Consider the following 57,671-nt stretch of genomic DNA (forward strand, 5'->3'; position numbering starts at 1 on the left):
TGTAATAGTGAAACTCAATGAAAGACCAAGAAAGAAATTAGATTACAATACGCCAGCCAAATTAATGGCTGAACATATGGCAGCTATAGCTGTTTAGTCGTTATGCACTTCAGACTTGAATCTGCCTTATATTAATGATGGTGCATATGGAATTTATGAGGAAGAATGGATCTTTGGTGGTTCAGAATCATTTAACCCAAATCAAGGTGGAATAGTATTAGTACGAGTACCTGCTCCTAGTACTTCAATTCTATTTGCTATATTCTTAGCGCTTATTATTACAGCTAGATATAAATCTGCCGTTTAATTAGTAATGTTAGACTAATTAATAAGCAATATTTTAGTTGATATATTTTAAAACCACGTTTAGAGCGTGGTTTTTTTTTGGAGAAACAAAATGGCGTTAAAGCCTACTATTTTTAAAATGAACATTAATGTATCGAATTTAGATAATGATGTTTATGAAACGATTGCCATGACCGTCGCACAACATCCTTCTGAAACCACAGAACGTATGGTGACGCGTATCTTAGCGTTTGTATTAAACAATCAAGAGTTCTTAAGTTTTACCACAGGGTTGAGTGAAGCGGATGATCCTGATATTTGGGCAAAAAATTACAGCGATGAATTTTTACTGTGGGTTGATGTGGGTGAGCCTGCTTTTGATCGTATCAAAAAAGCATGTCGTCAAGCTAAAGTAGCTAAAGTGTATACGTTTAATACTAAATCTGGTGTGTGGTGGAAGCAGTCGCAAAAAGATTTCTCAACCATTAAAGCGGAAGTCTATCAATTTGAATTTGAGCAAATTCAAGCACTCGCGGCTTTGGTTGAGCGAACAATGGATTTTAGTATTACTATTACAGATAATGTTTTTTATATAGCCGCTAATAAAGGTAGTTGTGAAGTTAACTTTACCGTTTTACAGCAGCCTGATTAGTATAATCATTGCGCACGACCAAGTAGTGCGTATAATTCGCACTTCAAAATTTATACAGTCCTGAATCCAAGAGTGGTACCCATGAAATTTATCGTTAAACTTTTTCCTGAAATTATGATGAAAAGTAAACCTGTGCGTAAGCGCTTCAGCAAAATGTTACAGGGCAATATCCGTAACGTACTGACTCGTCATGATGAAGATATTAAAGTGATACTCGAATGGGATAAAATTATTGTTCGTAGTGAAAATGATGATCCTGATAATAAAGCAAAAGTGATCCATTATTTACAAAGTACGCCTGGTATTGCGTTTTTCTTGGAAGTGACTGAATCTACTTTTACTGATATTCATGACATATACGAGCAAACAAAAGCATGTTTTGGGGATAGTCTTGCAGGCAAAACATTTTGTGTTCGTGCAAAACGTATTGGTACCCATGACTTTGGATCAAATGAAGTTGAACGTTATGTCGGTGGTGGCTTAAATCAACACACTGATGCACTTGCTGTTAAATTAAAAAATCCAGATATAACAGTTAATATTGAAATCAACCAAGATAAATTATTTATGGTTGATCAACGTCATAAAGGATTAGGTGGTTTCCCATTAGGAACACAAGAATCTGTTTTATCATTAATTTCGGGCGGTTTTGATTCAGGTGTCTCTAGTTACCAATTATTGAAACGAGGCTCACGTGTTCACTATTGTTTCTTTAATTTAGGCGGCGCCGCACATGAAATTGGTGTGAAACAAGTCGCTTATCATTTGTGGGAGCGTTTTGGTGCATCACATCGTGTTAAATTTATTTCTGTTCCATTTGAACCCGTTGTTGCTGAAATATTAGAAAAAGTCGACAACGGTCAAATGGGCGTTGTATTAAAACGTATGATGATGCGCGCGGCGGCAAAAGTAGCTGCGAATTTAGAAATAGAAGGGTTAGTAACTGGGGAAGCATTAGGTCAGGTTTCAAGCCAAACCTTACGTAACTTATCAGTGATTGACCAAGTAACTGACACGCTTATTTTACGCCCATTAGTGGCTACTGATAAACAAGATATTATTGATTGTGCGCGTGAAATTGGTACCGCTGAAATATCTGAAACAATTCCTGAATATTGTGGTGTTATCTCACAGCGTCCGACTGTTAAAGCAGTGATGACTAAAATTCAGAAGGAAGAAGCTAACTTCGACATGTCTCTCATTGATAAAGTTGTTTTTGATGCAAAAGTCTTAGATATTAAAGATATTGCGACGGATGCAAAAGAGCAGTTGGTAGAAGTTGAATCTGTTTCTGCTTTTGAAGCTAATGAAGTGGTATTAGATATTCGTTCTGCTGACGAAAGAGATGAAAAACCATTAGAAATTGAAGGGGTTGAAGTACAACATTTGCCTTTCTTTAAATTAAGTAATCAATTCGAAACACTTGCACAAGAAAAAACCTATTTACTTTACTGTGATCGTGGTGTGATGAGTCAATTACAAGCGCTTTATTTAAAAGAAGCTGGATTTGATAATGTTAAAGTATACCGTCCTTAATTAGGATTGTATTAACTTACATAAGATTGTTCATTTCGAATGAAAAGAAACGGCTATATGCCGTTTTTTTGTACATCTAAGTTGTTGATTCACAAATTTTTTGAGTAATAATATGCCTTTGAAGTGAATAGTTGTATGCTGATTTCATTCAATAGGCTTCATACAAGGGGTTAATATGCCAAATTCAATTGAAAGTTATAAATTAATTACAGGTAAGGATGATGCTGAGTTCTGTAGCAAAGTCACTAAAGTATTAAAAGAAGGTTATGAGCTTTATGGCTCTCCTACTATGACCTTTAATGGTGAGAGTGTTATTGTCGGACAAGCGGTTATTAAAAGACCATCACAATTAGTTTAAAAATTTAAATTAAGGTATTTAGCGGTCATCGCTATCTTAATGTTAATAACGATATCAACATTAAGATTAAAGCATTAAAGCATTAAAGCATTAAAGCATTAAAGCATTAAAGCATTAAAGCATTAAAGCGAATATCAATATATTAAAACGCCTGTCATTGATTTGCTCATAGTAAGAGTAACGTCAGTAACAGGCTTTTTTATACCTAAATTTCAATTGCTTATACCAATGGGATTAAATAAGTGATCAGAGATTGCGCAGGAAAAATTAACACTAATAAGGCGTGAGTTGTAGGAGATAGTTGTTCTCACTTCAAAACTCACAATGCAGTTAGGGGTGATTTTAACCAGCAAGAATGGTCACCTTATTAATTCTTTTGGTATTATATAGATATTATCCTTGATCAAACGTTCACAGCGGCAAATTTTTGTTTCACTTAACCTCAATTCTGGTTAATGAAAGCGGAATTACACTTAACATCATAAGGTACTATTTTTTACTCTACAGTGCCGTTAGTTTTTCGTAGTCAAGACGAATTATTGAAGCAATAACTGGTTATTGAGAGATAATTTAACGCAGAAATCCGCGGAAATAGCGATGTTGTATCGCTTTGCTTAGCCAGAACTGAGGTTACTTACCTAATAAAAAACTATTTACTTAGAAGTCGTATTAGAGACAAGCCATTGTTGAAGTAGTCCTAAATATTCATGTAATGCTATTTGTGATTTATACAACTGATAAGCGGAAGGGATGTAATTGTATGAAGGTAATTCCTTTGAGTTCTCTTTTGCTAAGTACATTGCTGGTGCTGGAATAGGAGATTGTTGATATTTTTTAAATAGGGACATTGCGCGAGGCATATGTGTTGCTGATGTCACCAATGCCGCTTTCTTACCCTTAATGATTGCTGACATCTGCAGGGCTTCTTGATTGGTATCTTGAGCATTATCTAGACGAATTATTTTTTGTTCTGAGATATTGAACGCTAAGGCTAGTTGCTGTAAAAGCTGTGCATGGCTTTTACTGTCTCCAAAAGCGGATCCAGATACAACGATAGAGGCATTTGGATTGGCATAGTAAAGACGTAATGCTTCACTAAATCGGCTCAATGCTGTGGCTGAAAGCCGTCCTGTAATCGGTAATTTCTGGTCATTAATCCCTGATGAACCAAGTACTAAAATATAATCTAAAGATTGCTCGGGATCTAATAAAGGGGGATATTGCCTTTCAAGTGGTTTGGCTAGGTGGTAAGCGGTCGGTAATAGGCTAAAACCGAATAAAATTAAAAAGCTGAACAGTGTTAATGATTTCGCTAACGTTTGATGTTGGCTAAAAAAGAGCAATAATAGACTAACAAATAACAGTGCTAAAGAGAGGGGCAAGGGCATTAATAAACCTCCTAGCCATTTTTTAATTAGAAATACCATTCTTTAGCCTTTCGTTGTTTGTTATTAATGCCGTTTGTAAAATAACATGTCTTAATTGCCTATAGAGTAAGTAGGCTTATTATGAATAGATTTAATGGCGTTTAGCGCTTTATCTATAAAACCAGTCCGCCTGTTGCAAATTTGATAAAGCGGCTTCTGTTTAATAGGGATTGAACACTTCATTTAATGATGCCATACAATTACTTATTACCATAATCACATATAGCGAATTGACATAGCTAATTGGTATATTGACTTTAAAAATCGTCTTAGAACTTATTCAATGTAGGTTAATATTCAATAATAAGTCACGTATAATTAATATCTAACCTCAATTCATTCTAGTTAATGAAAGTGGAATTATATTTAAAACCATAAGGTTATATTTTTTGATTGTTTTTTTAATTATACAGTACCGTTAGTTTTGCGTAGTTCAATACGAGTTATTGAAGCAATAACGGATTATTGAGAGGTAATTTAACGCAGAAATCCGTGGAAATCGCGTGTTGTATTACTTTGCTTATCCAGAAGTTAGGTTACTTATCACCGTATTAAAGTAAATGAGAATATTAAGTGACTGACCATCATTTTGACCCTATTGCTCAAAAATTTGTTAACAATATTTATGGTAATCATAAAGGTGAAATTCGAAAAGTAATTGTGTGAGTTGCTTAGTTGTCTTCAATGTTTAAATAAACCAAGATTAAGCGTGTTAGATACAGGCGGAGGGCTTGGCTATTTTAGTCAAAAACTAGTTGCATTAAAGCATCGAATTGTATTGTGCAATATTTCTGATGGATTTTTATCAATTGCTAAAAAAAAGTAACTGATAAACCTTATAAAGACAATATATAAATAATACATTGCTCCATTCAGACGCGACATAATCATATTGATGGACAGTTTGATCTTATTTTTAATCATGCCGTATTGGAATGGCTAGTAGAGCCTAAGCAAACATTACACTCTTTATTAGATTAGTTAAATGTTGATGGTTTAGTGTCATTAATGTTTTATAACAAATAGACACAACGTTTTTTAAATCTTGTCTTTGGTAACTTCAATTTCGTTGAATTGGATATACTACGTGAAAAAGTAGCGTGTTTATCGCCTACTATTTGTTGTTTGAAGCAGACCTGTTAGCTTGGCTAAAAGAAGGTGATTGCAAGTTTTTGTAAAAACAGGTGTATGCATTACATAGTTATAACTACATAACTACATAACTACATAACATAGCTACATGAAATCAGTTGATTTTGCAGCAGATAATGTTGAATAACTGTTAATGATGGAGAAAGAGTATTGTCAACAAAAAGCCTAGGCATCATTAGGGCGTTATACTCATTTGACCATGGCTAAAGAGGTATTATGAAATCCTATTATTTTAGAATAAATATTAGTTATCAAGAGTTTGAAAAATTATACAGAACACCTAATGTCGCAGTGAAAGTTAGAAGTGATCAAGGTGCTATGATTCAATTGCCTGCAATGCGTTTTGTTCCTTTTTTTACACAGTTGGGTGTGCGTGGTTATTTTGAACTACAATTGAGCGATGAAAACAAGTTTCAACATTTAGTTTGTTTGCATGCTTAATATATTTTTGTGTATTACTTTTTATATCTAATTCAATGTACTTATCGTGCCGATATTTTAAGTAAGTGGTTAACTTATAATAAATAATATTGTGTAAATGATTTAAATTTTGTAATTTATATTTTTTATATAAAATACAAGGGTTTCAACGTATAATCCGGAGTCATTCTAGTACGTGATCGAGATGATAAACTTAAGTTTATCTATTTATGAGTAATTAAATGCCGCATGAATCTCTCGTTACTTAAACCTATTAAATATCGTAATAACTTGTAAGGCTATTCAATGAAGAAAGTGTTAACCGTGTTCGGTACACGACCTGAAGCTATTAAAATGGCTCCATTAGTGCACAAACTTGCTGCTGAAGCAGGAATTGAGAGTAAAGTTTGTGTGACGGCTCAACATAGAGAAATGCTAGATCAAGTTTTACAGCTTTTTGATATTATGCCTGATTATGATTTGAACATCATGAAACCAGGACAAGATCTGTTTGATGTTACTGAAAATATTTTAAGTGGCCTGAAAGGGGTACTTGATGATTTCAAACCCGATGTAGTGTTAGTTCATGGTGATACTACAACGACTTTTTCTGCGTCTTTAGCTGCCTTTTATAAGCAAATTAATATCGGGCATGTCGAAGCAGGGTTACGTACTGGCAACTTATATTCACCTTGGCCTGAAGAAGCTAATCGAAAATTAACTGGGGTATTGACTCGTTTCCACTTCGCTCCGACAGACTTATCGAAATCAAACTTATTAAAAGAACAAGTACCGCAAGATCGTATATTTGTCACTGGTAATACGGTGATTGATGCTTTGTTATGGGTTAAACAAAAACTAGAATCTGATACTGGTTTGCAAGACTTACTCGATAAACAATTTCCATTTTTAGATAAAAGCAAAAAAATGGTGCTCGTTACTGGCCATCGACGTGAAAGTTTTGGCGGCGGTTTTGAACGAATATGTGAAGCGCTAGCGAATATCGCAAAAGCGCAACCGGATGTTCAAATTGTTTATCCAATGCACATGAATCCAAATGTAAGAGAGCCTGTTAATCGCTTATTAAGTAAGTTGGATAACGTGTTCTTGATTGAACCTCAGGATTATTTGCCGTTTGTTTATTTAATGAATCGTTGTTACTTGATTATTACCGATTCAGGCGGCGTTCAAGAAGAAGCGCCTTCATTAGGCAAGCCAGTATTAGTCATGCGCGATACAACAGAGCGACCTGAAGCTATTGAAGCGGGAACCGTGAAACTAGTGGGTACCGATGTACAGCGTATTACCTCTGAAACCATTTTATTATTAACTGACCCTACTAGCTATCAAACCATGGCCAAAGCTCATAACCCTTATGGCGATGGTTTAGCATGCACACGAATTGTTAAAGAATTATTAAAGGATTAATTATGCCATTTCAAACTGTTTCTGTTATCGGCTTAGGCTATATCGGATTACCTACTGCTGCTGTGATTGCATCTCGTGGTATCGACGTTATTGGTGTCGATGTTAATGAAAATGCCGTGAATACGATTAACGCTGGGCAAATTCATATTGTAGAGCCTGATCTAGATATCGTAGTACGAAGTGTTGTAACTACTGGGAAATTACGAGCAACCACCACTGCAGAGCCTGCTGATGTATTCATGGTGGCTGTACCGACACCTTTTAAACAAGATGCGAGTTCATCTCATTCTCCTGATTTATCTTATATTGAATCTGCTGCCAATATGATTGCACCGGTATTAGTAAAAGGTAATTTAGTTATCTTAGAGTCAACATCTCCTGTCGGAACGACTGAGAAATTAGCTGGATGGCTAAAGTCAGCGCGCCCTGATTTGTCATTTCCACAGGATAAAGGGGATGCGGCTGATATTAAAGTAGCCCATTGTCCTGAACGTGTGTTACCTGGTTATGTATTACAAGAACTCGTTTCAAATGACAGAGTTATTGGTGGTATGTCAAGTGCTTGTAGCCAACTTGCTACTCAGCTATATGAAAAATTTGTGCGTGGTGAATGTATTGTTACTAATGCTCGCACCGCGGAAATGGCTAAATTAACAGAGAATTCATTCCGTGACGTTAATATTGCATTTGCTAATGAACTGTCGGTTATTTGTGACAAGTTAAAAATTAATGTGTGGGAGCTAGTTAAATTAGCGAACCGTCATCCACGCGTTAATATTCTTAATCCAGGCCCTGGTGTGGGTGGTCATTGTATCGCTGTTGACCCATGGTTTATTGTTGATAGCTGCCCTGAAGAAGCCAATATTATCAGACAAGCTAGATTAACCAATGATGCCAAGCCTCATTACGTTGTTGAACAAATTTGTAAAGCGGCAGATGAGTTTAAACGACCTGTCATTGCTTGTCTTGGACTTGCTTTTAAAGCAGATATTGATGATCTACGTGAAAGTCCTGCGCTAGAAATAGTAAAAGACCTAGTTGCGAAAGAAGTCGGTGAAATAATTGCAGTAGAGCCTAATATTAAGCAACTGCCTAGTGCGTTGTCTGACTCAGGTATTACATTAACGTCACTTGAAGATGCGTTAGATAAAGCGAATGTAGTCGTAGTGTTAGTTGACCATAAGCAATTTAAAGCAACAGATCGTACACAATTTGCGACTAAAGTTGTTATTGATACTCGCGGAATAATTTAATTGAAGTAAGCCAATCAATAGATATTGCTTGGCTTACCTTAATGTTGAATTTTTAAAGGGATTTAAATGTCTGATCAACACTATGTTAAAGATAGTGAAAATGCGTATTCGGCATTGTGCCGCTGTATTGATTTTTTTGTTATACAAGTAAGTTTATTTTTTATACTTTATTTTCAACATGAAGAGTTAACCAATCTTTACCTTGTGGTTGGCTTGATTGCCTCGATAGGATTTGTTTTTGCTGCCGACAGCCATAACCTTTATCGTTCATGGCGTCTTGGTGAGTTTTCTCGTGTCGCAAGCTATACTTTTTTATGCTGGGTTGCTGGCATATTCAGTGTTGTCATTTTTTTATTTTTTAGTAAAACTAGTCTTGATATCTCTCGCTTAGTGATTGGTGTTTGGATGTTGTTTAATTGCATTGCATTAGCTGGCTGGCGTTTGTTGTTTTATGTGTTTTTATTTAAACGTCGTCGAGCAGGGTATTATACTAAAAAAGTGGCTATATTCGGTTTAACGTCATCGGGGGAGTTGTTAGCAGATCAGTTCGTTAATAAACCCGAAACAGGTTATACGCTGTCTGGTTTCTATGATGATCGAGCTGATACTCGGACAGAAAGTAAATATACAGAGCAGGTATTAGGTGGTATCAATAAAGGGATTGAATTCGCTAAAGCAGGTGATATTGATGTTATTTATATCGCATTACCATTGGCTGCTCAAAAACGTATAGAAAGTGTATTAAGAGCGTTAGGAGATACAACGATTGATGTGTTTCTTGTTCCTGATTTCTTTACGTTTAACTTACTCAACGCGCGTTTATCTCATGTCGGTTCGATACAAACGATTAGTGTTTATGAATCTCCTATGACTGGACCATCAAGATTACTTAAACGTATTGAAGATGTAGTAGGGGCCTCATTAATATTATCTATTATTGCTTTGCCTATGCTGATTATTGCGTTACTGATTAAGTTGGACTCAACGGGACCTGTTTTATTTAAACAGTTACGTTATGGATTAGATGGCAGAGCCATTAAAGTTTGGAAATTCCGTTCTATGAGTTCAATGGATAATGGCGATGTTATTCAACAAGCAGTGCAAGGTGATAGTCGTATCACTAAACTTGGTGCTTTTTTAAGAAAAACATCATTGGATGAATTGCCACAGTTAATTAATGTATTGTCTGGCAGTATGTCATTAGTAGGGCCTCGACCTCATGCGGTTGCGCATAACGAACAATATAGAAAGCTGGTGGATTTTTACATGTTACGCCATAAAGTTAAGCCAGGTATCACTGGATGGGCTCAAATTAATGGTTGGCGTGGTGAAACAGATACATTAGAAAAAATGGAAAAACGCGTTGAATTTGATTTGGAATATATTAGAAACTGGTCAATTAGTTTTGATCTTAAAATACTAGTCTTAACGGTATTTAAAGGGTTTATTCACAAGAACGCCTATTGATAACAGTTAATATCATGAGTCTTGTTTATGTAACAAAACTCATGATGTTAATGGCTACTCATCAAACAAATTTTTATCGATAATTAAATCTCTTGGTAAACTATTTTTAACTCTATTATCTAACGACTTCCCTAAACCAATTACATGGCCTTGATAACATAACATGACTTCACCTTTTGAGTTGTTAGTATCAATGTCATGGATATCTCGCCCTTGGTAATACTCTCTTGCTTGGTGCGCTAATAACTCTATTGCTAGAGGACTTTGTTGGCCAAAACAAGTGGCAAATTCGTGAGTAGATTTAAAGCCTGACTTACGTCCTTTACCAAATTTTTCTGCTATCTTTATACCTAATCTAGAAAAGCGTAATTCATTAATTAAAGGGATAATGTTTTCTGGGAATAACCAAAATTCATCATCTCTTTGATACAGCACCCCTGTTAATTCTGTTATAGAGAACTGGTTTTCAAAGTAGTCATATAAATTACTCCTCACTGTTTGTGTCGTTGGCTGAAAAGGAAATTTTCTGAGTCGTTTTTGTGCAGGTTCAACTGCTACTTCAGCCGTTTTTTTAATAGCAGCAACAAAAAAGCCTTCCGTATCGTAAATTTGTGGCCAAATATGTAAAAAACCTTCAGGTGTTAAGGTTTTATCTGCGTCTTTAAATAAATTGTTTAAAGAAAGGAATTCAACGCTATCAGGGTAAGCTTGTTTCAGATGCAAACAAACATCTTGGTTTTCTTCTAGGCTTAAAGTACAAGTCGAATAAACCATTACCCCACCAGTTTTAAGTGCTTTAAATGCACTTTCTATTAATGTTTTTTGTACCGTTGATATTGATTCTATTGCGGTTTGATCCCAGTTCTTCATCGCCTGTTTATCTTTACGTACCGTGCCTTCACCAGAACAGGGCGCATCGAGTAAAATAGCATCAAAGGTGTTGGGTAACCATTGCCCAAAGACGGCCGCATCAAAATGCGTGAGGGCAACATTTTTAATACCACAGCGTTGAATATTTGAATGCAACATCTTAATTCTGCTAGACGAATACTCATTCGCAATGATTAAACCTTGGTTATCAATAGCCGCTGCGAGTTGCGTTGTTTTTGAGCCAGGTGCTGCCGCTGCATCTAACAGTGTTGCATTATCCGTTGCATTATCTGTTGCTTGGAAATAATGTAACAGCGCAGAGACAGGCATCATTGAACTGGCTTCTTGAATATAAAATAGTCCTGCTAAATGTTCAGCACTGTTGCCTAAAGGAGAGGTTTCGTTGTCTGTTGCATTACCTATTTCAATCCAAAAACCTTCTTTACACCAAGGAACAGGAGTTAATTGCCAGTTTTTTTTATCAGCGATAACATGAAAGTCTTCAATGTTAATTTTTAGTGTATTAACACGAATAGCACGACGTAAAGGACGTCGACAAGCGGCAACCAGTTCATCGATATTTAAATTATCAGGTAAAATGGTCGACATTTTATCTATAAATGCTTGGGGTATAAAAGTATTGCTATCCATTTGGATCCTTACAAAAACGCGCACTGAAAGTGCGCGCAAGATAACATAAAGTTAAATTAATTACTTTTAGGAATTTTCAGTTTCCATTGTAACCAATCGTCGTCAAATTCTGATTTTAATTTAAACGTTGAAAAAGACTGGCTCTGAGGTTGTAAAGCTTCGTCATCTGGAGTGCTCATATTAATACCGCCTTTGATTAAAGAGGTAAGAGAAGTCGATTTTAGGGAAGCACCTGTTATTCCTATATCTAAGTTAAAGCCAGAAGCTGGCCAAAAGATACTATTAGCACGAATCAAATGAGTATATTCAGGATAAATGTTAATCACTATTTCAACACCCGATGCATCATCATTTAAGCGTTTTTCAGTGACTTCACCAATTTGTATTTGACGATGATAAACCGGGCTTGCAGTATCAGTAGAGCCTGCATTATTCGCCGCTAAAATAATAGATAAACCTGTTTTATGTTGTGCGAGTATTGGTGCGTTACGTTCACCTTTAAACTCAATATTTTTATCGCCATTGCCAGTTTGAATATTAATAAATACTCCGCTGATCAAGGTTGATAAGTTTTTAGCACCAGACAATGAAATCTCACTTCTTACCACCCAAAAGCGACTGCCTTTTTTTGCTACTTTATCAAAATACTCTGGGGCAATATCTAATGTCACCATTATTTTATTATTTTGATTAAGGGTTAGTTGGCTTACTTTACCTACTTCTAGTCCTTTTAACTTTGCTTTGTTACCGACTTTTAAGTCAGATGCATCATCATAAATCAAAGTAATTTGCTTCGGTGGTTGTGTTGCTTGTTGGTAACTATCAAATAAACGGTATTGACCTTCGCTAGTGATGTTAGCGGTGGCCGATGGAGAAAACTCTAAAGCAATACCGCCAGTGGCAAGTGCGAGTAATGATTCTGTATTTACTTTTATGCCAGAAAGGCCAGCATCAATTTCAAAACCACTCACATTCCAAAAGATAGTTTGTTTGCTAATTAAATGTTTGAATTTAGGATTAATGTTAATGCTCGTTTGCATTAAGCTAGAGTTATGTAATCGCAAGTCACTGACTTCACCAACCTGTAATTTATGATAATAAACGGGAGAACCGATACTAACAGAGGGTAAGTTTTTACTTAGTAACTTTAAATTTAATGGTTCAGCAAAGGCATCTTTACCTAGTTTTGCCATCTCTTTAGACGCGTACAAATAGAAAGGACGTTTGCTTTGATAAAGTGTTTGAACGTTTTTCTTTGTTATTGGCGACTCATTATAAAGTGCAATACCACCTTGAATAATATTCTGTAATGGTTTGCTATCCACTTCAATGCCTTTTAAAGAGGCTTTAAAGTTAATACCGCTTAATAGGTGGAATTTACTGTTTTTATTCACTAAGTAACTAAATTTTTCATTTATGCTTAAAGTCGCTTTAATATTCTTGCTATCTTCAGTTAATGTTATCGCGTTGACCTTACCGATATTAAGTCCTTTATAGCTGATTGGGGCTCCATCAGTTAATCCGTTTGCATTATCTGCAATTAATTCAACTGATAAACTATTATCTTCCAGAAAAGATTGTTCTGTCTTTATTACAAATTCAGTACGTAACTGTTCTTTCTGATAATTGTCGCCGTGTGAAAAACTAATGTAATCACCAGTAATCAGGTTACTTAAGTTGTCAATTTTAGAAAAAGAAAAAGAGGTCTTTTCAATCCAAAATCGAGCACTTTCTGTAATTAAATTGCTAAATGCTGGATTGATTGTTGCTTTTGCAATAAAAAGTTGGCTTTTCGAGTCATAATTGATGGTATCAATACGTCCAATACCGTGTCCTTTAAATAAAATACCTGCACGCTCTGGTAAATTATTGGTATTCGTTAATTTAAGAGTAATACTTAACCCTTCTTCACTGGCATCGATATCATTATACAATTGATATTGTTGTTTTTCTAAAGAAGCGGGAGAGGAATCTGGGCTACTGAAAGTAACCCCGCCTGCAATTAAAGTTGTCAGGCTATCGAGTTTAAGGTCAATACCTGTACGTGATATATTTGCATTCAAACCACTAATGTTCCAAAACTTACTTTGTTGTTTAACTAAATGGCCGTATTTACTCTCAATAAAGGCTTGGATATTGACAAATTGACCTGTTTTATCAAGACGTACTCGCGCTATTTCACCTACTTGTATTTTTTTAAAAAAGATAGGGGTGCCAATATTTATAGAAGCGGCATTATCGCTTTTTAAATTAATTAATAATGCTTTGTCTGGAATAGTAATAGGTTGCTCTCTTGTCGCAATAAATTCAGTAGCTTCTTCACCTTCACCTGGTAACAAGTTAATGTAACTACCTGAAAATAAAGTATCTAAACCAGTAATGGAAGTTAAAGAGGCTTTTGGCGAAACTAACCAAAATTTACTTTTATCTCTTAATAAAAAAGTCGCATGAGACTCTATTTCTGCAATGACATTAACGCCATCGACTTCATCTAATTCTATTTTCTTTACGGTCCCTACAATCACGCCTTTATAACGAACTTTGGTTTTATCAACGATAATACTCCCAGCATTCGTAAAGTGGATATTAACCCGCATATTTTTATGAGTGATATTTTGAAATAAGATCCAAAGAGCTAACAATGTAGCAATAAAAGGTAGAAACCAAACAGGTGAAATATACTTTGATTTAGTTACGATCGGTGTTGTAGAAGGGTTATCTTGCATCGGTATTTGCGTCCCATATTAGACGAGTATCGAAACTCTGCGCTGCGAATAATGTAGTAATAACAACCACCGTGAAGGAGGTTGCTGCGATCCCTGGGTAAACGGATAAGAAGTTTCCTTTATCGAACACCGCGACCATTATTGATATAACAAATAGGTCTAATACTGACCAACGACCAATCCAGTCGACTAACGTAAAAGCAATAAGTTGTTTTTTAGGGTTAAATTGCCATTTAAAATGAACGGCGAGTGAAATAAAAGCTAACACAACAATTTTTAATATAGGCACGACGATAGATGCGATAAAAACAATAAATGCTATACCAGACATGCCGCTGGATAATAAGCTTACAATACCTGAAAAAATAGTATCAGGGTAACGTGTCCCATTTTTTAATAAGTAAGTAATAGGGTAAAGATTAGCAGGAAAGATGAAAATAAATGCCGTGAACAATAATGCCCATGTTTTTTGTTGGCTGTTTTTAATGCGGGGTGAAATAGGACTGCCACAATAAGGGCAACATTCTTGATTATCATTGATAGAAGAATGCCTTTCACAAATTCGGCATAGTTGCCTGCCTTGTCGTATCGCACTTATCCCTGCTATTAGTGGTTTATTCATTAAGTAAATATTTCCAATTTTGAGCATTATCATATTCGCTGATCATAGTCATATTTAATATTAAAAATCCGACTAGGAAGTACAAACCACTATTAAAATAAAGTTCTGCATAACTTGTTAATTTAAAAACGGCGACCATAAAGCTGACTAAATAAACTTCCAACATAGACCAATGAATGATGATGCTGGTTAGTTTAAGCACATAGTTAAGTAACCAAGGGCGCTTTTTAAACATCATACACGCACTGCTAAATACGATACAAATAGTTAATAGCGTAGGCGCAACGACCGCACAAAATAACACAACAAAAGAGACTACAGGGGCTATATCAATCATCATTATAGCACCTTGTAAGAGGTTGGTTTGTTCTGTTATGCCTAATAAATGGATTGAAACTAGTGGAAATAAAAAGGCGGGAATACAAACTAATAGTGCTGCCAGAGCCAAAGCAAAAATCTTATTAGGTTTACTTGTTATGCTTTTGCAAAACACATGATTACAACGAGCACATTTTGCAACGTAGCCTTTTGGTATATTAGGTTGTTGTGAAACCATGTCACAATGGCTACAAATTATCGTTTTCATTCTTACTTATCAGTAATTTTACAGGGTTATAAGATAGCAAACTAATTATAGTCTGACAAAAGTTGCATTATCACATAAGCAGTAGTACTGTATGTAAAACCATGTTTAATTTGAAATTAAAAAGAGGCCACCGTGGCAGTCATCATTAAATACATTGTAGAAAGAAAGGGTGTTGAGAAAATGACCTTTACCAGTAAAAAAGAAGCCGATGCATACGATAAGATGCTAGATAGCGCCGATCAAATCGCATTATTCTTAAGTGAAAGTCCTGTTTCTCTAGATGATCAACAGCTTGAAGAATTAGGGCTGTATGTCGCAAGCAATAAAGATGTGTTGCAAAACCTATTTAAAGGGCAAGTGTTTAACTCAGAAAGTATCGATAAAGTAGAGCCATCAGATAGTTAAACCTCATTAAATAAATAGGAGTAACAATAAATTAACCTTTAGTGTCTTTTATTGTGCTCCTTAATGCAGTAAAATGCGCTCCTCTTTTTAATTAATACAAATGCTTTTTGGTTGGAAGCATCACTGTGAGGAATTCGCATGCCAATTATTACTCTTCCCGATGGAAATCAACGTCAATTTGACACTACTACTTCAATTATGGATATCGCAGCAGATATCGGTCCTGGTTTAGCGAAAGCTTGTATTGCAGGTCGCGTTAACGGACAACTTGTAGATGCTTGTGATCCTATTGAAACTGATGCAGACGTATCAATTATCACCAATAAAGATGATGAAGGTCTAGAAATATTACGTCACTCTTGTGCGCATTTGTTAGGTCATGCAATTAAACAATTGTACCCAGAAGCAAAAATGGCAATAGGACCAACCATTGATAATGGTTTTTACTATGATATTGATCTTGATGTAACCATCAATGATGAAGAGTTAGCTAAAATTGAAAAACGCATGCAACAGTTGGTAAAAACAAATTACCAAGTGGTTAAAAAGAAAGTATCTGTTGATGAAGCAATTGCGGTATTTAAAGAACGTAACGAACCTTATAAGTTAGAAATATTAGAAGGTATCGATAAAGACGACCGTCCTGGTTTATATCATCATGAAGAATATGTTGATATGTGTCGTGGTCCACACGTACCGATGATGAAATTTAGTCAATGGTTTAAATTGATGAAAGTATCGGGTGCTTATTGGCGCGCAGACTCAGACAACAAAATGTTACAGCGTATTTACGGCACTGCATGGGCTGATAAAAAGCAATTAAATGCTTATTTAAAACGCTTAGAAGAAGCCGCTAAACGCGATCACCGTAAAATCGGTAAGCAATTAGATTTATACCATATGCAAGAAGAAGCACCAGGTATGGTGTTCTGGCATCCAAATGGTTGGACTATCTTCCGCGAGCTTGAAAGTTATATCCGTGAACAAACGGTTGCTTTCGGCTATCAAGAAGTAAAAGCACCACAAATTTTAGATCGTTCTTTATGGGAAAAATCAGGTCATTGGGATAAATACAAAGACGGTATGTTCTGTACTTGTAGTGAAAACCGTGACTATGCAATTAAACCAATGAACTGTCCGGGGCATGTACAAATCTTTAATCAAGGTTTGAAATCTTACCGTGACTTACCATTACGTTTATCTGAATTTGGCTCATGTCATCGTAACGAACCATCAGGTTCATTACATGGATTAATGCGAGTTCGTGGTTTCACACAAGATGATGCACATATATTCTGTACAGAAGCACAAATTCTTGAAGAAGTTTCTGCTTGTATCAACATGGTCTTTGAATGTTATAAAACATTTGGCTTTGATGATATCGTGGTTAAATTATCTACTCGTCCTGAAAAACGAGTTGGTGATGATGCAACGTGGGATAAATCTGAAGCAGCTTTAGCGAATGCATTAGATGAAAATGGTGTTAAATTTGAGTATTTACCAGGCGAAGGTGCTTTCTATGGTCCAAAAATAGAATTTACTTTGTATGATTGTTTAGGTCGTGCATGGCAATGTGGTACAATACAGTTAGATTTTTCAATGCCGGGTCGTTTAGATGCCACTTATGTTGGTGAAGACAACGAACGACATACTCCAGTAATGATTCACCGAGCTATTCTTGGTTCGTTAGAGCGTTTCATTGGTATCTTAACTGAAGAGTATGCGGGTATTTACCCAACTTGGTTATCACCTCAACAGGTGGTTGTGATGAATATTACTGATAAACAGTCGGATTTTGTCACTGAAGTTGTAAATAAATTGAAAAAATCGGGTATTAGAGCAATTTCGGACTTGAGAAATGAGAAGATAGGCTTTAAAATCCGCGAGCATACATTAAAGCGTGTTCCTTACTTATTAGTTATCGGAGACCAAGAGGTCGAAGCAAACGAAGTAGCAGTAAGAACTCGTAAGGGTGATGACCTTGGTAAGATGCAGGTTGATAATTTCATTGACTATGTAAAACAAGAAATCATCACACGTTCATAAATAACTTGGAGGAATTTGTTATAAAAGGTGCAAAAAAAGCCCCGCAAACGGGCAATAAACATCGTTTAAACGATGAAATAACTGGTACTGAAGTACGTCTTTCTGATTCAGAAGGCAAGCCAGTTGGTATTGTTTCTTTAGAAGAAGCAAAAAATATGGCATTTGACGCAGATTTGGATTTAGTTGAAATTAGTCCAAATGCTGAGCCGCCAGTTTGTCGCATCATGAACTATGGCAAATTTCTCTTTGAAAAGAGTAAATCCGTTAAAGAACAACGGAAGAATCAGAAACAGGTTCAGTTGAAGGAAATAAAATTCCGTCCTGGGACTGATGATGGCGATTATCAGGTAAAACTACGCAGCCTGACTCGCTTTCTTGAAGAGGGTAACAAAGCCAAAGTAACGCTACGTTTTCGTGGTCGTGAAATGGCGCATCAATCACTTGGGATGGAATTATTAAATCGCGTTAAAAACGATTTAGTTGAAATCTCTACTGTCGAATCTTTCCCTAAACTGGAAGGTCGTCAAATGGTGATGGTACTTGGCCCTAAACGTGCTAGCTAAGGCATAAAGTAGTATTGATGTGCGAGTATGAAAATATTCGCACTATTTACTCGCCTTACTGGTTTAATTTAAATTTTAACAATGCGGAGTTCGCAATGCCTAAAATGAAATCTAACAAAGGTGCTGCAAAGCGCTTTAAAAAGACTGCTTCTGGTGGTTTTAAACGTAAGCAATCTCACTTACGTCATATCCTTACTAAGAAATCTACTAAACGTAAACGCCATCTACGTGCTCAAAGCATGGTAGCTAAAGTAGACGTACCTAGTATTAACAGAATGTTACCATTCGCTTAAGTAAGGAATATATAAAATGCCAAGAGTAAAACGCGGTGTACAAGCTCGTGCACGCCATAAAAAAGTCTTAAAACAAGCTAAAGGTTATTACGGAGCTCGTTCACGTGTTTATCGCGTAGCGGTTCAAGCAGTAACTAAAGCTGGTCAATACGCTTACCGTGACCGTCGTCAACGTAAACGTCAGTTCCGTCAACTATGGATTGCACGTATTAACGCTGCATCTCGTATTAGCGGATTATCTTACAGCCGTTTCATCAATGGTCTTAAAAAGGCTTCTGTTGAAATCGATCGTAAGATCCTAGCTGACATAGCTGTATTTGATAAAGCAACATTTGCTCATTTAGTAGAAGTTGCAAAAAAAGCGCTAGCTTAATCATTATTGATTAACAGTATTGAAGAAGGAGGCATTTTGTCTCCTTTTTTTTGATCTGAAATTTGCTTTAATTATTCTTTAAACCCATCTTAATATTCGCGCTTATTCAAATTCTGATTATTTGTCATTAACCTTATTGTATTTTCCCTTAATTATTTATACCCAATGGATTGTTTTAACTCCCCCAAGTTGATCATTTTTACATATCATTAATATCATTAATATCATTAATATCATTAATATCATTAATATCATTAATATCATTAATATCATTAGGTCCTTAACTCTATCTGCTCGAACATCCTAAATATCACTATTATGACAGCTGTAATATTACTGTCATAAAAGAGTCCTATAATCTTTTCATCAATTATGTTGGAGATAGTAAATGGAACGTGATTTAGCGACCACGCTGCAAGCGAATAAAAAGCGAGTAGTTAAGGATAAATTAGTTAAATATGGTGTAACAATAGGCGGCACGTCAGTGTTAGTCACTTTGTTATTAATTTTTGGGTATCTTTTATATGTTGTTTTACCCATTTTTGCACCTGTTAGTATTGAACAAAAACAATCTTTTCAACGTCAAGATTCAACACCGATTTATGCTTTGGGTATAGATGAGCAGAATGAAGTTGCTTATCAGATGGACGACCAAGGTTTATTAAGTTTTTATTCTTTAAGAGAGGATGACTTAGGTAAGTCGCTTCTTAAGTATCAAGCATTTACAGAGACACATAATATAACTAAAACGATGCCAGTGAACGGTATGTTTGCTTTAGCCAATAATAGTGGTGAAGTGAAAGTTATTAAACCTAGTTTTGTCACTTCTTATCCAAACGATAAACGATTAATTACACCAGAGGTTAGTTTTCCACTAGGTGAAGAACGTTTTGTTGTTTCTGAAGATAAACAAGCGTTAACTCATTTGTCATTTGAAATGAATTCAGAATATGCAGGTATTGCTGCTGTTAAAAGTAATGGAGAAGGTGTGTTTCTTCTCTTAACTGCAGAAGAAGACTTCATGACTGATGAGGTTGTTTGGCAACAAGAGAAGTTCAAGTTACCTTCATTTCCTAATAAAGTTGATCAGTTGCTGTTAACACCAAACCTAAGTAAGTTATTTGTACGCAGTGGTAATGATTTACTGGTCTACGATATCTCTGAGAGTGACGATATCCATATTTCATCAGTATTTAAAATTAATGCTACAGGTAGTAATGTTAATGATGTGCAATTACTGACGGGGGCTAGTTCATTATTAGTCGCTAATGAGAATGGTGTTATAAGCCAGTGGTTTGAAGTGCTCAGTGAAAATAAACGCGAGTTTACTTATATCCGTGACTTTAAAGCACCAGCGGAAGTCACAAGTATTGTCCCGGAGTTTTTCCGTAAAGGTTTCTTAACAACAACCAAAGCTGGCGATTTATCTATCTTCCATTCTACGGGTGAAACAGAACTATTAACTGAGTCGATTTCTAAAGTTGGCTCTTTAGTGATTGCTATCTCTCCTCGTGCTAATGCTATTTTGGTTGCTGATAAAGATGTGATTAAACTTTATCACGTTGATAATGAACATCCTGAAATAACGTGGTCTGCGTTATGGCAAGAAGTTTGGTATGAAGGATATCCTGAACCACAATATGTTTGGCAATCAACTTCTGCGAGTGATGATTTTGAAGCTAAAATGAGTCTTGTTCCTATTTCATTTGGCACAATCAAAGCCGCTTTTTACGCGATGTTATTTGCTGTACCCATTTCTATCTCAGCCGCTATTTATACTGCGTATTTTATGGCACCAAGTATCAGAACCTATATCAAACCAACTGTTGAAATAATGGAAGCATTACCGACGGTTATTTTAGGGTTCTTAGCAGGTTTATGGTTAGCACCGATTGTTGAAAATCAATTACCAGGGATTATCTTATTATTGATAAGCCTGCCGGCTAGTGTACTCGTTGCCGCTATCATTTGGACTAACTTACCAACATCATTAAGTGAAAAAGTAAGCGAAGGTGTATTGCCATTAGTATTATTGCCAATTCTTATTGCTACTGGTTACTTTTCGATGGCATTCAGTGAAACACTTGAAATTTGGTTATTTAATGGTGATACCCGTATGTACTTAACCAATGAGTTAGGTATTAATTTTGACCAACGTAACTCGTTAATTGTTGGTATCGCAATGGGGTTCGCGGTTATTCCAACTATTTTCTCAATTGCTGAAGATGCCATATTTAGTGTACCTAAGAGTTTAACCATGGGGTCATTAGCATTAGGTGCAACACGTTGGCAAACACTCGCTAAGGTCGTTATTTTAACGGCTAGCCCAGGTATTTTCTCTGCTGTCATGATGGGCATGGGACGGGCGGTTGGTGAAACGATGATTGTATTAATGGCGACAGGTAATACACCAATCATGGATTGGAACATCTTCGAAGGGATGCGTTCTCTATCAGCAAATATTGCAGTGGAAATGCCGGAATCGGAAGTAGGCAGTTCACATTACCGAGTCTTATTCCTCGCTGCATTTGTGTTGTTTCTCTTTACCTTCTTCTTCAACACCATTGCTGAGTTTATACGTCAGCGTTTGCGTGAAAAATATTCAAGCCTATAAATAGGAGTTAGTTATTATGGGTAAATGGTTTAAATCAGGCACACCGTGGATTTGGATGACAGGTGGTGCTGTAAGTTTGAGTTTGATTGCAGTTATTGGGTTATTTCTACTGATTGGTTGGAGAGGGTTAAGCTTCTTTTGGCCTGCGACAGTGTATGAATTCTCAATGCAAAATGAGCAAGGTCAACAGTCAGTGTTAATTGGTGAAATTTATGACCAAGAACATGTGTTAAAACAACAGTTAATTGATGGTGGTGTGACGGGATTAGAAGACTATCCTGAATCATTAGAACGTTTTTTAATTAAAACGGGTAACCGTGAATATGTTGATTTAGATTTCCAATGGATTTTAGAAACGATTATTAAAGGGAAGAAAGTTGCCCACGACGTTGTTGTTTTTGAAAGAACTAAAAATGGTAATTTTTATGGCTATATTGATTCAATCATCGAAGGTGAAAATAAGCTCAATATCACTAAAAGTGATTTACTTAATGAATTAAATGGTCGCCTTGCTCGTGCCCTTGAGTTTCGTGATAAGGAGCATGGCTTACTAACGGGTGATATCGGTCGCATTAACAATGATTTAGATCGTATTCGCTTAAAACAACGTAAATTAGAACTCGATGGTGAGTTAACAGAGCAAAAGATTACTGAGTTTAAAGCAAGCAGTGATGCGTTACGTGCCGAATACTTAGGGTTAGAAAACGAACTATTCGGTTACCGTGACCAAGCAAAGCGTGACAGTGTGGTAGTGAAAGATATGACAGGGCGTTTAGTGACGATGCCGTTATCTTATATCTTAGATTTCTATCAACCCAATGATATGAACTTTATGCAAAAAGTAGGGCATTGGTTCCATCAAGTTTATAAATTTGTCAGTAGCGACCCACGTGAAGCCAATACAGAGGGTGGTGTATTTCCTGCTATTTTCGGTACTGTATTTATGGTGATGTTAATGGCTGTGATTGTGACGCCATTTGGTGTGGTTGCTGCTATTTATTTGCATGAATATGCAGGTAAAAATAACATTACTAAATTTATTCGTATCGCTGTAATCAATCTATCTGGCGTACCGTCTATTGTTTATGGTGTATTTGGTTTAGGTTTCTTTGTTTATATTCTAGGTGGCAGTATCGATCAGTTACTTTACCCTGAAGCATTACCATCACCGACATTTGGTTCACCTGGTGTGTTGTGGTCAGCGTTAACATTGGCTATTTTAACCTTGCCAGTGGTTATTGTATCGACGGAAGAAGGGTTAAGCCGTATACCAAGTACCTTACGTGAAGGTTCATTAGCATTAGGCGCAACAAAGTCAGAAACGTTATGGCGAATTGTTATTCCAATGGCAAGTCCTGCTATTATGACTGGTTTGATTTTAGCCGTTGCACGTGCAGCTGGTGAAGTGGCCCCGTTAATGCTGGTCGGAGTGGTGAAAATTGCACCGACATTGCCCGTTGATGGAAACTTCCCGTTCTTACATTTAGACCGTAAGTTTATGCATTTAGGTTTCCATATCTATGATGTTGGTTTCCAAAGTCCAAATGTTGAAGCAGCACGTCCATTGGTTTATGCAACCTCGTTTTTATTAGTTACCGTTATTATTGGTTTGAATTTAGCAGCCATTGCTATTCGTAATAACTTACGTGAAAAGTACCGAGCACTAGAGCACTAATATAACGCTATATGTTAAAAGTGACATATTACGAATTGAATATTATAAATCCGCGCACCTCAGTGTGCGCGAATAAAGATTAGGAAAGACAATGATTGATTTTTCAAATATAAATCCGAAAGGTGCTGATTTAAGTGAGCTAACTGCTGAAAATACGGCATTAGAAATTAAAAACTTAGACTTATTCTACGGTGATAAGCAAGCCTTACATAATGTATCGATGAAGATACCTAAAGGTAAAGTGACGGCTTTCATCGGTCCATCTGGTTGTGGTAAATCAACGTTACTACGTTGTATCAATCGAATGAATGATTTAGTGGAAATTTGTCGTGTTGATGGGAATATCGAACTACAAGGTATTAACATCTATGATAAGTCAGTTGATGTTGCTTCGTTACGTCGTCGTATCGGGATGGTATTTCAACGTCCGAATCCTTTCCCTAAGTCTATTTATGAAAATGTCGTGTATGGGTTACGTCTACAAGGTATTAATGACAGACGCACATTAGATGAAGCCTGTGAAACATCACTGCGTGGTGCTGCTTTGTGGAATGAAGTAAAAGATCGATTACATGATAATGCCTTTGGTCTTTCTGGTGGTCAGCAACAACGTTTGGTGATTGCACGTGCCATTGCCATTGGCCCTGAAGTGTTATTATTAGATGAACCTACCTCGGCGTTGGATCCAATCTCAACGTTAACGATTGAAGAATTGATCACTGAACTGAAGAAAAAATTCACGGTTGTTATCGTGACACATAATATGCAACAAGCGGCTCGAGTATCAGATCAAACTGCCTTTATGTATATGGGTAAATTAATTGAATATTCAGATACTAATACCTTATTCACGTCTCCAAAACAAAAACAGACAGAAGATTACATTACTGGCCGTTACGGTTAAATAAGGAAATAAAATGGAAAACTTAAATTTAAACCGTCATATTTCAGGGCAATTTAATAATGAGCTTGAAAGTGTGCGTAACCAAGTTATGCAAATGGGCGGGCTGATAGAACAACAATTAGCAGATGCATTATCTGCTATGGCTGAAAATGACTTAGAGCTAGCACGTAAAGTTATTATTAAAGACAACGAAGTCAATGAATTCGAAACCAAAGTAGATCAAGATTGTTCGCGTATTATTGCGAAGCGCCAGCCAGCTGCGTCAGATCTACGTTTAATTTTAACGATCATGAAAACGGTGACTGAACTTGAACGAGTAGGCGACAGTATTACTGCGATTGCTAAAACAGTTATCGAAAATCACGGTAAAAAAGTACCATCGTTAATCGGCCTAGAGAATATGGGGCAGATCACAATGAAAATGTTGCATAATGCGTTAGATGCCTTTACTCGCTTAGATCTTCATGCAGCTATTGCAGTACATAACGAAGACAAAAAAGTAAATCGTCAATACGAAAGTATTTTACGTGAGCTAATGACGTTTATGATGGAAGATCCTCGTTCAGTACCGTTTGTACTTAACGTTTTAGCCTCAGCACGAGCAATTGAACGTATTGGTGACAGATGTCAAAATATTTGTGAACAAATTGTATATTTAGTGAAAGGGATTGATGTCCGCCATGCGACTGAAGAAGAGATTAATTCTTTAATTGAATAACGGTTAATAGGTTATTTAAAGCGTCTCTTATAAAAAGCCTAGATAAATTTATTTATCTAGGCTTTTTTCATTTTATCGAGAAACCTTTGCAGCCTATATAGCATCAGGTATACTGCGCGTTTTATTGAGTGGAACTGTTACATGAAAGTTGCTGATTTTTCTTTTCACCTTCCTGAAGAATTGATTGCGCGTTACCCAATGCCAGAACGTACGAATAGTCGCTTACTTTCATTAGAGGCTAATTCTGGTGAATTAAGTCATTTAAACTTCACCGATATAATTGATTTAGTAAATCCAAATGATCTACTTGTTTTCAATGATACGCGTGTTATCCCTGCGCGTTTATTTGGCACCAAAGAAACCGGTGGCAAAATTGAAGTACTCGTCGAACGTGTATTAGATGAAAAAAGCTTCCTTGCACATGTACGTAGTTCTAAATCACCTAAGCCTGGTTGTAAATTACTGCTTGAAAATGATGTCAATGCGGAGATGGTTCAACGCCAAGGTCCATTATTTGAAATCAAAGTCGATAGCGAAGAAACCGTCTTACAAATCTTAGAACGTATTGGTCACATGCCGTTACCGCCATATATTGATAGACCTGACGAAGATGCTGATAAAGAGCGTTACCAAACCGTTTATAATAAAAACCCTGGTGCAGTCGCTGCACCAACGGCTGGTTTACATTTTGACCAAATAATTTTAGATAAGCTCACCGCTAAAGGAACTGATTTTGCTTTTGTTACTTTACATGTTGGTGCGGGTACTTTCCAGCCAGTTAAAGTAGATAATATACTCGATCATCAAATGCACAGTGAGTATGCAGAAGTCTCTCAAGAAGTAGTTGATAAAATCACTGCAACCAGAGCGGCAGGCGGGCGTGTTATTGCAGTAGGAACTACCTCGGTACGATCTATTGAAAGTGCGGCTAGTGTTAGCTTAGCAAAAGGCCTTGAATTAGCGCCTTTCTTTTCAGAAACCAGTATCTTTATTTACCCAGGGTATGAGTTCCAACTGGTTGATGCAATGATCACGAATTTCCATTTATCAGAATCAACCTTGTTGATGCTGGTAAGTGCTTTCTCAGGCAAAGCAAATATTGATCATGCTTACCAAACTGCCATTGAGAAAAAATACCGTTTCTTTAGTTACGGCGATGCCATGTTTTTAACTAAAAAAACAAATTAGACTGCGATATAAGCAGTATTTTAAAAGTATTAAGTCTCAAACTAATTTAAAATCTTTTAAAATTAATCATTTAATTTGAAAAGTATTAAATCTCAAACTAATTTAAAATCTGTTTAAAATTAATAATTTAAATAGTTAATTTAAGTAAAGTAGAATATAAAGCCTAAAGAGTTGATGAAGATCAATCGACATCATTTAATTAGCTTTAATAATTGTTCAATAAAGAAATCAGACTGTTTCTCTGATAAGGAAAACCATGAAATACGAATTAATAACAACTGATGGTCGCGCTCGTCGTGGTCGTTTAACCTTTGACCGTGGAACGGTTGAAACGCCTGCCTTTATGCCTGTAGGTACTTACGGGACGGTAAAAGGGATGACACCTGAAGAAGTTGATGCAACCGGTGCTGAAATTTTATTAGGCAATACCTTCCATCTTTGGTTACGCCCAGGACAAAACGTCATTAAACAACATGGTGACTTACATGACTTCATGAACTGGAAAGGTCCAATTTTAACTGACTCTGGCGGTTTCCAAGTATTCAGCCTAGGTAAAATGCGTAAAATCAAAGAAGAAGGCGTTTATTTTAGAAGCCCTGTTAATGGTGATGAAGTATTTTTATCGCCGGAAATTTCAATGGAAATTCAATACGATCTTGGATCTGATATCGTGATGATTTTTGATGAATGTACGCCTTACCCAGCGACAGAACAAGAAGCGGATATCTCGATGAAACTTTCTTTGCGCTGGGCTGAACGTAGCCGTAATCGATTTAACGAACAAGAAAACCCAAATGCTTTATTTGGTATTATTCAAGGTGGTTGTTATGAACATCTTCGTGATGTGTCATTAGCAGGGTTAGAGAAAATCGGCTTTGATGGTTATGCGATTGGTGGTCTGGCTGTTGGTGAGCCTAAAGAAGACATGCATCGCATATTAGATCATGTCACTACTAAAATTCCAGCAGACAAACCACGTTACTTAATGGGTGTTGGTAAACCAGAAGATTTGGTGGAAGGCGTTCGTCGTGGTGTTGATATGTTTGACTGTGTTATGCCAACGCGTAATGCGCGAAATGGACACTTATTTACGACTGATGGCGTTGTTAAAATTCGTAATGCAAGACATCGTGAAGATACCAGCCCGTTAGATGCAGAATGTGATTGTTACACTTGTAAAAATTATACACGTGCATACTTATATCACCTTGACAAATGTGGAGAAATCCTTGGAGCTCGCTTAAACACGATCCATAACTTACGTTATTACCAACGTTTGATGAAAGGTTTGCGTGATGCGATTTCAGCAGGTACATTAGACGAGTTTGTTGATTTGTTTTACAAACGAATTGGAAAAGAAAAACCAGTTCTAAATAATTGATAACACAATACTATTACCATACTATTAGATAATTTATAGATAGTTTAATTTTTATACAATAAAGGATATAACATGAGTTTATTTATCTCTCAAGCACACGCAGCAGCAGAAGGCGCTTCAGCTGACGGCGGCGGCATGCAAATGATTTTTATGTTAGTTGTTTTTGCAGCTATTTTCTACTTTATGATTTACCGCCCTCAGGCGCGTCGTACAAAAGAACATAAAAACCTAATGGATAACATTGGTAAAAATGATGAAGTGTTAACAACAGGCGGTTTGATTGGTCGTGTTGCTAAAATTAGTGCTGATAGTGAATATGTTCAAGTAGAATTAAACGAAAATAACATTATTCTAATCAAAAAAGATTTTATTACAGCGGTACTACCAAAAGGTACGCTTAAATCAATCTAAATAAAAAAGGCAGGTTATCCTGCCTTTTTGATATACCTTCATCGCTTAATCGTTTTTTAATTAAGTAGTGAAGGTATTTTTATTACCTTTAGCGTCAAATAAAGGACATTATCGTGTTAAATAAATACCCTCTTTGGAAGTATCTACTACTAGGGTTCATAGTTTTATTTACTTTAGTTTATGCCGCTCCAAATCTGTATGGCGAAGATCCTGCTGTACAAGTTTCTGCTACTCGTGGTGCTACTGTTGAACTATCTACTTTAGATAAAGTACAAGACATCCTTAAGCAAGCGAATATCTCACCAAAATCAACTGTGCTAGAAAACGGTCAAATTTTAGTAAGACTGTCTTCAAGTGAAGAACAATTAATTGCACGTGAAACAATCAGCGCACAAATAGGCGATGGTTTTGTTACGGCATTAAACTTAGCAGCCGCAACCCCTGCTTGGTTAGAAGCGATTGGCGGTAGCCCATTAAAACTAGGTCTTGACCTTCGTGGTGGTGTTCATTTCTTAATGGAAGTGGATATGGAAGAAGCGATCAGTAAAGAACAAGAACAAATGGTTCAAGACTTACGAGCTGATTTAAGAGAACAAAAAATTCGTTACCGTGGTATCGAAAAAGCGTCTACAGAAACGGGTGTCATACTACGTTTTACGTCGCAAGAAATTCTAGACAGTGCTGTTGATTATTTGAAACCGATTAATCCTGGTTTTACATTTGACGAAAAAGAAACAAGTGGCTCTTTCTACTTAACTATCAGCATGACTGCAGAAAAGTTAAAAACAGCAAAAGAAGATGCACTACAACAAAACTTAAGCATTTTACGTAACCGTGTTAATGAACTTGGTGTTGCTGAACCATTAGTACAGCGTCAAGGTACTGACCGTATCGTTGTTGAACTGCCGGGTATTCAAGATACTGCTCGTGCTAAAGAGATCTTAGGTGCAACGGCAACGTTAGAATTCCATGCTGTTGACTCTGATACTGATGTGTCTGATGCATTAGCAGGGCGCGTTCCCGCTTCTTCTGCACTTTATAAAGAGCGTGATGGTCAACCGGTTGTTGTTAAGAAAAAAATCATCTTAACGGGTAATCATATTGTTGATGCACAATCGAGTGCTGATGAGTATGGCCGTGCACAAGTAAACATCTCTTTAGACTCGCAAGGTGGCAGTAAAATGTCGCGCTTCACTAAAAACAATATCGGTAAACCAATGGCAACATTGTTTATTGAATATTTACCAACGGGTAAAAAGAAAGCAAACGGTAAATCTGAAACTGAAAAACGTATTGAGGTTGCGAATGTTGCAACGATTCAAGCACAGTTAGGACGTAGCTTCCGTATCACTGGTTTAGATAACACTGCTGAAGCACATAACTTAGCGCTATTATTACGTGCAGGTGCACTAACAGCACCGATTCAAATTGTAGAAGAACGCACTATTGGCCCAAGCTTAGGTCAACAAAACATCGACAACGGTATTAAAGCCATGGTTTATGGTTTATTAGCGGTTGTTCTGTTTATGTTTGTTTATTACCGTAAGTTTGGTGTAGTAGCGAATACCGCATTACTATTCAACATCGTAATGATTGTTGGTTTAATGTCGTTGATTCCTGGTGCGACCTTAACGCTACCGGGTATTGCAGGTATCGTATTAACAATTGGTATGGCAGTTGATGCCAACGTATTGATATTTGAACGTATCCGTGAAGAATTAAATGCTGGTAAATCAATTCAGCGTTCAATTAATGAAGGTTACTCAAATGCATTATCAACGATTGCTGATGCGAATATTACTACCTTTATTACCGCGGTTATCTTGTTCGCAGTTGGTACTGGCCCAATTAAGGGTTTTGCAGTAACGCTTGCACTTGGTATTTTAACTTCAATGTTTACTTCTATCTTCGGCACACGTGCGATTGTTAATGCACTGTGGGGTGGACGTAATGACATTAAAAAACTTTCAATCTAAGCAGGGTTAACTATGTTGGAATTAATTAAGTCGAAGCATACTATTAGCTTCATGAAATATTCAAAACCTGCAACCTGGTTATCAATGTTGTTATTGGTTATCTCTTTAGGGTCTTTGAGTATTAATTGGCTAAACTGGGGGTTAGATTTCACCGGCGGTACGTTAATCGAAGTTGGATTTGAACAACCTGCAAACCTAACAGAAGTACGTGAAACATTAACTGCAGCTAACTTCTCTGATGCAGTAGTACAGCATTTTGGTACAAGCCATGAAGTGATGGTACGTTTAGCACCTCGTGAAGGCGTTAAAGGACAAGTCATTGGTAATCAAATACTAGATGCTTTAACAGCCGCTGATTTTGGCAATGTTGATATGCGCCGAATTGAGTTTGTTGGTCCTAATGTAGGTGCTGAATTAGCAGAGAATGGTGGTATTGCTATTATCATCGCGCTTATTTGTATCATGCTTTATGTGAGCATGCGCTTTGAGTGGCGTTTAGCAACCGGTTCAGTGTTAGCTTTGGCGCATGATATTATTATTACGTTAGGTGTGTTTTCGTTATTTCAAATCGAATTCGATTTAACGGTTTTAGCGGCGTTACTTGCCGTTGTCGGTTACTCGTTAAACGATACAATCGTTGTATTTGACCGTATTCGTGAAAACTTTCGTTCAATGCCTAATTTAACGCCTGAAGAGATTGTAGATAAATCGTTAACACAAACCTTAAGCAGAACAATTATTACGTCGGGTACGACTATTTTTGTATTAGTTTCATTGTTTGTTGTTGGCGGTGAGTTGATTCACGGTTTTGCTACGGCATTACTCATTGGTATCTTCGTTGGTACTTATTCATCTATCTATGTTGCGAGTGCATTAGCGATTCGCCTAGGTGTTGAACGTGAACACATGATCCCTGAAGTAATTGAAAAAGAAGGTGCTGATCAAGATCCATTGATGTAACTATCAATCCTTAGCACATTCTCATCTTATAAAGCACTGCATCGCAGTGCTTTTTTGTTGATAGTCATCAGCAATGTCAATTTAAGTTCTTTTTTGGCTTCAACTGTCGATTAATTAGTTAAACGAATTGCTAAAACTTTACATTATCATAGATATAGTACACTCTTGAAACTCTTGTCTAGAAGGGTTAAATCATGCGATTATCATATAATAAGTTACTTATAGTCCTCTCTTTTGTCACTCTTACTGCGTGTTCAAATAATCAAAGTCAAAATGAAAGCTATACATTAGCTGCTACCGGCTATGGCAGTTCTGTCTTTCCTCTTGCGACACCAATCCAAGTTTCCTACCAAGATGAAGTTAAACTTTTACGCATCAATCAATTGATTGCTGATAAAAGCAAAGTCGATGATAAACAACGAGCGATATTATTATACGAACGTGGTTTGATTTACGACAGAATGGGGCTTAATGCAAATAGCCGTTACGACTTTACGCAATCAATCAGTCTTGATCCAACACTGGCTGCATCATACAACTCATTAGGTGTTTATTTGTTAATGGGCGAAGCTTATGATGAAGCCTTTGATGCCTTTGACTCTGCAATAGAGCTGTCAGACCAGATGGATTATAGTTATCTACATCGCGCTATTGGCTTATCGTTAGTCAATCGTTACGACGGTGCACAGGCAGATATCGAACACTTCTATGAGCTAGATAAAAGTGACCCATATCGTTCATTATGGCGTTATATTATTAACTCTCATGTTGATTTAAAAGCAGCAGAACAACAATTAGAAACCGCACAAGCAACAGAAGAAGATAACCGTTTTGCTTGGGCCATTGTTGGTGTAATGAATGGTGACATCTCTGAAAGAGACTTTTTCGATAACATTGGAAATGGTATTAAGTCTAATGAAGAACTAGCGCAGCGTTTATGTGAAGCTTATTATTACTTAGCTCACTGGTATATGAATAATGATAACTTAACGAAAGGTATCTATTACTTAAAACTAAGTGCAGCAACTAATGTGAAAGATTTTATTGAATATAAATATGCGTTAATTGACCTGAATAATATTCAAAACAAATTACAACAGCAGGCTTTAAAACTACAACAAGCTCAGCAAGCCAATAATCCAAGCAGCTAAGCTGAATTAAAAGCTCACTCCGGTGAGCTTTTTTAGTTTTATTGTTCTGTTTTATGCCTAGAATGATAGGATTATTTGGCAAATAAGAAGTCAGTAACAAAGCGGTTAAAGGCTAAACTATCTATCTTAATTGCTTCTGTTATTGTCGCTGCTTCAATTTTATCTTGTTGAAATATATCTAAACCCATCGCTCATACTCGACATCCATGTATCGAAATAAGCTAGCAACGGCAAAGGGCACGCAGAGGTTAGCTCGCTCATTGTATTATGCTGTCCCATAATTAGCTCTATGCCTTTACTTGCTGAAGTCAACAATTGATTCAGAAAAACTCAACGGGAGAGTTGTCGCAGCCACATTGAGTTTCGTATTATATTGTTAACTAATTGATATAATTAAATTTATAAAGTGACTGTCCAACACTTTTCGGTGGATAGACTGAATCCGTCAGGATCTGGTTTTTTTGGTTTCTCTTTAGCACTGTTTAGGTTTACTTTAGTTCGTCTACGCTCGTCAGGGCATTATTATATTGATCAACAGTGTTTTCGCCCTGTCGGCGACATACTTTTTCTTACCAGAAGAATAAAGTAAGCAAAAAGACTGGCTCCCAATTCATTTTTTAATCTGAATAAATTACTGCCTTCTAAACGCACCGTTCATACGGCGCGTCCATGCGCCGAGCTGAACTAGCAACGGCATCCATGCCTTAAGCTTGCTGAAGTCAGTAATTGATTCAGAAAAAAATCAACGGGAGAGTTGTCGCTGCCACGTTGAGTTTCGCGTTGTATTGTTAACTAATTGATAAGGTTGGGCTTATAAAGTGGCTGTCCAACACTTATGTCTCGAAATTAGCTAGCAACGGCTAAGGGCACGCAGAGCTTAGCCCGCTCATTGCACTATGCTGTCGCATAATTCGCTCCATGCCTTAAGCTTGCTGAAGTCAGCAATTGATTCAGAAAAACTCAACGGGAGAGTTGTCGCTGCCACGTTGAGTTTCGCGTTGTATTGTTAACTAATTGATAAGACTGGGCTTATAAAGTGACTGTCCAACACTTTATTTCCAAAATTTTATTGGTGTGGGGGCTGGAGGTTAGATACCTCCGGCTACCCGATTAGCCGTTTTTTATGAAAGCTAGTTTTGAGCCAAAAGCAATAAAAACGACTCCTGTAATTGAGTTTAACCACACTTTAAACTTTGCTCCACTTGTAATGCCTTTAACTTTTGAAAGCATTATAATCATCATTGAAAACCATAAAAAATTAACAATTGCATGAGTAGTAACTAGAGTATATGCACTGAGTGCTGTTTCACTTGCAGGCATAAATTGTGGAAATGCAGCTAAATAAAACATTGATACTTTGGGGTTTAATACATTGGTTAGAAAACCTTCAAAAAAGGCTATGCGCATTGAAGTGTTTTTGCTGAAGCTTTGATGAGTATTTTCAGTAGAGCTTTCAGTTTGCTTGAAAGCACCAATAATCGCTTTAATACCAATCCAAATTAAGTAAGCCGCACCTAACATTTTAAAGATAAAAAATGCTTGAGCAGATTGAACTAATAGCACAGAAATACCAAAAATTGATAGAGTGCCATGCACATAAAATGCTGCTACGAATCCCCATATATTAGCAAAACCTGCTTTCCTACCTGAAACAGGAACAGTTTTTGCTATAAGGAACCCGTTAGGTCCAGGTGAAACAACAAGTAATGTGGCTACTGCTATAAAAGTTAAAATATTATTTATATCCATATACATCTCCTATTTTAAAATGATGAACCTATAAAGACGGCTAACAGCTTTATTAACTCACAAAATGTCATTTTAACGGTGAAAAAACGACAAGAGTTAATGATTAAAATATTATTATTACTTTACGTTCATTTATCTATAAAACAAAGAGATATAGTTCACTTGTGAATTTCTAATCATCTAAAAACGTGGGATGTTGCAATATTTACGGTGGAAATACTGCAGGTGAGAGAGATATCAAAAAAGTTTTGGACTGCCATTCATTGAAGTTAGTTCGAAAACCAAAGGGATCAATATAGCGATCAGTAATGCGTTTTTAGCCAGACAAGGTTTGATATCATTAAAGGATTTGTGGATTAATATTCACTATTAATCATAAGATGAACCTTCCTGTGCGGAGCCGCATGCAGGTTGGTGTGGGGGCTGGAGGTTAGATACCTCCGGCTATCCGATTAGGTGAATTTATACTTGTACCATATAGAAACAGTTTTCCAGTGGAATTTCTTCCGGATAATCAGCCATAAAAAAGCCAAGTTTTGTATAAGCTTGAATTGCACTTTTATTGTGCCCTAATACAAATAGTGAGCATGAATCAGTTTTTAACTCTGTTTTACCCAGAACACCCAACTTTTGTATTAAGTGGGAAGCGATACCTTGCCCGCGAAAATTAGGGTTAACAATTAATCGACCAAGATGACACTTATCAAGTCTTAGATAATATTGCCCAAATGCCAATAAATTTCCTTCAACCGAAACCAGAGAGAATGACTTTAGTGAATCAAGTTTTAAGTCACTCTTAAAAGAACTTAAATCAAATGGATATCTAAAACCAGGTCCAGACCAAATACTTAATTCTTCCTCGGTCGAAAACCAAGACATGATTTCAATAAAATTTGCATCAGAAGGTTGATTTAAACGCATATTCACCTAACAGCTTTATTAACTCACAAAATGTCATTTTAACGGTGGAAAAACGACAAGAGTTAATGATTAAAATATCATTATTACTTTACGTTGGTTTATCGATAAAACAAAGAGATATAGTTCACTTGTGAATTTTTAATCATCTAAAAGCGTAGGACGTTGCAATATTTACGGTGGAAATACTGCAGGTGAGAGACATATCACAAAATTTTTGGATAGCCATTCATTGAAATTAGTTCGAAAAATAAAGGGATCAATATAGAGATCAGTAATGCGTTTTTAGCCAGACAAGGTTTGATATCATTAAAGGATTTGTAGATTAATATTCACTATTCATCATAAGATGAACCGCCCTGTGCGGAGCCGCATGCAGGGTGGTGTGGGCTGGAGGTTAGATACCTCCGGTTACCCGATTATACAAATTTTAACAATGTGTGAATATCGCATTTTTAACTTGATTGATTAACTCATCAAAGTCTTCTCTAGACTTTCTATTTTTATCTATTGAACCACGATTACCAGATATCTTAGTTATAAAAAGTGTATATTTTGCGCGTAACATAAAACCTAAAAAGAAAAATAAAAGCATACAACTAGCGCTTATATATTCTTGTGCATTCTCAACGCCAGAGATGGAAAATAATACCGTAAACAAAAAGCCAGGCATAAAAGAGAATACAAGCCCCCAAAAACTTAATGTTAAACCTGCAATACACTTTTGCTTAAATTGAGCTTCAACAACTTCTAAATCTGCAATGTTTTTTAGGTTTTCTGTATGCCCCTGATAACTAAAACTTTCATTTGTTAGTTTATACTTTCCTTTTTGGTACAGCACTTCATCGGTCATCAAATATCCTTATTTGTATAACAGCTTTATTAACTCACAAAATGTCATTTTAACGATGGAAAAACGACAAGAGTTAATGATTAAAATATTATTATTACTTTACGTTGGTTTATCGATAAAACAAAGAGATATAGTTTGCTTGTGAATTTTTAATCATCTAAAAGCGTGGGACGTTGCAATATTTACGGTGGAAATACTGCAGGTGAGAGACATATCACAAAAATTTTGGACAGCCATTCATTGAAGTTAGTTCGAAAAATAAAGGGATCAATATAGCGATCAGTAATGCGTTTTTAGCCAGACAAGGTTTGATGTCATTAAAGGATTTGTGGATTAATATTTACTACTCATCATAAGATGAACCGCCCTGTGCGGAGCCGCATGCAGGGTGGTGTGGGCTGGAGGTTAGATACCTCCGGCTACCCGATTATACAAATTTTAGCAATGTGTGAATATCGCATTTTTAACTTGATTGATTAACTCATCAAAGTCTTCTCTAGACTTTCTATTTTTATCTATTGAACCACGATTACCAGATATCTTAGTTATAAAAAGTGTATATTTTGCGCGTAACATAAAACCTAAAAAGAAAAATAAAAGCATACAACTAGCGCTTATATATTCTTGTGCATTCTCAACGCCAGAGATGGAAAATAATACCGTAAACAAAAAGCCAGGCATAAAAGAGAATACAAGCCCCCAAAAACTTAATGTTAAACCTGCAATACACTTTTGCTTAAATTGAGCTTCAACAACTTCTAAATCTGCAATGTTTTTTAGGTTTTCTGTATGCCCCTGATAACTAAAACTTTCATTTGTTAGTTTATACTTTCCTTTTTGGTACAGCACTTCATCGGTCATCAAATATCCTTATTTTTATAACAGCTTTATTAACTCACAAAATGACATTTTAACGGTGGAAAAACGACAAGAGTTAATGATTAAAATATTATTATCACTTTACGTTCATTTATCTATAAAACAAAGAGATATAGTTCACTTGTGAATTTTTAATCATCTCAAAGCGTGGGGCGTTGCAATATTTACGGTGGAAATCCTGCAGGTGAGAGACATATCGCAAAAGTTTTGGACAGGCATTCATTGAAGTTAGTTCGAAAAATAAAGGGATCAATTTAGCTATCAGTAATGCGTTTTTAGCCAGACAAGGTTTGATCTCATTAAAGGATTTGTGGATTAATATTCACTATTCATCATAAGATGAACCGCCCTGTGCGGAGCCGCATGCAGGGTGGTGTGGGGGCTGGAGGTTAGATACCTCCGGCTATCTGATTATGGCTGTGTTTCTAGTGCAGACATAGAATCAAGCCTCAACTTAATCGCTTGAGCTAATTTCTTAGAGTGATAGTGATAATTAACTGATATTTGGTCAAACTCTCTTTTTGCTACTTCGGCTAGTTGGTCAGTCGATTTGATACTGTCACCCGTTGCTAATAATTGCATCAATTTGAAAGATGACTTATGACAAGTTAGAGCACTTTCATAAACTTCATTATCGATAAATGGATAAACATTATTCGTAAGAGCGCCTAAATCACAACGCATTTCATGAAGAGTTTGGAAAGTTAAGTACAATTTTTCAGGATCATTTACTCTTTTAATGGCAGAGGACATCAATGAAGAAATTTCACTTGTAGCCTCCCATATTTTGCGGTAACGAGAAAATTCGAATTCAGCTTGCTCTCGATTAATGTGAACAACTGGCTCATTTTGAGCAGCTAATACTGACAACTTTGAGTCGACCAATTCTTTGAGTTTTGTAGTTTCTTTGGTTTCAATGCGTTTAGTCGCTATAGCGCCCAAAAATGCACATAATCCCATTAAAATAACGTTACCTTCAAAATATACAAAGAGATCTTTTAATATCTCGAACAATTATTATCTCCTAATTAAGGTATAACAGTGTAACTAAGCCTAATTATTCCGTATTTACGGCGGAAATACGGAATAGTTTAATTTGATAAATTAGAGGTTACTTTAGTGTAATAAAGCATTAAATCAATCAATTAAATAAAAACATAAAACCTTTCTCATGTGGAAAGGCGGAAAAATTCTATATTTACGGCAGAAACACGGAATTGAGTTTTCTGTAGATAATAAAATATTACTCAACGCGGCCACAATTCTCCACCGTTGAGCTTTCCCAAGCAATGAATACCTTTCAGCAACAGCAAACAGGACGTTTGCTGTAAGTTCATTCGGCGCATGGACGCGCCGTATGAACTGGTGCGTTAAGAAAGGTATTTATTGATTGGATTAGAAAGCGATTCGGTGTCAGTTTCTTTGCCTACTTTCTTTTCTGATAAAAGAAAGTAGAGTCGCCGACAGGGCGAAAATACTGCAATTAATAATCTAAATGCCACAACGAGCGAAGACGAGTTAAAGGGCAATCAAATCAGTCAATAATATCGTAGAAATATGAATTCCCACGCGGAGCATGGGAATTAGGAGATCCCCACGTAGGCCATGGGGACTAGCAACGCTGGAGTACGGGAACTAAAAAGCAGTACCATTCCTGCGCTGAATTCTTATCTCATTATCTCCCTAATGTCGCTTTAAAATCCTCATAGCCAAACTCATTTAATACTTCAATTTCACCATTAATTCTTTCAAAATAAATACTCGGCATTTTTAGACCATTAAACCAATTTAGTTTCACCATGGTATAACCAGCACTGTCTAAAAGGTGTAGCTTTTGACCTATTTGTAACGGTTTTTCAAATTGTGTTTCACAGAACTGATCCCCCGCTAAACATGAACATGAACCAATCACATAGTTATGTTCAGCGCCTTCGGTTGCTTCTTTAACTGAGGCTGGTTCGTTGTAAATTAGCGTGTCTAAACGATGAGCTTCAGTGGCACTATCAACGATCGCGGTCTTTTTGTCATTTTCAACAATATCAATCACACTAACCACTAAATCTGCAGTACGTGTAATGATTGCTTCCCCTGGCTCTAAATAAACTTGTACGTTATGTTTTTTAGCAAATGCTTTTAACGCTAAGCCTAGCTTTTCTATTGGGTAATCAGGGTAAGTAAAAAAGATACCGCCACCTAAACTAAGCCAAGTTAATTGCTCAAGATATTCAGTGAAGGTCGTTGATATATGGTCGAGTACTCGAATAAACGCATCGACATCTTTGTTTTCACAGTTCATGTGAAACATAAAACCATCGACTTTATTGAGAACGTCTAAGTTTAAAAGATCTTGTTTAACACCTAAACGAGAATAAGCACGAGCTGGATTGGCTAGGTCTTGCCCTGCAACACTCATTTCAGGGTTGATGCGTAAACCTAATGAGGCACTGTCTTTACAGTTATCGTAATGTGCTTCAAGCTGTGAAAGAGAGTTAAAGATGATTTTATCTGAAAGGGGCTTAACTGCTTCAATATCCGCATTGGAATAACCCACGCTGTAGGCATGCGTTTCACCACCAAACTTTTCATGCCCCAATCGTACTTCATAAGGCCCTGAGCTTGTTGTGCCGTCTAAATAAGGTTTGATGGTATTGAATGTTCCCCAAGTTGAAAAACACTTTAAAGCGAGCACTAATTTAGCGCCTGAAATCTCTTTCAACTGTTTCGCTTTTTCTAGATTATTAATCAAAGCTTGTTCGTTGATCATAAAGTAGGGCGTATTAAGATTTTCTTTTTGTAATGACATGTTAGCTACTCGGTTCTTATTTTTATATATAGGTTTTATATCTATATGTCTTATATATAGTTTTATATGTATAGGTTTCTATAAATAGGTTCTGAGATATAGGTTCTAGGATACAGGATCTTATGTATAGATTTTGCGTTATAAATACTAAGACATAAAGACTATAAACAAAAAAGGCGAAGCCATTAGCTTCGCCTCAAAATGATGCTATTGCTAAAAACTATTCAACATCAAGTTCCATGACTTCCCAACTAAGGCCAATTTTAGGCATTAATGCTAAGAAATGGTCTGGGTTTAGTTGCTCAACGTTGTATAAGCCTTTGTCGCTCCATTTACCTTGAAAGTAAAGTAATGCCGCAGTGATCGCTGGAACACCGGTTGTGTACGAAATGGCTTGATGCTCTACTTCATTGTATGACTCTTTATGGTCACAAATGTTGTAGATAAAGATGCTTTTCGCGACACCGTCTTTTTTACCGCGTAACCAAGTACCAATACACGTTTTACCCGTGTAGCCAGGTGCTAAAGAAGTTGGGTCTGGCAAAATAGCTTTCAATACTTTAAGCGGTTCAACAGTAATACCATCGCAGGTTGTTACAGGTTTGGTATCTAATAAGCCGATAGTACGCATTACGTTGAAGAAGTTTAAGTAGCTGTCTGAAAAGCCCATCCAAAACTCAATACGTTTAGCGGGAATAAATTCTGCCATTGAACGTACTTCATCATGTGCCATAGAGTAAACTTTTTGTTTACCGACGACTGGAAAATCAAATTCCATCATACGGCTATGGCAAGGAACTTGATTCCATTCGCCATTTTCATAATAGAAAGAGTCGCCTTGAATTTCTAACATATTGGTTTCAGGGTCAAAATTAGTCGCAAATTTTTGACCGTGATCACCGGCATTCACATCCATTACATCGATACTATCGATCTCATCGAATAAGTGTTTATGAGCGTAAGTAGCAAATACGCTGACGACACCTGGATCAAAACCTGCGCCTAAAATACCCGTGATACCGGCTTCTTTAAATCGGTCTGCAAAAGCCCATTGTGGATCGTATGCTTCAGGTACTTGTTGTCCTGGACTACAAAGGTCAGTAGCAACTGATGTATCTAGGTAAGCTGTTTTCGTTTGCACGCAAGCTTCCATAATGGCAACGTTCACCCATGGAGGGCCTGCATTAATCACTAAGTCAGGTTGTACTTGTTTAATGAGTGCGACTAGCGCGTCGATATCGTCTGCATTGATAACTTGTGCGGTAATCGTTTTGCTAGTGTCTTTAAGGTTGTTACGGCCTTTAATTGAGGTAATAATTTTTTCACATTTAGATAAAGTACGTGAAGCAATAGTAATATCACCAAATACATCATTATTTTGAGCACATTTATGTGCGATCACCCATCCTACGCCACCGGCGCCAATTTGTAATACAGACATTTTTCATTCCTATTCTTTAATTCTTAATTCGTATTTTTTAGCTAACTACTACTTAGTAACCTTAAGTCAGTGTTAGTAATCTCATTTGTCGTTAATGTATTGATTTAATCAATTAACGACTCTTAATTAATCTTAGTGCTGTATCTTCAATTTTTGCGATCAGTGAATCAAAATCACTGATGCGTAAACATGGGTTTAATAAGGTAAATTTTAGTACTAATTTACCATCCACTTTTGTTTCTGCAATAACGGCTTCGCCACTGGTTAACATCGTTAAGCGTAATTGTTGATGTAACTGATTAAACTCAGTGTCACTTAAATCACCTTGTAATAATGGTGATAAACGGAACAATACCGTTGATAATAATGGTGTGCAGCATAGTTCAAAGTGTTTGTTCTGCTCAAATTTGCTCGCCACTTCTTGCGTTAGTAATAACAGGTAATCGTAAAACTCACCTAATTGCTTTTCACCGACTGCTTTGAGTGTCATAAACATTTTTAGTGCATCAAATCGTTTGGTTGTTGCAATACTTTTATCAACTAAATTAGGTAATTCATCACCTTCTCGATTCAAGTAATCGGCATGATGTAGTAACGTATTAAAGTTAGCTTTATTTTTGATCAATAGGGCACCACAGCTGATTGTTTGGTAGAAAAGCTTATGGAAATCAACACTGACTGAGTCTGCTAATTCAATCCCTTTAAGGCGTGATTTATGTTGTTGGCTTAACTGTAATGCTGCACCGTAAGCACCATCAACATGAGACCAACAACCTGCTGCTCGAGCAATGTCAACGACGGCGGTTAAATCATCAATCGCACCATGATCAGTGGTACCTGCCATTGCAACAACCGCGAAAGGTAATAAATCCTGTGCTTTTAAGGCATCAATCGTTAACTGTAGTTCTTGGACATCAATTTGCCCTTGAAGATTGGTTTTAACTAAGACAACACAGCGTTCACCTAAGCCCATTAAAGAGGCTGATTTTTGTACGGTAAAATGGCTTTTGTCAGAACAAATAATACGCATTTTTTGTGCATATTCAGGTAAACCATCTTGTTGCACATCATGTTGAGAACGGTTAGCCGCAAACCAATCACGCGCTAACAATAAACCCATTAAATTGCTTTGCGTACCACCACTCGTAAACACTCCGTCAGAGCGCTCACCAAGTTGGTAGGTTTTACATAACCAATCTACCATTTGCTGTTCTACAAAGGTGGCAGCCGGAGCTTGGTCCCATGAGTCCATTGACTGGTTTAACGCAGCAATAAAATGCTCAGCAACAATCGATGCAATGAGTGGCGGTGTATGTAAATGCGCAATGGTATGCGGATGTTGTACTAACAATGAATTTTTGGCGATAAGCTCATTAGTGCTTTCAATCACTTCTTCTAAAGAAGCGGGTTGTGAAAAATCCACCGCATTAATTTGTTGTTTTAATAAAGCAGGTTCAAGCCCAGAGTAGGGCTTGTCTGTATTTTTAAATAAACTATTTATGGCTTGTTGAGTTTGCGCTGTCGCTTGCTCGAAAGCTTGGTTTTCACCAAGCTGAGCAAAGTAATGTGACCAGTTATTACCTTGAGTCATTATTTTGCATCCACCGCAATAGCAATTGCTTTTGCCATTGTTTCAGCAACAAAGTTAATTTGTACTTCACTGATGATTAATGGTGGTAAGAAACGCAATACGGCACCTTGACGTCCACCTTTCTCAATGATCAAACCTAACTCTAACGCAGCACGTTGAATTTTAATGGCTAATTGAGGATCCGCTTCTGCTTGACCTAGTGAATTAAATTCACCAGGTTTTACAATTTCAATACCGTTCATTAAACCACGGCCACGAACATCACCTATTTGAGGGAAGTCAGTTTGAATTTTACGTAATGCTTCACGTAATTGTTCACCGCGTTCAGCTGCATTTTGCGCTAAGTTATCACGTTGAATAATTTCTAATGTTTTTGCACCACTTGCCATTGCTAATTGGTTACCACGGAACGTACCCGTGTGTTCACCGGCATTCCAGCAGTCAAATTTTTCATTATATAAAATAACTGACATTGGCATCCCGCCGCCAATCGCTTTAGACAAGATAAGAATATCTGGTTCAATACCTGATTCTTCAAAGGCAAAGTGATCGCCACTACGTGCAATACCACATTGTACTTCATCAAAAATCAACAAAATACCATGTTCAGTGGTGATACGGCGTAACTCTTGTAGCCATTTTTTCGGTGCAGGTATTACGCCGCCTTCACCTTGGATTGGCTCAACAATAATGGCTGCAGGTTTAGTAATGCCTGACTCGTCATCACATAATACAGATTCGATGTAACGGATGCTTTGTTTAGCGCCTTCTTCTCCGCCTAAACCAAATTTACAACGGTAATCGTATGGGAATGGCATAAAGTGCACATCAGACATTAAACCAGTGCGACGGCTTTTAGAGCCAAGGTTACCAGTCAGTGCTAACGCACCATTGGTCATACCGTGATAAGCACCGTGGAAAGACATCATGGTATTACGTTTAGTGTATAATTTAGCTAATTTAATTGATGCTTCAACGGCATCAGCGCCCGATGGACCACAAAATTGAATACGTGCTGTTTTAGCAAAGTTAGCCGGTAAAAATTGCATCACTGCTTTAATGAATGCGTCTTTACTTGGCGTTGTTAAATCTAACGTTTGGTACGGTACACCAGTATTAATTTGGTTGATTAATACTTGGTTTATCTCACTGTGATTATAACCTAGCGGTAATGCACCAGCACAGGCTAGACAGTCAAGATATACCTGGCCTTTTGTATCTTCAATGATAGCACCGCGACCACTTTTAATAGCGATCGGTAAACGTCGTGGATATGAACGAACTTCAGATTCATAGTGTTCTTGACTTAATAACACTTCATCGGGTGTTAAATCATATGGAGAAGTCACAACAGGGATTTCTGAATCGTTTATTAGGTGACATTCTGGTGCTAAATTTAGGACGTTTGGCATTTTACGCTCCGCTAAATTGGAATAAATAAAGTACATCATTCTATTTATAAAAATATAAATAAAATCGATAAATAAGGGTAGCAATAATTGTAATTACAGATAATCGTTAGTGAACTAGGGCTAGATGAATTGGTTAATTCAAGGTTCTACCGCACGTTCTCGACATTGTATTAAATACTGATCTTGAGGAGTAAAATAACGCTTTAGAGGTTTAGATGAGTCAATGTAAGTGTGTTGCATTGTAATAAGCCTCCGTAATAGTAAGTCGTTATAATAAAATAGGTTGAATTGGAAAACGCGCGCATTTTATCATCGTTATTAGTCAGTGCAAGCTTAAAAAACACCTTTATTTAAATTAAACGAATAGTGGCAAATAACTAACTGATACTTATATTATTATTGATTTAATTGTTTGAATATTAATCTGAGTGTTTATGGCTTGATAACCACTATTTTGTCATAGTTTTGAGCGTTGACTCGATACTTGAGCACAAAACTATAATGAATAATGTCCGCTATAACTTATTTGCTTTAAAATAAGTGCCATAAACAAAAAAATCATTAAATGGTTAACTTTCAAGTAATAAGCGAGTGAATGTGGACAATACAAAGCAAATATTAGTGGTTGATGATGATAAATCAATACGTGAATTATTATCTGAATATTTAGCTAAAGCAGGCTTCTCAATAATTTCTGCCGAAGACGGTATTGAGATGACGCTGAAGTTGAAAGACAACCAACCAGATTTGATTATTTTGGATGTAATGATGCCCGGTGACGATGGTTTTACCTTATGCCAACGTATTCGCCAAACCTCTAATGTGCCTATTATTATGTTAACGGCAAATTCAGATGAAGTAGACCGAGTCTTAGGCCTTGAGATTGGTGCTGATGATTACATTGCTAAACCTTTTAGCCCGCGTGAATTGCTGGCTCGTATCAAAGCGTTATTACGGAGAAGTAGTTTTCTTAAAGATGAATCAAAATCTACTCAGCTTCGCTATATTAAGTTTGCGCAATGGAAGCTAGATACGCTTCAACATAATTTAGTGAGTGATTTAGGTGAAACGTTGACCTTGACCGGGGCTGATTATCAATTGTTGATGCTATTTTTAAATCGTCCTTATAAAGCGATCTCCAGAGATGAGATCTGCCAAGCGTTACATGGGCGTGATGCTTTTGCTAACGAACGTGGCATTGACGTGCATTTAAGTCGTTTACGTCAAAGCTTAGGAGATAATGCTAAATTGCCTCAGATTATTAAAACGGTGCGTGGCGCGGGTTATACCTTCATTGCTGAAGTTCAGCATTTAGCCCAATAAGTGCTTTAGTTTTTTAATCACCTATTTCAATGTAAAAATATCAGGCGTGTATGGCATATATTAGAAAACTGTTCGGTTCATTAATCTCGCGAATGTTATTACTGACGATTGTGTCAGTGGTGCTCGCACAAAGTATTACCAGTATATTTTGGGTAACGCAGATTGCTGACAGTGAAAAGAATGTGGTATTAACCAATGCTGAAAACCTTGGTAATAGCGCCGTCAGCACCATTTCATTTTTTCAAAAATTGCCTAATACCTATCGACATTTAGTCTTAGAGCAATTACGAGATCTAGGAGGCTCACGATTCTTTGTGTCACTTAATAAACAAATGGTAGATATTAACCCCATTAACGATAGTGAATTAAAACAACAAGTTCTCACCGATATTAAAAGCATTGTTTATAAAAAATTAGGCGACCACAGAACATTGTTGTTAGAGTTTTCAAGCCCTGACGATTTACATGTTATCAACAACAATATTTTACTTAAAGATTTACCGCCATCATGGGGGGCTTATAACCTAATTATTCCCTCTGTGAGTTCGCCTATTTTAGTCTTACAGATGGAACTTGCTCAAGATGAATGGCTTTACTTAGCTGCTGTATTACCACCTCCCTATTTACTCGATGATTTACCTGTTATTTCCGCTCAACAGTTTGTGTCTATCATTTTTACTACATTGATTTTGTTGGTACTGATTTACATCGCATTTCATTGGCAAACCAAGCCATTAAAGAATTTAGCATCCGCAGTGGGGGAGTTTAGTATCGATTTTACTAAGCCACCTTTACAAGAGAAAGGAGCAACGGAAATTGTGGCCGCCACGCGTGCTTTTAACCACATGCAACAAAAGCTACAAAGTTATATTAAAGACAGAGAAGTACTGTTTCGTTCGGTATCTCACGATTTAAAAACACCGATCACTCGCCTTCGACTTCGTTCTGAACTGTTAGATGATGAAAAGCAAACCTCTGCATTCAATGTCGATTTAGAAGATTTAGAGATGTTAGTTAAAGCGGCATTACAAACAGTGAAAGATACCGATATTCATGAGAACATTGCTGATATTGATATTCAAAAATTATTGTTACAAATAGTCGGTACTCAGCAAGATGTTGTGACGTTGCATATTAATACGCACAATAATTTCAGAGGAAAACCGCATGCACTTAAACGTAGTTTATCGAACCTAATTGATAATGCGGTTAAGTATGGTGAGAAAGTGGATATCTATGTTAAAGATTCAGCACAATCACTAGTGATTGTTATTAAAGATCAAGGCCCAGGGATTGCGGAGTCTGCGCTATCTTCGATTTTTACTCCTTATGTGAGGTTACATGATGATCAAGAAGGGCATGGTTTAGGTTTGGGGATTGCACGTAACATCATTCAAGCTCATGGTGGTGATATTCGTATATTTAATCATCCTAAAGGTGGCTTAGAAGTCTGCGTCATTTTGCCAAGGACATACCGATAATGAATCATTTATTTTGCAAAACGTTTAAAAACTACGCTTTACCCGTGTTGACGGTATCTTATTTATGGTTAGCTTCCTGCCATCATGCTAGCGCTTTACCTTTTGAAGTCTTGCATTGGTGGACAGAACAAGGCGAGTTAGAATCAAAACAAGTGCTCGTTGAACATCTAAAAGTGAACGATATTGAATTTGAAGACTTTGCGATTGTAGGCAGTGGCGGCGGTGGCGCGATACACGTTTTACAAATGCGCGCTTTATCAGGAAACCCACCTGAAGCTGCGCAAATTAAAGGGCCAGATATTGCAGAATGGAACAACTTAAGTATGTTAGTGGGGATTAATGAGTTAACGGATACCAGTACTTGGCAGCAGTTTTTACCTAAAGTGGTGTTAGATGATGTTACCGTTGAAAAGCAATATATGGCGGTACCCATCAATATACATCGAGTTAATTGGTTGTGGTTGAATAGCAAAATATTTAAACAATATGGTTTAGCTGCGCCAACCACTTGGAAACAATTTTTCGCGGTTGCCAATTTTTTAGCTTCTAAAGGGGTAAAACCTGTTGTCTTTGGTGGCACACCTTGGCAAGACGCATTATTGTTTGAGTCGATTGCAATATCTGAGCTTGGTGCAGAAAAATATAGACAAGCTTTTGAGGCGTTTAATCATGACGTTATCTCATCTGATGAAATGATTAATACCTTTAAATTATTTAAACAACTTCATCATTATGCGACGCCTGAACAACAAGGGCAGGACTGGACTTGGTCTTCACAGGCTTTTATTAATAATGAAGCCGCTATGTTGTTTATGGGGGATTGGGTCAAAGGGAGTTGGACTGCTATTGGTAAAAAAGCGATGCAAGATTATCAATGTGTTCCAGTACCCGGTACAAAAGGGGTTTTCAGTTACAATATCGATAGCTTTGTTTTATTTAAAAAAGCACATTCTCCAATCGATCAGCACAGCCAAAGTATTTTTGTCGATACACTTATGTCGCCTGCATTCCAACAAGACTTCAGTAAGTTAAAAGGATCTATCCCTGCTCGCAATGATCTTGATTTGTCAGAGTTTGATGAATGCTCACAATTATCTTCTAATGATTTTAAACACGATATTAAAGTCCCTTCTTTTACACAAAACATGGCCACAAGTAGCCATCAAAAAGCACAAATCATTCAACTGATCAGTGATTACTTTAATAGTGATTCATTAAGCGCAGAGGATGCAGTAAAACAGTTGGGCGTGATGGTTAAAGCGTTAACCTCAAAATAAAAATACTTTGATAAGCAAATACCTAGATAAGAAAGTACCTTGATAAGAAAGTACCTTGATAAGAAAATAACTAGGATATATTGATTGTGTATTCTTATCATTCATTAATGCACAATCATTATATCTAACGGCTGGTCAATGAGGTTGCTATTAAGGGTTGTGTAGTTTTATCCTTAAATCTATTTAGTACTATTAAACTTATTTAGTTATTTAGTTATTTAGTTATTTACTTATGCACTCTTAATTAATAAGTTATGATCATGCACTGCATTTAGGCATTATTACCCGTGCTTTTCCATTCAAGTCAAATGCTGCTTTTAGTACTTTATCACCATGAATATTCACTAACACTGAAGCGTTTGCTATTTCATTGCCTGTGACACGTATATTACCCAATTGACTTGTGCTTAATGTATCGTCAACATCAATAGTAAAACTGGCAAAATCATTAGCAGCTATTGCTTTTATATCCAACGATAATTGTGTATCACCGTCATTCACTTTTGTCGCTGTTTTAAGGGCTATTTGTCCTCTGGTCACTTCAAAAAGTTGAAATACTTCAACGCCTTTGCCCGATTCCGATGTATCAAAAATTAAACGTCCTGTACTTTGTAACAAATCGATGGTCATCGATATATCTTTTACATCACATGTACTGGTATTTTTTATTACAAACTCATCTTTAGGTGCGCCGTCTTTAAAGCTGATTTCGATATCCGCATAGACATTCGCAGATAGCATGGAGATAAGAAGTGTTACGAATTTGATTTTAAACATTATTTTATTCCTTTAAATGAATATTCCTTGAAGCTACATTTATTACACAAATTAATAGTGCCGCGATGGGGATTGTTTTAATCGATAGTAAAATTATTTTTATTTAAATATACACAAGGATTACGTTTATAAAAGCTGATGGGATCAATATGTAAGATAATGCAGGATAAAACATTAGAGTTTTATTCATAAATGTAGGAACAAGGAGTAATAGGCTGATATTTTTAGTGTCTTTAATATTTATAAAAGCGACATAATGGTGTTTCTACTCTGTCGCTGTTTTATTTATTGTTGAACTGCTTATGTAATATGACCGTAGATGCTGTGAAATTTAAAGTTATTATCGTCATTATTTACGCAAAGACTCTACTATCGTTATTCCTGTTGATTTAAAGAAAGAAAAAAGAATTGATACTGAAATGCCTATAAAATCTGGTGAAATGGCGGTGTGGTATTGAGCCGCGCTGATATCGAGAAGCAAGTCGAAGCTCATTGACTGAACATTATTATTGAGCCTGAAAACGTTATACCAACATGCAATGAGTAATAATGTGTGAGTCATTATAAAAAAACTTAGTCATACGCGTTTAAGCTGATAGTTAATTTAAAATCCTATCGGATTGTAGTGGTCAAGTAAAACTGCTCGTCTAACATTAATAGTTGCTGCAGATTTTAAAGTTAGATATTAATACAAGTGGTTGAGTGTATTAATTTATTTGTCTCATTGTCTCATTGTCTCATTGTCTCATTTTATGGTAATACTAACCTTATTGCTGAATTCAAGCTCCCATAGAAATAGTGTCTATTAATCTATTTTATTCATTTATGTTTGTATCAATATCAATATCAATATCAATAACATTTAAAAGTATTGTTAACGGAAAGGGTCAACATGCAAGTACATTTATTACAATCTAATTTAGAGTTAGGAAAAGTAGCGGAAGTTCTTTTGCAACTTCGACCTCAATATGATCTTCAAGGTTTAAAAGCGCAAATTGAAAAACAACAAGAAGCTAGCTATCAAATCGCTTATGTAAAACAAGGTGAAGAAATATTGTGTGTTGCAGGTTTTGTTGTCGGTGAAAAATTAGCATGGGGTAAATATATTTATATTGATGACCTCGTGACTAATGAAGCAACTCGCTCAACAGGTGCGGGCTCTCTTATCATTAACTGGTTCAAACAATATGCTAAAGAAATGGGTTGCCAACAATTACATCTAGATTCAGGTGTGCAACGTTTTTCAGCGCATCGCTTCTACTTAAGAGAGCGTTTTGATATTGGAAGCCATCATTTTTCAATAACAGATATTTAACCGATTAAAAGCCATTAGTAGAGGGATTGAATCTCTCCTCTTTGTTGTCCATTGTTAGATTTTCCTCATCCTAAGATAAATGGAGTTATCTATGAATATTGCTATTTTAACCTTCGAAGGCTTCAATGAATTAGATTCATTTATTGCAGCAAGCATAATGAACCGTATGAAAGAGTTTGGTTGGAATGTGCAAATAACCTGTCCATCAGAATCTGTTACTTCGATGAATGGTGTTACTGTAATGGCTCAACAACCACTTGAGTTCGCTAACAGTGCCGATGCTGTTTTATTTGGTAGTGGATTACAAACACGCGATGTGTCGAAAGACCCTCGTATTTTAAATCGTTTATCTTTGAATCCTGATAAGCAATTAATAAGTGGGCAATGTTCCGGTACGCTGTTGTTATCTGTCTTGGGCTTATTGAACGATATTCCTGCATGTACTGATTTAACCACAAAACCTTGGGTAATTGAGTCTGGTGTTGAGGTGTTAAATCAACCTTTTTTTGCAAAAGGCAATATAGCAACCGCTGGTGGATGTTTAGCCTCGCAGTATTTGGCAACGTGGGTGATTAGTAAGTTAGCAGATAAAGCCGCTGCAGAAGCTGCAATCCATTATGTTGCGCCAGTTGGTGAAAAAGATGAAACCGTTAAACATTGTTTATCAGTTGTCTCTCAATACCTTTAGTATTGTGGCTTAGCTTAACGTTGCATTTAAGTTTTATTAGCTTAAGCACAATTGCTCAAGCCTTTTAGCTAACTCGTTTACCTCTACGTTTTATATCGGACAGATTCAACCTTTCTTGTCTCTCTTAGTTACCTATTCTGAAATCTTTTAACTTATATTTTTTCTCATGATAACAATGAGATAGGAGATGTATTTATTTTTAAATTGATTTGTAAGTTACAATTTAATGATATAGGTTAGAGGTTAATCTTATTTTCTAAAAATTTGATTGAGTATTTATGCCCGTTTAACGTAACCATAACGGTATTTAATTTATCTGTAACAGGAAGAACATGATGAAAAAAAAACTATCAAGGATATTTTTAGCAACTTCAGCGGTAATGATGCTAGCTTCGTGTAATGACTCTGATGAGACGAGTGTTGAAGCCTCAGTAAACTGTGAAATCGATCAAGCTAATCCTGAGTGTGCCTCTGGTTTTGAAGAAAGAACGGCGGTTATTGCTAATGATTATATGGCTGTCACTAATAATCCCTTAGCAACAGACGCTGCTTACGATGTACTTAAAAACGGGGGAAATGCTATTGATGCTGCGATTGCCGCACAAATGGTCTTAACATTGGTAGAACCTCAGTCATCCGGGATCGGTGGTGGAGGATTCATGCTTTATTATGATGCTGACACTAAGAATATTGTTCATTTTGATGGCCGAGAAACGGCACCCTCAGCAGCAACGGGTGATATGTTTTATGTTGATGGTGTTGCGCCATCAGGTTACAACGGTTTCTTTCAAAGAGTGCTTGGAGGAAAGTCAACGGGCGTTCCTGGTACCTTAAAAATGTTAAAGAAAGCACATGATGAGTACGGCACTAAAGTCTGGAGTGATTTATTTACACCCGCTATATCACTTGCAGAAGAGGGTTTTGAAGTCTCAGAAAGGTTAGAAGCTTCGATAGAAGGTGATGCTGTTTTCTGTAAAGATTCAGATAATGCCTCTGATTTTTATGTTGACCCTGATGCGAATAGTTATTTCTGTTTAACAGATGAAAGCGGTGAATATACCATTCCTTTACCGGCGGGCTACCTTCTTAAGAATCAACCATTAGCCGATACATTTAAAGATGTCGCTAATGACGTTGAGCTATTTTATACCGGAACTTATGCGACAAATATTGTGACTAAACTGTCTCAGAATCCTATTCCTGGCATTTTAACAACAGACGATATTGCAAACTATGAAGCCGTTAAAAATGAACCTGTTTGTAGTGTTTATAGAGGCTATACGGTATGTGGAACACCTCCTCCATCGTCAGGAGGGATAACAGTTGCACAAATTTTAGGTATTTTAGAGAATCATGATATGAGCCAATGGTTACCAACGGATATTGACCTTAATGGTGGACAACCTACGGCGAACGGTATTCATTGGTTCTCAGAAGCCGCTAGACTTGCTTATGCTGATCGAGGCCTTTATATCGCCGATACCGACTTTGTTGCTCTACCTGGTGGTTCTTGGGAAAGCATGATTGACCCAACTTATTTAACTGAGCGATTTAGCTTAATCGACGCGCAAAGTAGCATGGGGACTGCTGAAGCAGGGAAGCCTGCTGGTGCTGAAAACTGGTCTCCAGATCAATCTCCAAATTTACCTTCAACAACGCACATGTCGATTGTTGATAAAGAAGGTAATGTTGTGTCTATGACGAGCTCAATTGAAACTGGGTTTGGTTCACATCAAATGGTTGATGGATATTTATTAAATAATCAACTTACCGATTTTTCTACGGAATATCAAAGTGCAGATGGAACACTTATTGCCAACCGAGTCGAAGGTGGAAAGAGACCGCGAAGCTCTATGGCGCCAACTATCGTACTAGATGCGGATGGTCAGTTCTTTATGGCAACAGGTTCTCCTGGTGGCTCAACTATTATCACTTACGTAGCGAAAACATTAGTAGGTGTATTAGATTGGGGGCTCGATGCACAACAAGCAACATCATTAGTGAATTTCGGTTCAACGAACGGTTCAACGTTTATTGAAGAAGAACGACTTACTGATGAAGCAACGATTGTAAGTGAGCTGGAAGCAATGAATCATACCGTTGATGTCACTTCTAGAGTGAGTGGTATTGCCACTATTGTTAGTGATAATGATGTATTTGTTGGAGGTGCTGATCCACGACGTGAAGGTGTTGCAAAAGGCGAGTAATAACTTGTTAGTGTAAAGCCAATAAAAGGTAATCATTTCATTCAATACGTTACATGAATTAATGATTACCTTTTTTATTTAACTATTTTAGTGAATAAATAGTTTTTAATTAGACGTGTTTACTTCCCTAAAAAAGCTTCCATATCTGTTTTTAAGTTGTCTGATTTAGTCCCAAAGATAGCTTGTACGCCGTTACCAGAAACAACAACGCCAGCAGCGCCTAATTTCTTAAGTCCAGCTTGATCAACAAGTGCAATATCATTAACGCTAATACGTAGACGAGTGATACAAGCATCTAAGTTATCAATATTTGCCTTACCACCAAATGCAGCGACTAATGCAGAAGACATCTCTTCGTTGTTCAATACAACAGAGTCAACTTGCTCTTCATCTTCACGACCTGGTGTTTTAAGGTTGAGTGCTTTGATTACGATGCGGAATAAAGAGTAATAAACAACCGCGTAAATAAGCCCAATGATAATGAAGTAAGTGATTTTTTGAGCGTTAGCTGATAGCACTAAGAAGTCAATCAAACCGTGTGAGAATGACGTGCCGTGAACCATACCTAACATGTTTGTTACAACAAATGCAGAACCCGCTAATAATGCGTGAATTGCGTATAAAACAGGGGCAACAAACATGAATGAGAATTCAATTGGTTCAGTGATACCTGTTAAGAAAGACGTTAACGCAGCTGACGCCATGATGCCCATTACTTTTGCTCTATTTTCTGGTTTAGCAGAGTGTGCAATTGCAATCGCAGCAGCAGGTAGACCAAACATTTTGAACATGTAACCGCCAGCTAGTTGACCAAAACCATTGCCAGCAGTACGACTTGCATCATCTGCAGATAAGTAACAAGTTAAGATACCGTGTAGTTCTTTACCGTTAGCATTAACACAATCACCTGCCTCGAAGAAGAATGGTACATTCCAGATATGGTGTAAACCGAATGGAATTAATGAACGTTCTACCACACCGTAAATACCAAAGGCAACGGTTGGATTTTGGTGAGCAGCCCATTCTGAGAATGCTGAAATACCAGCACCAATTGGAGGCCAAATAACAGAGAGTATTGCGCCTGCAATAATAGCGGCGAAACCCGTCATTATTGGTACAGCACGTTTACCTGCAAAGAAACCTAGGTAGTCAGGTAAGGTTATATTATAGAAACGGTTAAACATGGCAGCAGCAATACCACCTGCAATAATACCACCTAGTACGCCTGTATTGGCACCTGGGGCTAATGTCTCGATGGTTTGCATCATGATGTAATAACCAACAGCGGCTGCAAGTGCTGACACGCCATCGTTCTTAGTGAAACCAAGTGCAACACCAATCGCAAATAATAATGCCATGTTACCAAATACCGCACCACCTGCTTGTTCCATTAATTGTGAAACTACATCAGGCAATATACTAAATTTAGCAGCACCGACACCCAGTAGTATCCCTGCAATAGGTAATACAGACACAGGTAGCATTAATGACTTCCCGACTTTTTGTAAGCTTCCAAATATATTCATAAATCACTCCGTTGTGGTTTTTAAGTATTAGTTCGATTAACTCGATGGCGGGAGTGTAACGGTCATGATGTATAAAAAATGATAAAATGCTCACATAAAAAAAGAAGTTACATTTACTTACAATTGAAGATGCATTTTTACAAAATATTACAAATTATTGTTGGAAGCGTATTTCAATATGATCTAAAGGAAATTTCTTTTTCAGATTCCGTACAGTGAAGCTGTATATCAGCCTATTCTTTTAGTTCTAATTAATGTATGACTGGTGCTTTGTTTGAAATTAAAATTTGGGTAATAAAAAGGTGAGATTACTGAAGATACTTTTAGTTACTTTAAGGCTGTAGATCATTGTTTAAGCTGAAATTATGCCTCAAATGTGGTTTTGCTATGTGCCTCGAAATCAATCTAATTTATTAGTTTTTTGTATTGAAAGAAGGTGTTTTTTGATTTTTTTGTCTATAGGGTTTTGGTTGCAGAGGGTATTGTGTAGAGAAGAAATATTACCAGTTTAATTTGATCAAATTAAACTGGTAACTGATGTAATGGTTAGCCTCTTACAACCATTACTCGGAAGCTTCTACCTTTTAGCTTTCCTTCACTTAGTTTTTTAAAGGCAATTTTAAGATGATCTCGTTGTACAGCAACGTAAGACCAGTATTCAGATACTGCAATTTTGCCCACTTGTTGGCCTGTAATGCCATCTTGTCCGGTTAATGCACCAACAATATCACCTGGGCGAATTTTTTGTTTTTTACCACCTTCAATACGTATTGTTATCATTTCAGAGGCTGCTGGTGGTGTATCCAATAATGAATCATCAGGTAATGGACTTGGGCTGATATTACGGTCAAGAATATCTTCTAATAACTTAATTCTATGGTCGTCTTTATTGCTGTAGAAAGTAAATGCTAAGCCTTTGCTGCCTGCACGACCTGTACGACCGATACGGTGTACATGCACTTCTTGGTCATGTGCAACATGGAAGTTAAATACCGCACTTAAGTTATCAATATCTAACCCACGCGCCGCTACATCGGTTGCAACGAGAATACGCGCACTTTTATTGGAAAAGCGGATTAATGCTTGATCGCGATCTTTCTGTTCTAAATCGCCATGAAGGGCAATCGCACTGTAACCGCGGTTTGCAAGTTCTTCAGCAACTTCTTGTACTTCACGTTTAGTGTTACAAAATACTACACTCGATTCTGGTTGATGGCGGTTTAATAATAAACGTAACGCTATCATGCGATCTTGGTTGTTTTGTACTGAGTAAAACGTTTGCTCAATAACGTTGTTATCGTGTGTTGCTTTTACGGTAACTTGCTTTGGCGCATTCATAATACGTTTTGCTACTTTTTCAATTTGTTCTGGGTAAGTTGCACTGAATAATAGCGTTTGGCGTTGTTTTGGGCTGTGTTCGATAATGCTATCAATAGCATCTTGAAAACCCATTTCTAACATACGGTCAGCTTCATCAAGTACTAACACACTTAAATGCTCAAGTTTCAATGAACCACGGTTGAGATGATCTTGAAGGCGACCCGGTGTACCCACAATGATATGAGCTCCATGCTCTAAAGAAGCCGCTTGTGGGCTAAGTGGTGTACCGCCACATAACGTCATTACTTTAATGTTATGAATAGAGCGTGCTAGTTTTCTAATATCTACAGCGACTTGATCAGCTAATTCACGAGTTGGGCAAACAACTAATGATTGGATTCTAAATTGCTTAACATTTAATCGGTGTAAAATGCCAAGTGTAAAGGCAGCCGTTTTACCTGAGCCTGTTTTACCCTGTGCAATGACATCTTCTCCATTTAAAATTAATGGTAAAGATTGTGCCTGTATTTCAGTCATCTTTTGATAGTTTAAAGATTCTAAATTAGTTAAAAGACTTTTTGATAAAGGTAAGGTTGCAAAAGAGGTGTCGCTCACGATAATAACTTCCTGATAGGCTGTAAAAATAGGGTGGTAATAATGGACGCTACCATAACAGTTTGTATAGCATCTAACAAAAAAATGTTATGCGCAGAGACTAAATTAAAAGGTTAAGTCTTTACGCTGATAAATGCTTAGTGAATGATTTTTAACAAAGTAACTGAAATATAAGTTAATAAGTTAATTTTATTCCTGCCTAAAAATTTTGTAAATCCTAAAATGTAGTCGTTTACTTTTGTAAACACGTCTGACTACTGACTTTTGTAAACACATATTGAGTTAACACAATCGTTCCCATCAAATAGTTTAGCTCCTACCTACTATTCTACAAATTTATATTTAATTTTTTATTAAATTATCATTTTTTAATTAAAAAACTGTGATTCAAAATGGGTATTTTAATTATAATGTTTGTTTTTTATTGATAATAAACTACTTTTAAAATAGTAGATTACTACTTTTGGAGTGCTTTATTTAAGTAATTATTACAAATATATGTTTTTATTATTTTTTGATGTTATTCTGATTTTATGCTCTTAAGTAGCTATTAATGAGTATTTGGTCGAGGTGGTTTAGCTAGGTTTCTGATTTTATTTAGATTGTTATCAGTAAGCAGCAATTTTTAAACGGTAGCTTCATTAATATTTATTAGATGTATGAGTCAAAATGGAAAGATAAACGGTGTGGTTAGTTTGCTTTTTTTGATAAGCAATAATCAAATTTTTAAAAATTAAAAAATGATAAGGAAATAATATGGCTGTTAAAATTAATCGTTGGAAGGGTATATCAATATCATTACTAACTGTTTTAGTTGTCAGTGGGTGTTCCGTTACACCAAAACCATGGAAGAAAGGTGAAATAAAAGAAGCTTCACAAAATGATTTTATGGCTATCAACTCAAGTGAAAAAATAGAAGAGCCAATTTCATTAGAGGATGCTATCTATCGAGGTATCAATTATAACCGTCAAAAGCGCGTTAAAATGTTGGAGTCAGCATTAGCTGATAAACAACTTGATTTACTTCATTACGATATGTTGCCTGAATTAACAACAAATGCTGGTTATTCAGGAAGAGATAATTATGCTGCATCAGCTAGTACTATCTTTGAAGATGGAAGACCAGCGGCATTATCAGACGATCCTACCTACACTATTAGCCAAGATAAAAGACAGCTATCTGCAGATGTTACTTTTAGTTGGAATATTTTAGACTTTGGTCTTTCTTATGTGCAAGCACAACAACAATCTGATCGTTACCTTATTTCAAAAGAAGAAGAGCGAAAGGTTATTTTTAATATCGCCCAAGAAATTCGCAAGTCTTATTATCAAGCCATTACTGCACAAGCATTGTTGAAAAGAATTCGTCCTTTAATGAAGGAGGTACGTATTGCTTTACAAGATT

Annotated in this window: 48 protein-coding genes (1 of these 48 running past the window's edge); 30 read left to right on the forward strand and 18 right to left on the reverse strand. The window is 36.6% G+C overall.

What is annotated here, in order from left to right; translation table 11 throughout:
- Positions 1 to 115: 115 nt before the first annotated feature.
- From SP041_RS15025 to SP041_RS15040, 4 genes are all read left to right on the forward strand, one after another.
- Positions 116 to 307 carry a hypothetical protein gene (locus tag SP041_RS15025; RefSeq protein WP_137297903.1) on the forward strand — a complete coding sequence of 64 codons (192 nt, stop codon included), beginning with the start codon at positions 116 to 118 and terminating at the stop codon, positions 305 to 307.
- 90 nt (positions 308 to 397) lie between these two features.
- Positions 398 to 937, forward strand: a complete 540-nt coding sequence (locus SP041_RS15030) for a YaeQ family protein (RefSeq protein ID WP_025566191.1) — start codon at positions 398 to 400, stop codon at positions 935 to 937.
- Between the two features lie 81 nt (positions 938 to 1,018).
- On the forward strand, positions 1,019 to 2,473 hold the full coding sequence (gene thiI / locus SP041_RS15035) for a tRNA uracil 4-sulfurtransferase ThiI (protein ID WP_025566192.1): 1,455 nt from the start codon (positions 1,019 to 1,021) through the stop codon (positions 2,471 to 2,473).
- Between the two features lie 175 nt (positions 2,474 to 2,648).
- The gene (locus SP041_RS15040) at positions 2,649 to 2,831 is read left to right on the forward strand and encodes a DUF1737 domain-containing protein (RefSeq protein WP_037050897.1); all 183 of its coding nucleotides are present in this window, start codon (positions 2,649 to 2,651) and stop codon (positions 2,829 to 2,831) included.
- A gap of 653 nt (positions 2,832 to 3,484) precedes the next feature.
- Here SP041_RS15040 and SP041_RS15045 read toward each other — a convergent pair.
- Positions 3,485 to 4,258, reverse strand: a complete 774-nt coding sequence (locus SP041_RS15045; protein WP_025564032.1) for an ElyC/SanA/YdcF family protein — start codon at positions 4,256 to 4,258, stop codon at positions 3,485 to 3,487.
- A 1,368-nt stretch (positions 4,259 to 5,626) separates the two neighbouring features.
- On the opposite strand from SP041_RS15045, the gene SP041_RS15050 reads away from it, so the two are divergent.
- The 4 genes from SP041_RS15050 to SP041_RS15065 all read left to right on the forward strand — a co-directional run bounded on the left by SP041_RS15050 (position 5,627) and on the right by SP041_RS15065 (position 9,978).
- Positions 5,627 to 5,851 (forward strand): DUF2835 domain-containing protein, encoded by a 225-nt coding sequence (locus SP041_RS15050; protein WP_025564033.1) that lies wholly within the window; start codon positions 5,627 to 5,629, stop codon positions 5,849 to 5,851.
- Between the two features lie 285 nt (positions 5,852 to 6,136).
- Positions 6,137 to 7,258 carry a UDP-N-acetylglucosamine 2-epimerase (non-hydrolyzing) gene (wecB, locus tag SP041_RS15055; RefSeq protein ID WP_025564035.1) on the forward strand — a complete coding sequence of 374 codons (1,122 nt, stop codon included), beginning with the start codon at positions 6,137 to 6,139 and terminating at the stop codon, positions 7,256 to 7,258.
- 2 nt (positions 7,259 to 7,260) lie between these two features.
- Positions 7,261 to 8,511: a UDP-N-acetyl-D-mannosamine dehydrogenase gene (gene wecC / locus SP041_RS15060; protein ID WP_025564037.1), complete on the forward strand. Its 1,251-nt coding sequence runs from the start codon at positions 7,261 to 7,263 to the stop codon at positions 8,509 to 8,511.
- Between the two features lie 66 nt (positions 8,512 to 8,577).
- Positions 8,578 to 9,978, forward strand: a complete 1,401-nt coding sequence (locus SP041_RS15065) for an undecaprenyl-phosphate glucose phosphotransferase (RefSeq protein WP_025564039.1) — start codon at positions 8,578 to 8,580, stop codon at positions 9,976 to 9,978.
- Positions 9,979 to 10,032: 54 nt separating this feature from the next.
- On the opposite strand, the gene rsmF is transcribed toward SP041_RS15065, so the two are convergent.
- From rsmF to SP041_RS15085, 4 genes are read right to left on the reverse strand one after another with little or no spacing between them, the layout of a single operon-like run.
- Positions 10,033 to 11,499 (reverse strand): 16S rRNA (cytosine(1407)-C(5))-methyltransferase RsmF, encoded by a 1,467-nt coding sequence (gene rsmF / locus SP041_RS15070; RefSeq protein WP_025564041.1) that lies wholly within the window; start codon positions 11,497 to 11,499, stop codon positions 10,033 to 10,035.
- Positions 11,500 to 11,555: 56 nt separating this feature from the next.
- Entirely contained in the window at positions 11,556 to 14,225 is a 2,670-nt protein-coding gene (locus SP041_RS15075; protein WP_025564043.1) for an MlaD family protein, read from the reverse strand.
- Positions 14,215 to 14,847 (reverse strand): paraquat-inducible protein A, encoded by a 633-nt coding sequence (locus tag SP041_RS15080; protein WP_025564045.1) that lies wholly within the window; start codon positions 14,845 to 14,847, stop codon positions 14,215 to 14,217. Before SP041_RS15080 ends, SP041_RS15075 begins: the two co-directional genes overlap by 11 nt.
- On the reverse strand, positions 14,840 to 15,433 hold the full coding sequence (locus SP041_RS15085) for a paraquat-inducible protein A (RefSeq protein WP_037048690.1): 594 nt from the start codon (positions 15,431 to 15,433) through the stop codon (positions 14,840 to 14,842). The genes SP041_RS15080 and SP041_RS15085 overlap by 8 nt, the downstream gene beginning before the upstream one ends.
- Before the next feature lie 132 nt (positions 15,434 to 15,565).
- Between SP041_RS15085 and SP041_RS15090 the strand changes: the two genes are divergently transcribed.
- The 15 genes from SP041_RS15090 to nlpI all read left to right on the forward strand — a co-directional run bounded on the left by SP041_RS15090 (position 15,566) and on the right by nlpI (position 32,091).
- A complete protein-coding gene (locus SP041_RS15090; protein WP_025564049.1) occupies positions 15,566 to 15,838 on the forward strand; it encodes a YebG family protein in 273 nt (90 codons plus the stop codon).
- A gap of 138 nt (positions 15,839 to 15,976) precedes the next feature.
- Positions 15,977 to 17,884, forward strand: coding sequence for a threonine--tRNA ligase (gene thrS / locus SP041_RS15095; protein WP_025564051.1), 1,908 nt, complete (start codon positions 15,977 to 15,979; stop codon positions 17,882 to 17,884).
- A gap of 5 nt (positions 17,885 to 17,889) precedes the next feature.
- Complete coding sequence (infC, locus tag SP041_RS15100; RefSeq protein ID WP_137297904.1) at positions 17,890 to 18,447, forward strand: translation initiation factor IF-3; 558 nt, start codon at positions 17,890 to 17,892, stop codon at positions 18,445 to 18,447.
- Between the two features lie 95 nt (positions 18,448 to 18,542).
- Positions 18,543 to 18,740, forward strand: coding sequence for a 50S ribosomal protein L35 (rpmI, locus tag SP041_RS15105; protein WP_025564055.1), 198 nt, complete (start codon positions 18,543 to 18,545; stop codon positions 18,738 to 18,740).
- A 16-nt stretch (positions 18,741 to 18,756) separates the two neighbouring features.
- On the forward strand, positions 18,757 to 19,113 hold the full coding sequence (rplT, locus tag SP041_RS15110; protein WP_025564056.1) for a 50S ribosomal protein L20: 357 nt from the start codon (positions 18,757 to 18,759) through the stop codon (positions 19,111 to 19,113).
- 388 nt (positions 19,114 to 19,501) lie between these two features.
- Positions 19,502 to 21,727, forward strand: a complete 2,226-nt coding sequence (locus tag SP041_RS15115) for an ABC transporter permease subunit (RefSeq protein WP_025564058.1) — start codon at positions 19,502 to 19,504, stop codon at positions 21,725 to 21,727.
- A gap of 13 nt (positions 21,728 to 21,740) precedes the next feature.
- On the forward strand, positions 21,741 to 23,402 hold the full coding sequence (pstA, locus tag SP041_RS15120; protein WP_205961209.1) for a phosphate ABC transporter permease PstA: 1,662 nt from the start codon (positions 21,741 to 21,743) through the stop codon (positions 23,400 to 23,402).
- Between the two features lie 91 nt (positions 23,403 to 23,493).
- Positions 23,494 to 24,306, forward strand: a complete 813-nt coding sequence (pstB, locus tag SP041_RS15125) for a phosphate ABC transporter ATP-binding protein PstB (protein WP_025564062.1) — start codon at positions 23,494 to 23,496, stop codon at positions 24,304 to 24,306.
- A gap of 13 nt (positions 24,307 to 24,319) precedes the next feature.
- Entirely contained in the window at positions 24,320 to 25,024 is a 705-nt protein-coding gene (gene phoU, locus SP041_RS15130) for a phosphate signaling complex protein PhoU (protein ID WP_025564064.1), read from the forward strand.
- A gap of 141 nt (positions 25,025 to 25,165) precedes the next feature.
- A complete protein-coding gene (gene queA, locus SP041_RS15135) occupies positions 25,166 to 26,212 on the forward strand; it encodes a tRNA preQ1(34) S-adenosylmethionine ribosyltransferase-isomerase QueA (RefSeq protein WP_025564066.1) in 1,047 nt (348 codons plus the stop codon).
- A gap of 256 nt (positions 26,213 to 26,468) precedes the next feature.
- A complete protein-coding gene (gene tgt, locus SP041_RS15140) occupies positions 26,469 to 27,593 on the forward strand; it encodes a tRNA guanosine(34) transglycosylase Tgt (RefSeq protein ID WP_025564068.1) in 1,125 nt (374 codons plus the stop codon).
- Positions 27,594 to 27,665: 72 nt separating this feature from the next.
- Positions 27,666 to 28,004 carry a preprotein translocase subunit YajC gene (yajC, locus tag SP041_RS15145; RefSeq protein ID WP_025564070.1) on the forward strand — a complete coding sequence of 113 codons (339 nt, stop codon included), beginning with the start codon at positions 27,666 to 27,668 and terminating at the stop codon, positions 28,002 to 28,004.
- 113 nt (positions 28,005 to 28,117) lie between these two features.
- Positions 28,118 to 29,980, forward strand: coding sequence for a protein translocase subunit SecD (secD, locus tag SP041_RS15150; protein WP_025564072.1), 1,863 nt, complete (start codon positions 28,118 to 28,120; stop codon positions 29,978 to 29,980).
- 12 nt (positions 29,981 to 29,992) lie between these two features.
- Positions 29,993 to 30,940: a protein translocase subunit SecF gene (secF, locus tag SP041_RS15155; RefSeq protein ID WP_025564074.1), complete on the forward strand. Its 948-nt coding sequence runs from the start codon at positions 29,993 to 29,995 to the stop codon at positions 30,938 to 30,940.
- Between the two features lie 194 nt (positions 30,941 to 31,134).
- Positions 31,135 to 32,091, forward strand: coding sequence for a lipoprotein NlpI (gene nlpI, locus SP041_RS15160; protein ID WP_025564076.1), 957 nt, complete (start codon positions 31,135 to 31,137; stop codon positions 32,089 to 32,091).
- Between the two features lie 1,110 nt (positions 32,092 to 33,201).
- Here the strand turns inward: nlpI and SP041_RS15165 are convergent.
- The 9 genes from SP041_RS15165 to SP041_RS15220 form a co-directional block, all read right to left on the reverse strand.
- The gene (locus tag SP041_RS15165) at positions 33,202 to 33,840 is read right to left on the reverse strand and encodes a LysE family translocator (RefSeq protein WP_025566204.1); all 639 of its coding nucleotides are present in this window, start codon (positions 33,838 to 33,840) and stop codon (positions 33,202 to 33,204) included.
- 462 nt (positions 33,841 to 34,302) lie between these two features.
- The gene (locus SP041_RS15175) at positions 34,303 to 34,761 is read right to left on the reverse strand and encodes a GNAT family N-acetyltransferase (RefSeq protein WP_025564785.1); all 459 of its coding nucleotides are present in this window, start codon (positions 34,759 to 34,761) and stop codon (positions 34,303 to 34,305) included.
- A 427-nt stretch (positions 34,762 to 35,188) separates the two neighbouring features.
- Positions 35,189 to 35,611 (reverse strand): hypothetical protein, encoded by a 423-nt coding sequence (locus SP041_RS15180; protein WP_025565990.1) that lies wholly within the window; start codon positions 35,609 to 35,611, stop codon positions 35,189 to 35,191.
- A gap of 438 nt (positions 35,612 to 36,049) precedes the next feature.
- Positions 36,050 to 36,472: a hypothetical protein gene (locus tag SP041_RS15190; protein WP_025565990.1), complete on the reverse strand. Its 423-nt coding sequence runs from the start codon at positions 36,470 to 36,472 to the stop codon at positions 36,050 to 36,052.
- A gap of 429 nt (positions 36,473 to 36,901) precedes the next feature.
- Positions 36,902 to 37,504: a hypothetical protein gene (locus SP041_RS15200; protein ID WP_025565965.1), complete on the reverse strand. Its 603-nt coding sequence runs from the start codon at positions 37,502 to 37,504 to the stop codon at positions 36,902 to 36,904.
- A 661-nt stretch (positions 37,505 to 38,165) separates the two neighbouring features.
- Positions 38,166 to 39,293, reverse strand: coding sequence for a carboxynorspermidine decarboxylase (nspC, locus tag SP041_RS15205; RefSeq protein WP_025565579.1), 1,128 nt, complete (start codon positions 39,291 to 39,293; stop codon positions 38,166 to 38,168).
- A 220-nt stretch (positions 39,294 to 39,513) separates the two neighbouring features.
- Positions 39,514 to 40,734 (reverse strand): carboxynorspermidine synthase, encoded by a 1,221-nt coding sequence (locus tag SP041_RS15210; protein WP_025565578.1) that lies wholly within the window; start codon positions 40,732 to 40,734, stop codon positions 39,514 to 39,516.
- A 112-nt stretch (positions 40,735 to 40,846) separates the two neighbouring features.
- Positions 40,847 to 42,325, reverse strand: coding sequence for an aspartate aminotransferase family protein (locus SP041_RS15215; protein ID WP_037049970.1), 1,479 nt, complete (start codon positions 42,323 to 42,325; stop codon positions 40,847 to 40,849).
- Positions 42,325 to 43,737, reverse strand: a complete 1,413-nt coding sequence (locus SP041_RS15220; protein ID WP_037049968.1) for a diaminobutyrate--2-oxoglutarate transaminase family protein — start codon at positions 43,735 to 43,737, stop codon at positions 42,325 to 42,327. Before SP041_RS15220 ends, SP041_RS15215 begins: the two co-directional genes overlap by 1 nt.
- A gap of 597 nt (positions 43,738 to 44,334) precedes the next feature.
- Between SP041_RS15220 and SP041_RS15225 the strand changes: the two genes are divergently transcribed.
- From SP041_RS15225 to SP041_RS15235, 3 genes are read left to right on the forward strand one after another with little or no spacing between them, the layout of a single operon-like run.
- Positions 44,335 to 45,060 carry a response regulator transcription factor gene (locus SP041_RS15225; protein WP_025565577.1) on the forward strand — a complete coding sequence of 242 codons (726 nt, stop codon included), beginning with the start codon at positions 44,335 to 44,337 and terminating at the stop codon, positions 45,058 to 45,060.
- 50 nt (positions 45,061 to 45,110) lie between these two features.
- Positions 45,111 to 46,541: an ATP-binding protein gene (locus SP041_RS15230; protein WP_037049965.1), complete on the forward strand. Its 1,431-nt coding sequence runs from the start codon at positions 45,111 to 45,113 to the stop codon at positions 46,539 to 46,541.
- Positions 46,541 to 47,818, forward strand: coding sequence for an ABC transporter substrate-binding protein (locus SP041_RS15235; protein ID WP_025565576.1), 1,278 nt, complete (start codon positions 46,541 to 46,543; stop codon positions 47,816 to 47,818). Before SP041_RS15230 ends, SP041_RS15235 begins: the two co-directional genes overlap by 1 nt.
- Positions 47,819 to 48,076: 258 nt before the next feature.
- On the opposite strand, the gene SP041_RS15240 is transcribed toward SP041_RS15235, so the two are convergent.
- Entirely contained in the window at positions 48,077 to 48,595 is a 519-nt protein-coding gene (locus SP041_RS15240) for a hypothetical protein (RefSeq protein ID WP_025565575.1), read from the reverse strand.
- 349 nt (positions 48,596 to 48,944) lie between these two features.
- The gene (locus SP041_RS15245; RefSeq protein ID WP_137297905.1) at positions 48,945 to 49,157 is read right to left on the reverse strand and encodes a hypothetical protein; all 213 of its coding nucleotides are present in this window, start codon (positions 49,155 to 49,157) and stop codon (positions 48,945 to 48,947) included.
- A 330-nt stretch (positions 49,158 to 49,487) separates the two neighbouring features.
- Here SP041_RS15245 and SP041_RS15250 point away from each other — a divergent pair, with 330 nt between their 5' ends.
- From SP041_RS15250 to ggt, 3 genes are all read left to right on the forward strand, one after another.
- Positions 49,488 to 49,910, forward strand: a complete 423-nt coding sequence (locus tag SP041_RS15250) for a GNAT family N-acetyltransferase (RefSeq protein WP_025565574.1) — start codon at positions 49,488 to 49,490, stop codon at positions 49,908 to 49,910.
- A 91-nt stretch (positions 49,911 to 50,001) separates the two neighbouring features.
- Entirely contained in the window at positions 50,002 to 50,598 is a 597-nt protein-coding gene (locus SP041_RS15255; RefSeq protein ID WP_025565572.1) for a DJ-1/PfpI family protein, read from the forward strand.
- Positions 50,599 to 50,930: 332 nt separating this feature from the next.
- A complete protein-coding gene (gene ggt / locus SP041_RS15260) occupies positions 50,931 to 52,805 on the forward strand; it encodes a gamma-glutamyltransferase (RefSeq protein WP_025565571.1) in 1,875 nt (624 codons plus the stop codon).
- Positions 52,806 to 52,924: 119 nt separating this feature from the next.
- Here the strand turns inward: ggt and ptsG are convergent, their stop codons facing one another.
- Complete coding sequence (gene ptsG, locus SP041_RS15265; protein ID WP_025565570.1) at positions 52,925 to 54,331, reverse strand: PTS glucose transporter subunit IIBC; 1,407 nt, start codon at positions 54,329 to 54,331, stop codon at positions 52,925 to 52,927.
- 546 nt (positions 54,332 to 54,877) lie between these two features.
- Positions 54,878 to 56,266 (reverse strand): ATP-dependent RNA helicase DbpA, encoded by a 1,389-nt coding sequence (gene dbpA / locus SP041_RS15270; RefSeq protein ID WP_025565569.1) that lies wholly within the window; start codon positions 56,264 to 56,266, stop codon positions 54,878 to 54,880.
- 756 nt (positions 56,267 to 57,022) lie between these two features.
- Here dbpA and SP041_RS15275 point away from each other — a divergent pair.
- A protein-coding gene (locus SP041_RS15275) for a TolC family protein (protein WP_025565568.1) crosses the window boundary here: on the forward strand, positions 57,023 to 57,671 show its 5' portion. The gene runs 1,112 nt beyond the window's last position; the window shows 649 of its 1,761 coding nt (coding positions 1-649); the start codon lies at positions 57,023 to 57,025; the stop codon falls past the right edge of the window.

This window comes from Psychromonas sp. SP041, assembly GCF_000470315.2.
In the GTDB taxonomy this organism is placed as follows: domain Bacteria; phylum Pseudomonadota; class Gammaproteobacteria; order Enterobacterales; family Psychromonadaceae; genus Psychromonas.

Coding starts and splice junctions, on each gene's coding strand:
- SP041_RS15030 (WP_025566191.1), top strand. CDS start 398: ATGGCGTTAAAGCCTACTATTTTTAAAATGAACATTAATGTATCGAAT.
- thiI (WP_025566192.1), top strand. CDS start 1,019: ATGAAATTTATCGTTAAACTTTTTCCTGAAATTATGATGAAAAGTAAA.
- SP041_RS15040 (WP_037050897.1), top strand. CDS start 2,649: ATGCCAAATTCAATTGAAAGTTATAAATTAATTACAGGTAAGGATGAT.
- SP041_RS15045 (WP_025564032.1), bottom strand. CDS start 4,258: ATGGTATTTCTAATTAAAAAATGGCTAGGAGGTTTATTAATGCCCTTG.
- SP041_RS15050 (WP_025564033.1), top strand. CDS start 5,627: ATGAAATCCTATTATTTTAGAATAAATATTAGTTATCAAGAGTTTGAA.
- wecB (WP_025564035.1), top strand. CDS start 6,137: ATGAAGAAAGTGTTAACCGTGTTCGGTACACGACCTGAAGCTATTAAA.
- wecC (WP_025564037.1), top strand. CDS start 7,261: ATGCCATTTCAAACTGTTTCTGTTATCGGCTTAGGCTATATCGGATTA.
- SP041_RS15065 (WP_025564039.1), top strand. CDS start 8,578: ATGTCTGATCAACACTATGTTAAAGATAGTGAAAATGCGTATTCGGCA.
- rsmF (WP_025564041.1), bottom strand. CDS start 11,499: ATGGATAGCAATACTTTTATACCCCAAGCATTTATAGATAAAATGTCG.
- SP041_RS15075 (WP_025564043.1), bottom strand. CDS start 14,225: ATGCAAGATAACCCTTCTACAACACCGATCGTAACTAAATCAAAGTAT.
- SP041_RS15080 (WP_025564045.1), bottom strand. CDS start 14,847: ATGAATAAACCACTAATAGCAGGGATAAGTGCGATACGACAAGGCAGG.
- SP041_RS15085 (WP_037048690.1), bottom strand. CDS start 15,433: ATGAAAACGATAATTTGTAGCCATTGTGACATGGTTTCACAACAACCT.
- thrS (WP_025564051.1), top strand. CDS start 15,977: ATGCCAATTATTACTCTTCCCGATGGAAATCAACGTCAATTTGACACT.
- rpmI (WP_025564055.1), top strand. CDS start 18,543: ATGCCTAAAATGAAATCTAACAAAGGTGCTGCAAAGCGCTTTAAAAAG.
- rplT (WP_025564056.1), top strand. CDS start 18,757: ATGCCAAGAGTAAAACGCGGTGTACAAGCTCGTGCACGCCATAAAAAA.
- SP041_RS15115 (WP_025564058.1), top strand. CDS start 19,502: ATGGAACGTGATTTAGCGACCACGCTGCAAGCGAATAAAAAGCGAGTA.
- pstB (WP_025564062.1), top strand. CDS start 23,494: ATGATTGATTTTTCAAATATAAATCCGAAAGGTGCTGATTTAAGTGAG.
- phoU (WP_025564064.1), top strand. CDS start 24,320: ATGGAAAACTTAAATTTAAACCGTCATATTTCAGGGCAATTTAATAAT.
- queA (WP_025564066.1), top strand. CDS start 25,166: ATGAAAGTTGCTGATTTTTCTTTTCACCTTCCTGAAGAATTGATTGCG.
- tgt (WP_025564068.1), top strand. CDS start 26,469: ATGAAATACGAATTAATAACAACTGATGGTCGCGCTCGTCGTGGTCGT.
- yajC (WP_025564070.1), top strand. CDS start 27,666: ATGAGTTTATTTATCTCTCAAGCACACGCAGCAGCAGAAGGCGCTTCA.
- secF (WP_025564074.1), top strand. CDS start 29,993: ATGTTGGAATTAATTAAGTCGAAGCATACTATTAGCTTCATGAAATAT.
- nlpI (WP_025564076.1), top strand. CDS start 31,135: ATGCGATTATCATATAATAAGTTACTTATAGTCCTCTCTTTTGTCACT.
- SP041_RS15165 (WP_025566204.1), bottom strand. CDS start 33,840: ATGGATATAAATAATATTTTAACTTTTATAGCAGTAGCCACATTACTT.
- SP041_RS15175 (WP_025564785.1), bottom strand. CDS start 34,761: ATGCGTTTAAATCAACCTTCTGATGCAAATTTTATTGAAATCATGTCT.
- SP041_RS15180 (WP_025565990.1), bottom strand. CDS start 35,611: ATGACCGATGAAGTGCTGTACCAAAAAGGAAAGTATAAACTAACAAAT.
- SP041_RS15190 (WP_025565990.1), bottom strand. CDS start 36,472: ATGACCGATGAAGTGCTGTACCAAAAAGGAAAGTATAAACTAACAAAT.
- nspC (WP_025565579.1), bottom strand. CDS start 39,293: ATGTCATTACAAAAAGAAAATCTTAATACGCCCTACTTTATGATCAAC.
- SP041_RS15210 (WP_025565578.1), bottom strand. CDS start 40,734: ATGTCTGTATTACAAATTGGCGCCGGTGGCGTAGGATGGGTGATCGCA.
- SP041_RS15215 (WP_037049970.1), bottom strand. CDS start 42,325: ATGACTCAAGGTAATAACTGGTCACATTACTTTGCTCAGCTTGGTGAA.
- SP041_RS15220 (WP_037049968.1), bottom strand. CDS start 43,737: ATGCCAAACGTCCTAAATTTAGCACCAGAATGTCACCTAATAAACGAT.
- SP041_RS15230 (WP_037049965.1), top strand. CDS start 45,111: ATGGCATATATTAGAAAACTGTTCGGTTCATTAATCTCGCGAATGTTA.
- SP041_RS15235 (WP_025565576.1), top strand. CDS start 46,541: ATGAATCATTTATTTTGCAAAACGTTTAAAAACTACGCTTTACCCGTG.
- SP041_RS15240 (WP_025565575.1), bottom strand. CDS start 48,595: ATGTTTAAAATCAAATTCGTAACACTTCTTATCTCCATGCTATCTGCG.
- SP041_RS15245 (WP_137297905.1), bottom strand. CDS start 49,157: ATGACTCACACATTATTACTCATTGCATGTTGGTATAACGTTTTCAGG.
- SP041_RS15250 (WP_025565574.1), top strand. CDS start 49,488: ATGCAAGTACATTTATTACAATCTAATTTAGAGTTAGGAAAAGTAGCG.
- SP041_RS15255 (WP_025565572.1), top strand. CDS start 50,002: ATGAATATTGCTATTTTAACCTTCGAAGGCTTCAATGAATTAGATTCA.
- ggt (WP_025565571.1), top strand. CDS start 50,931: ATGATGAAAAAAAAACTATCAAGGATATTTTTAGCAACTTCAGCGGTA.
- ptsG (WP_025565570.1), bottom strand. CDS start 54,331: ATGAATATATTTGGAAGCTTACAAAAAGTCGGGAAGTCATTAATGCTA.